This window comes from Pseudoxanthomonas sp., assembly GCF_027498035.1.
Classification (GTDB): Bacteria; Pseudomonadota; Gammaproteobacteria; order Xanthomonadales; family Xanthomonadaceae; genus Pseudoxanthomonas_A.
Map to the genome: position 1 here is coordinate 1325784 of NZ_CP114978.1, position 55330 is coordinate 1381113.

The 55330-nt window shown below is 66.9% G+C and carries 56 protein-coding genes and 3 pseudogenes (2 of these 59 only partly in view); 43 read left to right on the forward strand and 16 right to left on the reverse strand.

The window, feature by feature from the left end:
• Positions 1-884: the 5' end (the start) of a bifunctional aspartate kinase/diaminopimelate decarboxylase gene (locus O8I58_RS05755; protein ID WP_298321445.1), read on the reverse strand. 1714 nt of this gene lie to the left of the window's left edge; 884 of the gene's 2598 nt are visible here — the first part of the coding sequence; its start codon is at positions 882-884; its stop codon lies beyond the left edge, outside the window.
• Positions 885-981: 97 nt separating this feature from the next.
• Between O8I58_RS05755 and O8I58_RS05760 the strand changes: the two genes are divergently transcribed.
• From O8I58_RS05760 to O8I58_RS05770, 3 genes and pseudogenes are all read left to right on the forward strand, one after another.
• Positions 982-1863 (forward strand): PhzF family protein, encoded by an 882-nt coding sequence (locus tag O8I58_RS05760; RefSeq protein WP_298321447.1) that lies wholly within the window; start codon positions 982-984, stop codon positions 1861-1863.
• Positions 1864-1927: 64 nt separating this feature from the next.
• A pseudogene (locus tag O8I58_RS05765) lies at positions 1928-2807 on the forward strand (PhzF family phenazine biosynthesis protein).
• Between the two features lie 172 nt (positions 2808-2979).
• On the forward strand, positions 2980-4596 hold the full coding sequence (locus O8I58_RS05770) for an IclR family transcriptional regulator domain-containing protein (protein WP_298321449.1): 1617 nt from the start codon (positions 2980-2982) through the stop codon (positions 4594-4596).
• Positions 4597-4809: 213 nt separating this feature from the next.
• Here the strand turns inward: O8I58_RS05770 and O8I58_RS05775 are convergent, their stop codons facing one another.
• Both O8I58_RS05775 and O8I58_RS05780 read right to left on the reverse strand, forming a co-directional pair.
• Entirely contained in the window at positions 4810-5448 is a 639-nt protein-coding gene (locus O8I58_RS05775; protein WP_298321451.1) for a glycine zipper 2TM domain-containing protein, read from the reverse strand.
• A 166-nt stretch (positions 5449-5614) separates the two neighbouring features.
• Positions 5615-6049 (reverse strand): OsmC family protein, encoded by a 435-nt coding sequence (locus O8I58_RS05780; RefSeq protein ID WP_298321454.1) that lies wholly within the window; start codon positions 6047-6049, stop codon positions 5615-5617.
• A gap of 329 nt (positions 6050-6378) precedes the next feature.
• Between O8I58_RS05780 and O8I58_RS05785 the strand changes: the two genes are divergently transcribed.
• From O8I58_RS05785 to O8I58_RS05805, 5 genes are all read left to right on the forward strand, one after another.
• Positions 6379-6762 carry an HU family DNA-binding protein gene (locus O8I58_RS05785; RefSeq protein ID WP_298321456.1) on the forward strand — a complete coding sequence of 128 codons (384 nt, stop codon included), beginning with the start codon at positions 6379-6381 and terminating at the stop codon, positions 6760-6762.
• Positions 6763-7197: 435 nt separating this feature from the next.
• Positions 7198-7497: a DUF3861 domain-containing protein gene (locus O8I58_RS05790; RefSeq protein ID WP_298321457.1), complete on the forward strand. Its 300-nt coding sequence runs from the start codon at positions 7198-7200 to the stop codon at positions 7495-7497.
• A gap of 56 nt (positions 7498-7553) precedes the next feature.
• Positions 7554-8084 carry a hypothetical protein gene (locus tag O8I58_RS05795; RefSeq protein ID WP_298321458.1) on the forward strand — a complete coding sequence of 177 codons (531 nt, stop codon included), beginning with the start codon at positions 7554-7556 and terminating at the stop codon, positions 8082-8084.
• Between the two features lie 68 nt (positions 8085-8152).
• A complete protein-coding gene (locus O8I58_RS05800; protein ID WP_298321459.1) occupies positions 8153-8740 on the forward strand; it encodes a YceB family lipoprotein in 588 nt (195 codons plus the stop codon).
• The gene (locus O8I58_RS05805) at positions 8730-9380 is read left to right on the forward strand and encodes a hypothetical protein (RefSeq protein ID WP_298321460.1); all 651 of its coding nucleotides are present in this window, start codon (positions 8730-8732) and stop codon (positions 9378-9380) included. Before O8I58_RS05800 ends, O8I58_RS05805 begins: the two co-directional genes overlap by 11 nt.
• 35 nt (positions 9381-9415) lie before the next feature.
• On the opposite strand, the gene O8I58_RS05810 is transcribed toward O8I58_RS05805, so the two are convergent.
• The 3 genes from O8I58_RS05810 to O8I58_RS05820 all read right to left on the reverse strand — a co-directional run bounded on the left by O8I58_RS05810 (position 9416) and on the right by O8I58_RS05820 (position 13119).
• The gene (locus O8I58_RS05810; protein ID WP_298321461.1) at positions 9416-10204 is read right to left on the reverse strand and encodes a 3-hydroxybutyrate dehydrogenase; all 789 of its coding nucleotides are present in this window, start codon (positions 10202-10204) and stop codon (positions 9416-9418) included.
• A 63-nt stretch (positions 10205-10267) separates the two neighbouring features.
• Positions 10268-12496 carry a DUF5916 domain-containing protein gene (locus O8I58_RS05815; protein ID WP_298321462.1) on the reverse strand — a complete coding sequence of 743 codons (2229 nt, stop codon included), beginning with the start codon at positions 12494-12496 and terminating at the stop codon, positions 10268-10270.
• 155 nt (positions 12497-12651) lie between these two features.
• Positions 12652-13119, reverse strand: a complete 468-nt coding sequence (locus tag O8I58_RS05820; protein WP_298321463.1) for an SET domain-containing protein — start codon at positions 13117-13119, stop codon at positions 12652-12654.
• 178 nt (positions 13120-13297) lie between these two features.
• Here O8I58_RS05820 and O8I58_RS05825 point away from each other — a divergent pair, with 178 nt between their 5' ends.
• From O8I58_RS05825 to O8I58_RS05890, 14 genes are all read left to right on the forward strand, one after another.
• On the forward strand, positions 13298-13762 hold the full coding sequence (locus tag O8I58_RS05825; protein WP_298321464.1) for an SUF system Fe-S cluster assembly regulator: 465 nt from the start codon (positions 13298-13300) through the stop codon (positions 13760-13762).
• A 16-nt stretch (positions 13763-13778) separates the two neighbouring features.
• The gene (sufB, locus tag O8I58_RS05830) at positions 13779-15248 is read left to right on the forward strand and encodes a Fe-S cluster assembly protein SufB (protein WP_298321465.1); all 1470 of its coding nucleotides are present in this window, start codon (positions 13779-13781) and stop codon (positions 15246-15248) included.
• Between the two features lie 86 nt (positions 15249-15334).
• Complete coding sequence (sufC, locus tag O8I58_RS05835) at positions 15335-16099, forward strand: Fe-S cluster assembly ATPase SufC (protein ID WP_298321466.1); 765 nt, start codon at positions 15335-15337, stop codon at positions 16097-16099.
• On the forward strand, positions 16096-17358 hold the full coding sequence (gene sufD, locus O8I58_RS05840; protein WP_298321467.1) for a Fe-S cluster assembly protein SufD: 1263 nt from the start codon (positions 16096-16098) through the stop codon (positions 17356-17358). Before sufC ends, sufD begins: the two co-directional genes overlap by 4 nt.
• A complete protein-coding gene (locus O8I58_RS05845) occupies positions 17355-18620 on the forward strand; it encodes a cysteine desulfurase (protein WP_298321468.1) in 1266 nt (421 codons plus the stop codon). Before sufD ends, O8I58_RS05845 begins: the two co-directional genes overlap by 4 nt.
• A 195-nt stretch (positions 18621-18815) precedes the next feature.
• Entirely contained in the window at positions 18816-19343 is a 528-nt protein-coding gene (locus tag O8I58_RS05850) for a GNAT family N-acetyltransferase (RefSeq protein WP_298321469.1), read from the forward strand.
• Positions 19344-19352: 9 nt separating this feature from the next.
• Positions 19353-19688, forward strand: coding sequence for a non-heme iron oxygenase ferredoxin subunit (locus O8I58_RS05855; protein WP_298321470.1), 336 nt, complete (start codon positions 19353-19355; stop codon positions 19686-19688).
• Positions 19689-20006: 318 nt separating this feature from the next.
• Positions 20007-22352 carry a catecholate siderophore receptor Fiu gene (locus O8I58_RS05860; protein ID WP_298321471.1) on the forward strand — a complete coding sequence of 782 codons (2346 nt, stop codon included), beginning with the start codon at positions 20007-20009 and terminating at the stop codon, positions 22350-22352.
• A 92-nt stretch (positions 22353-22444) separates the two neighbouring features.
• Entirely contained in the window at positions 22445-23134 is a 690-nt protein-coding gene (locus O8I58_RS05865; protein ID WP_298321472.1) for a Fe2+-dependent dioxygenase, read from the forward strand.
• 111 nt (positions 23135-23245) lie between these two features.
• A complete protein-coding gene (locus O8I58_RS05870; RefSeq protein WP_298321473.1) occupies positions 23246-23881 on the forward strand; it encodes a PepSY-associated TM helix domain-containing protein in 636 nt (211 codons plus the stop codon).
• A 24-nt stretch (positions 23882-23905) separates the two neighbouring features.
• On the forward strand, positions 23906-24433 hold the full coding sequence (locus O8I58_RS05875) for a DUF2271 domain-containing protein (protein WP_298321474.1): 528 nt from the start codon (positions 23906-23908) through the stop codon (positions 24431-24433).
• Between the two features lie 37 nt (positions 24434-24470).
• Entirely contained in the window at positions 24471-25283 is an 813-nt protein-coding gene (locus O8I58_RS05880) for a DUF4198 domain-containing protein (RefSeq protein ID WP_298321475.1), read from the forward strand.
• A 67-nt stretch (positions 25284-25350) separates the two neighbouring features.
• On the forward strand, positions 25351-26328 hold the full coding sequence (locus tag O8I58_RS05885) for an FAD:protein FMN transferase (protein ID WP_298321476.1): 978 nt from the start codon (positions 25351-25353) through the stop codon (positions 26326-26328).
• Positions 26325-27950 carry a sulfite reductase subunit alpha gene (locus tag O8I58_RS05890; RefSeq protein WP_298321477.1) on the forward strand — a complete coding sequence of 542 codons (1626 nt, stop codon included), beginning with the start codon at positions 26325-26327 and terminating at the stop codon, positions 27948-27950. Before O8I58_RS05885 ends, O8I58_RS05890 begins: the two co-directional genes overlap by 4 nt.
• 9 nt (positions 27951-27959) lie before the next feature.
• On the opposite strand, the gene O8I58_RS05895 is transcribed toward O8I58_RS05890, so the two are convergent.
• Positions 27960-28571 carry a HutD/Ves family protein gene (locus O8I58_RS05895; RefSeq protein ID WP_298321478.1) on the reverse strand — a complete coding sequence of 204 codons (612 nt, stop codon included), beginning with the start codon at positions 28569-28571 and terminating at the stop codon, positions 27960-27962.
• Positions 28572-28812: 241 nt separating this feature from the next.
• Positions 28813-29151, reverse strand: coding sequence for a ComEA family DNA-binding protein (locus O8I58_RS05900; protein WP_298321479.1), 339 nt, complete (start codon positions 29149-29151; stop codon positions 28813-28815).
• A 235-nt stretch (positions 29152-29386) separates the two neighbouring features.
• On the opposite strand from O8I58_RS05900, the gene O8I58_RS05905 reads away from it, so the two are divergent.
• On the forward strand, positions 29387-30877 hold the full coding sequence (locus tag O8I58_RS05905; protein WP_298321480.1) for a M20 family metallopeptidase: 1491 nt from the start codon (positions 29387-29389) through the stop codon (positions 30875-30877).
• Between the two features lie 118 nt (positions 30878-30995).
• Positions 30996-31283, forward strand: a complete 288-nt coding sequence (locus tag O8I58_RS05910; protein WP_298321481.1) for a GlsB/YeaQ/YmgE family stress response membrane protein — start codon at positions 30996-30998, stop codon at positions 31281-31283.
• Positions 31284-31404: 121 nt separating this feature from the next.
• On the opposite strand, the gene O8I58_RS05915 is transcribed toward O8I58_RS05910, so the two are convergent.
• Both O8I58_RS05915 and O8I58_RS05920 read right to left on the reverse strand, forming a co-directional pair.
• The gene (locus O8I58_RS05915) at positions 31405-32763 is read right to left on the reverse strand and encodes an MFS transporter (RefSeq protein WP_345781327.1); all 1359 of its coding nucleotides are present in this window, start codon (positions 32761-32763) and stop codon (positions 31405-31407) included.
• 221 nt (positions 32764-32984) lie between these two features.
• A pseudogene (locus tag O8I58_RS05920) lies at positions 32985-34389 on the reverse strand (mannose-1-phosphate guanylyltransferase/mannose-6-phosphate isomerase).
• Between the two features lie 76 nt (positions 34390-34465).
• Between O8I58_RS05920 and O8I58_RS05925 the strand changes: the two are divergent.
• From O8I58_RS05925 to O8I58_RS05935, 3 genes are all read left to right on the forward strand, one after another.
• The gene (locus O8I58_RS05925; protein ID WP_298321482.1) at positions 34466-35491 is read left to right on the forward strand and encodes an aminoglycoside phosphotransferase family protein; all 1026 of its coding nucleotides are present in this window, start codon (positions 34466-34468) and stop codon (positions 35489-35491) included.
• Positions 35488-36222, forward strand: a complete 735-nt coding sequence (gene murU / locus O8I58_RS05930; protein ID WP_298321483.1) for an N-acetylmuramate alpha-1-phosphate uridylyltransferase MurU — start codon at positions 35488-35490, stop codon at positions 36220-36222. Before O8I58_RS05925 ends, murU begins: the two co-directional genes overlap by 4 nt.
• A gap of 87 nt (positions 36223-36309) precedes the next feature.
• Positions 36310-38337: an XVIPCD domain-containing protein gene (locus O8I58_RS05935; protein WP_298321484.1), complete on the forward strand. Its 2028-nt coding sequence runs from the start codon at positions 36310-36312 to the stop codon at positions 38335-38337.
• Between the two features lie 3 nt (positions 38338-38340).
• Here O8I58_RS05935 and hda read toward each other — a convergent pair whose 3' ends face one another.
• Genes hda through O8I58_RS05950 form a run of 3 tightly spaced genes read right to left on the reverse strand, consistent with a single transcriptional unit; the run spans position 38341 to position 41298 of the window.
• Positions 38341-39039, reverse strand: coding sequence for a DnaA regulatory inactivator Hda (gene hda / locus O8I58_RS05940; RefSeq protein WP_298321485.1), 699 nt, complete (start codon positions 39037-39039; stop codon positions 38341-38343).
• Positions 39036-40193, reverse strand: coding sequence for an AI-2E family transporter (locus tag O8I58_RS05945; protein ID WP_298322789.1), 1158 nt, complete (start codon positions 40191-40193; stop codon positions 39036-39038). Before O8I58_RS05945 ends, hda begins: the two co-directional genes overlap by 4 nt.
• A gap of 34 nt (positions 40194-40227) precedes the next feature.
• Complete coding sequence (locus O8I58_RS05950) at positions 40228-41298, reverse strand: DUF2066 domain-containing protein (RefSeq protein ID WP_345781328.1); 1071 nt, start codon at positions 41296-41298, stop codon at positions 40228-40230.
• Between the two features lie 173 nt (positions 41299-41471).
• On the opposite strand from O8I58_RS05950, the gene purM reads away from it, so the two are divergent.
• The 4 genes and pseudogenes from purM to O8I58_RS05970 all read left to right on the forward strand — a co-directional run bounded on the left by purM (position 41472) and on the right by O8I58_RS05970 (position 44730).
• Positions 41472-42509 carry a phosphoribosylformylglycinamidine cyclo-ligase gene (gene purM, locus O8I58_RS05955; RefSeq protein WP_298322791.1) on the forward strand — a complete coding sequence of 346 codons (1038 nt, stop codon included), beginning with the start codon at positions 41472-41474 and terminating at the stop codon, positions 42507-42509.
• Between the two features lie 63 nt (positions 42510-42572).
• A complete protein-coding gene (purN, locus tag O8I58_RS05960) occupies positions 42573-43229 on the forward strand; it encodes a phosphoribosylglycinamide formyltransferase (protein WP_298321486.1) in 657 nt (218 codons plus the stop codon).
• Positions 43230-43249: 20 nt separating this feature from the next.
• On the forward strand, positions 43250-44038 hold the full coding sequence (locus O8I58_RS05965) for a DUF3108 domain-containing protein (protein WP_298321487.1): 789 nt from the start codon (positions 43250-43252) through the stop codon (positions 44036-44038).
• A gap of 1 nt (position 44039) precedes the next feature.
• Positions 44040-44730, forward strand: a pseudogene (locus O8I58_RS05970) (DUF3108 domain-containing protein).
• A gap of 52 nt (positions 44731-44782) precedes the next feature.
• Here O8I58_RS05970 and O8I58_RS05975 read toward each other — a convergent pair.
• The 3 genes from O8I58_RS05975 to O8I58_RS05985 are packed head-to-tail and all read right to left on the reverse strand — an operon-like array spanning position 44783 to position 46656.
• Entirely contained in the window at positions 44783-45121 is a 339-nt protein-coding gene (locus O8I58_RS05975) for a hypothetical protein (protein ID WP_298321488.1), read from the reverse strand.
• Positions 45118-46389, reverse strand: a complete 1272-nt coding sequence (gene murA, locus O8I58_RS05980; RefSeq protein WP_298321489.1) for a UDP-N-acetylglucosamine 1-carboxyvinyltransferase — start codon at positions 46387-46389, stop codon at positions 45118-45120. Before murA ends, O8I58_RS05975 begins: the two co-directional genes overlap by 4 nt.
• Positions 46390-46425: 36 nt before the next feature.
• The gene (locus O8I58_RS05985; RefSeq protein ID WP_298321490.1) at positions 46426-46656 is read right to left on the reverse strand and encodes a BolA family protein; all 231 of its coding nucleotides are present in this window, start codon (positions 46654-46656) and stop codon (positions 46426-46428) included.
• Positions 46657-46709: 53 nt separating this feature from the next.
• On the opposite strand from O8I58_RS05985, the gene O8I58_RS05990 reads away from it, so the two are divergent.
• From O8I58_RS05990 to ptsP, 12 genes are all read left to right on the forward strand, one after another.
• Entirely contained in the window at positions 46710-47717 is a 1008-nt protein-coding gene (locus O8I58_RS05990; RefSeq protein WP_298321491.1) for a KpsF/GutQ family sugar-phosphate isomerase, read from the forward strand.
• Positions 47718-47766: 49 nt separating this feature from the next.
• Positions 47767-48315 carry a KdsC family phosphatase gene (locus O8I58_RS05995; protein ID WP_298321492.1) on the forward strand — a complete coding sequence of 183 codons (549 nt, stop codon included), beginning with the start codon at positions 47767-47769 and terminating at the stop codon, positions 48313-48315.
• Positions 48312-48872: an LPS export ABC transporter periplasmic protein LptC gene (gene lptC, locus O8I58_RS06000; RefSeq protein WP_298321493.1), complete on the forward strand. Its 561-nt coding sequence runs from the start codon at positions 48312-48314 to the stop codon at positions 48870-48872. Before O8I58_RS05995 ends, lptC begins: the two co-directional genes overlap by 4 nt.
• The gene (gene lptA / locus O8I58_RS06005) at positions 48850-49398 is read left to right on the forward strand and encodes a lipopolysaccharide transport periplasmic protein LptA (protein ID WP_298321494.1); all 549 of its coding nucleotides are present in this window, start codon (positions 48850-48852) and stop codon (positions 49396-49398) included. Before lptC ends, lptA begins: the two co-directional genes overlap by 23 nt.
• Positions 49398-50117, forward strand: coding sequence for an LPS export ABC transporter ATP-binding protein (lptB, locus tag O8I58_RS06010; RefSeq protein ID WP_298321495.1), 720 nt, complete (start codon positions 49398-49400; stop codon positions 50115-50117). Before lptA ends, lptB begins: the two co-directional genes overlap by 1 nt.
• A gap of 53 nt (positions 50118-50170) precedes the next feature.
• Positions 50171-51619 (forward strand): RNA polymerase factor sigma-54, encoded by a 1449-nt coding sequence (locus O8I58_RS06015; RefSeq protein WP_298321496.1) that lies wholly within the window; start codon positions 50171-50173, stop codon positions 51617-51619.
• Positions 51620-51786: 167 nt separating this feature from the next.
• Entirely contained in the window at positions 51787-52104 is a 318-nt protein-coding gene (gene raiA / locus O8I58_RS06020) for a ribosome hibernation-promoting factor, HPF/YfiA family (protein WP_298321497.1), read from the forward strand.
• Between the two features lie 144 nt (positions 52105-52248).
• The gene (gene hprK / locus O8I58_RS06025) at positions 52249-53199 is read left to right on the forward strand and encodes an HPr(Ser) kinase/phosphatase (RefSeq protein ID WP_298321498.1); all 951 of its coding nucleotides are present in this window, start codon (positions 52249-52251) and stop codon (positions 53197-53199) included.
• Positions 53196-54107, forward strand: a complete 912-nt coding sequence (gene rapZ / locus O8I58_RS06030; RefSeq protein ID WP_298321499.1) for an RNase adapter RapZ — start codon at positions 53196-53198, stop codon at positions 54105-54107. Before hprK ends, rapZ begins: the two co-directional genes overlap by 4 nt.
• 135 nt (positions 54108-54242) lie before the next feature.
• Positions 54243-54635, forward strand: coding sequence for a PTS sugar transporter subunit IIA (locus tag O8I58_RS06035; protein WP_298321500.1), 393 nt, complete (start codon positions 54243-54245; stop codon positions 54633-54635).
• Complete coding sequence (locus O8I58_RS06040) at positions 54628-54897, forward strand: HPr family phosphocarrier protein (RefSeq protein WP_298321501.1); 270 nt, start codon at positions 54628-54630, stop codon at positions 54895-54897. Before O8I58_RS06035 ends, O8I58_RS06040 begins: the two co-directional genes overlap by 8 nt.
• A gap of 113 nt (positions 54898-55010) precedes the next feature.
• Positions 55011-55330, forward strand: partial view of a phosphoenolpyruvate--protein phosphotransferase gene (gene ptsP / locus O8I58_RS06045; RefSeq protein WP_298321502.1) — the 5' portion only. 1399 nt of this gene lie beyond the right edge of the window; the window shows 320 of its 1719 coding nt (coding positions 1-320); the start codon lies at positions 55011-55013; its stop codon lies beyond the right edge, outside the window.

The following is a 55330-nucleotide window of genomic DNA, read 5'->3' on the forward strand; positions in this document are numbered from 1 at the left end:
GGGCGCTCGGTATCCAGGATCGCCATCGGCACGCCGGCATCGCGGCACGGCTTGATCGAACGCGGATGCAGCACCTTGGCGCCGGTAGTGGCGATTTCCTGCGCTTCGAAATAATCCAGGCGCGTGAGCAGGCGCGCGTCGGGTACTTCCTTCGGATTGGCGCTGAACATGCCAGGTACGTCGGTCCAGATTTCCACGCGCTGCGCTTTCAGCAGCGCGCCGAAGTACGCGGCGGAAGTATCCGAACCGCCGCGCCCCAGGACCGCGGTGCCGCCGTCGCCGTGGCGGGCGATGAAGCCCTGGCTGATCAGCAGGCGCGTGGGCTGGGCACGGAAACGCGCGCGCCAGTCGTCGCTGCCGCGCGGATCGCACGACACCGACAGGCGCTGCGCCCAGGCGCTCTGGTTGGGGATGGCCATCGCGTCGAGCCAGGCGCGCGCGTCGCACCAGCCGATGTCCAGGCCGTTGGCGGCCAGGTAACCGGCGCCGATGGTCGAAGACAGCAGTTCGCCCTGGCCCAGCACTTCGGCCTGCCAGTCCAGCGTGCGGCTGGCCGCGCGCGGATCGCTGGCCAGCGCGCGCAACGCGGCCAGGCGTTCGCCCAGCACCGCGTCGGCATCCAGTTCCAGCTCAGCCAGGAATTCGCGATGGCGCAGCTCCAGCGCGGCCACCCGCGCGGCGGTGTCCGCCGCGCCATCGGCGATGGCGGTCAATTCATTGGTGACCCCCGACAACGCAGAGACGACCACCAGCACACGCGCGTCGTTTTCTTCCGCCCGTTTCTTCGCCAGCCTGCCGATGGTGTCCCAGCGATGACGACGCGACACCGAGGTGCCGCCGAACTTGAGCACGATCCAACGATCGTTCGGGGGGGAAGCTGACATGGGGTCTGGGGGGTCTACGATTGGGGAGGAAAAACCCGATCACACGGGCGGAACCGCCGATTCTAAAGGAACCGCCTCCCAAGGACCCGCTCCCCGCATGACACAGCGCCGCTATCTGCAACTGGACGTCTTCGCCCACTCGCCCGGCGCCGGCAATCCGCTGGGCGTGATCGCCGACAGCCAGGGACTGGACACCGGGGACATGCAGGCACTGGCTGCATGGCTGAACCTGCCCGAGACGATTTTCTTCCTGCCACCGCAGGCGGGTGCCGACTATCACGTGCGGATCTTCACCCCGGGCTGCGAACTGCCCTTCGCCGGGCATCCCAGCGTCGGTGCGGCCTGGGCAGCCTTGTCGCTGGGGCTGGCCTCCGCGCAGGACGACAGGCTGGTGCAGCAGTGCGCAGCCGGCCTACTACCGGTGCGGATCGCGCGCGATGGCGATGGCCGCATCAGTCCGCACGTTCGCGCCCCACGTGCAAAGCCGCTGGCCACCACGCCGTCGCAGCATGCGCTGCTGGGACAAGCGATCAGCCGCTGGCCGCAGGCGATCCGCGCCCCGGCACTCTGGAACAACGGCCCCAGCTGGTGGCTGGTGGAACTGGCCGATACCGCCAGTGTGCGTACCCTGCAGCCGGATTTTGCCGCCATCGCAACACTGTCGCGGGCCAGCCAGGCGACCGGGCTGGCCGTCTTCGCACGCCATGAAGGCAGCGAACACGACCTGGCAGTACGCGCCTTCTGTCCAGCCGATGCCCCCTCGACACCGGAAGACCCGGTCACCGGCAGCGCCAACGCCTGCATCGCCGCGCTGCTGCACGCTGTCGATGCCCTGCCCGGCAGCAACGGCCGCTATCTCGCCAGCCAGGGGCGCGAGCTGGGCCGCGATGGCGTGGTGCAGGTACGGGTAGACGACCAGGGCGAAGTCTGGATCGGCGGCCTGGTGCAACCGGTGATCCAGGGCCAGGTCAGCTGGTGAGCGCACGGTGGCGCCCATCCGCGCTGCTACCCTGCACACCCTTCCGCCTTCCCGCTTGTCCGCCATGACCACCCGCCGCTTCCTACAGGTCGATGTGTTTTCACCGCGCCCCGGCTGCGGCAACCCGCTGGCGGTGGTGCTGGACGCACAGGGCCTGGACGATGCGGCGATGCAGGCCATCGCCCGCTGGACCAAGCTGCCGGAAACCACGTTCGTCTTCCCGTCCGGCGACGACAACGCCAGTTACGGCATCCGCATGTTCGCCCCGCAGAAGGAAGTGCCGTTCGCCGGCCATCCCAGCGTCGGCACCGCCCATGCCGTGCTGGCGGCTGGCGTGGCGCAGGCGCGCGACGGGGTGCTGGTCCAGGACGGCATCGCCGGCCAACTGCCGCTGCAGGTGGAGCTGATCGATGGACATCCAGCGCATTGCGATCCGCGTGCCGCGCGCGCAGGTGGCCGAAGTGGTGCAGGCCACGGATCCCCGCCTGGCCCCGGCCATCGCTGGCTGGGCACTGGGCACGCTGCCACCGGCGCTGATGGATGGCGGGCGCAAATGGTGGGTGGTCGAACTTGCCGACGAAACCAACCTGCGCGCCCTGCAGCCCGACTGGAACGCCATCACCACGTTGGCCGAAGCCACCGGCGCGATGGGCGTGTTCGCTTACGCACGTGTCAGTGGCAACGCCGCCTACCAGCTGGCCGTGCGCGCCTTCGTCGGCAACGGCCGCCAGTTCGAGGATGCGGCCTCCGGCGCGGCCAACGCCGTGCTCGCCGCCTGGCTGGACAGTCGCGATGCGTTGCCCGGCCAGGACGGTCGCTATGTGGCCAGCCAGGGCCGCGAAGTGGGCTTCGATGCCCTGCTGGAGCTGCGCATCGACGCCCAGGGCGAGGTCTGGTCCGGCGGCCAGGTCCAGACCGTGGTCAGCGGCACCCTGGACTGGTGAAAGCGCACGCGGAAGGCTTTCGTGCCGCCCCCAGCTGTACCGACACCCGGCCTGCATCGCCACGCTGACGCGATTTGGCCGACAATACGTGGCGCGCGGCGTCTCCATGATGGGCCGTCCAACGCGCGCTTCACTGCCCCACATTGGCCCAGCGGCCAGGATGACCGGCAACATGAGTGAAAACACGCGCAAGGCCACTGGCACGATCGAGCGGGCGCTCGATGTCCTGGAGGCCATTGGCACCTCGCCCAAGGGCGTGACGTTCGCGGAAATCGCCCAGCAGGTCCAACTGCCGCGCACCACCGCCTACCGCATGCTGAGCGGGCTGATCGAACGCAACCTGGTGCGTCGCGAATCGACCCGCCGCGCCTATCGCCTGGGCTTCGGCGCACTGCAGCTGAGCCGCGAGTCGCACCCGGCGCCGGCGCTGGTGGTCGCAGCCAACATCGAACTCAACTACCTGCGCGCCATCACCGGCGAGACCACCTGCCTGTGGGTGCGCGATGGCCTGGAAGTCATCGCGCTCGAACGCACCCAGGGCGCGCACCGCTCGCAGGGCGACACGCACGTCGGCCAGGGCCGGCTGTTGCACGTCACTGCCGCCGGCAAGGTGCTGCTCGCCGCGATGCGCACCGGCGAGCGCAACCCACTGCTCGCACGCCTGCCGATGACCCCGTTCACGCCCAACAGCGCCACCAGCCGCGAGCAGGTCGGCGCGATGATCGCCGCGGTCAAGGTGCAGGGTTACGCGATCGACGACGAGGAAAGCCGCCTGGGCGCGCGTTGCGTGGCCGCGGTGATCCGTGACATGCAGGGCGTGGTGCGCGGCGCGCTGAGCCTGTCCGGTGCAACCGAACGCTTTACACCCGAACGCATGGCGCAGTTCGGCACCGAACTGACCGAGGCCGCCCAGCGCATCGGCGAACGCCTGGCCGGCACGGTCGAAGTCACCCATGACGACCAGGTCCAGCGCATCGCCGGGCCTGCCGCCACAGGCGGCGACTTCGCCAGCTGGTCCACCGCGCGCGGCTGCTGGTACTGGATCGACACCGCCACGGCCACCCTGCATTGCGCGCAGGACACCGAAGACCGCGTCTTGATCGCGCTGGACGTGATCGCCCGCAGCCTGCATGCCACGCCCAACGGGCTGGAAGTGGTGCACGACGACGGCATCCTGCGCCTGGATTTCGACGGCAAGGCCGTGCAGCGGCCGTTGGAGCGTCGTGGCGGCACCGCGCCCCTCGCCGCCTGCGTGCAGCCCGATGGTCGCGAATGGCAGGTCACCCATGACCCGGCCGGCGGTTACCGCATTGCCACCTGGCTGCACACCGGCATCGCGGTGCCGGGCTGGCGCATCGACGACCGCATCGACGCGCTGTGCTGGAATCCGGATGGCACGCGCCTGTTCGCCGCCAGCGCCACCACCGGCACGCTCTATGAAATGCGCCAGGGCGATGCGCGCATCCGGCGCCTGGCCGTGGTGCCCAAGGCGTCCGGGCTGATCCGCGGCCTGGCCGCGGATGCGCAAGGCGATGTCTGGGTCGCGCTGTACGGCGGCTGGGCCGTGGCCCGCTTCTCCGCCGAGGGCGGGATGATGCAGGAAGTGGTCGGCCTGCCGGTGGCCTGGCCGACCAGCCTGGCTGTTGGCGGTCGCGATGGCCGCCAGCTGGCGATCACCACCAGCACCGGGCCCGATGCAACCGCCGCCGATGCCACTGGACAGGAACCAGGGGAAGCGACGCTCACGGGGCTGTATGTGTTGACCCGCCCGGCCGCGCCAGCCAAGTAATGCGCAGGGTCGAACATGCGTTGCGGGCCACCCCGCACGCGCGGCAGCGTGAACCCGCGGCCTGATCGTCGTGGGTTCGCAATGAGACGACCTTCCCGTAGCACCGGGTTGGCGCAACCGAGGCTTTCCCGGCGAAGCCTTCCACCCCCGCGCATCACGCCAAAAGAGAAGGGGCCTTGCGGCCCCTTGGTACGGCAGATCCCCCGTACTTCCTCAGTCCTGCGCGGCGGCAACGTCCACGCGAACCCGGATTCGGTCACCCGGATGATACGCAGTGCGGGTGTGGTAATCGCGACCCGCATATTCGTAGGTGACGTCGTAGCCTTCCACGTCGCCATCGCCGCCATCACGACGGTCGGACACCGGCTCGCAGACCCGCACGGTGCCGGTCGTGGTGTGTGAGTTGTCGTAGACCGATTGGCCCACGGCCGTCCCCGCTGCGGTACCCACCGCAGTGCCGAGCAGTCGCCCACCGCCATCGCCGAAACGACTACCGACCACCGCACCCAGCACGCCACCGAGGATCGTCGCACCCACGCGCCCACCGGGCGTGGACTGCTGACGGTCGCCATTGCCATCGTAATAATCGCCGCCCTGCGTGTAGCCATCATCGGCGGCGCGGGTGTAGCACTGCTGCCGCGGCGGTGGGGGCGGCGCGATGATCGGATCGACCCGTACCACGCGCGCATAGTCGTAGGCACCACCATCGCGGCTGTCGCCAGAACGGTCATCACGTGCGCCGTTGGCAGTGCCATAGGTCTGACTGTAATAGTCGGCATAACGCGACTGCGCACTGGCTGTAGCAACGCAAGCCAGGCCAAGCAGCAGGACGCCAAGGGTGGAGCGGATCATGGAAGGTCTCCTGCGCCGTTGCGGCGCAGGTGCATCGTCGATGCCATGGGGTGAAACAGTCCTGAACCGGGCCGCCGCCCGCAACCACGTTCAACCACGCGACAGACAACCCTCGGTGCGATCGACACTGCCAGCCAGGTTGCAGGCCGGCAGCGGCATCGTTCGATCAGCTGGAAAACTCGGCTTCCAGGCTCATCGGTACGGCCTTGAGTGCCTTGGACACCGGGCAGTTGCTCTTGGCGTCTTCGGCGATCTGCTTGAACCTGGCCGCGTCGATGCCCGGCACCACACCTTTCACTTTCAGGCGGATGTGCGACAACGTCGGCCCACCTTCCATCGACAGGTCGACTTCCGCGCGCGTCTCCAGCGAGGTCGGCGGCGAACCTGCTTCGGTCAGCAGGTTCGCCAGCGCCATGGTGAAGCAGCCGGCATGCGCGGCGGCGATGAGCTCTTCGGGGTTGGTGCCTTTCTGGTCGCCGAAGCGGCTGTTGAACCCGTAAGGCGTGTCGGACAACAAGCCACTCTGCGGCGTGGAAATCTTGCCTTTTCCGGATTTCAGATCGCCTTCCCAATAGGCGGTGGCGGGACGCGAAATACCCATGGGCCTGCTCCTGCGGATGTCGGAAAGAACCGCGAGCCTAGCCGGCACCGTGTTACCGCGCCGTACCGGCCGATGCGCCACTGACGCTGTGCTCGCGCATCGGCCTGCCGCATCGCGACAACGCGCGCGATCGCGTCCATCGCAGTGCCATGGCAAGGGGATAAATAGCGCCCGGGCATGACGACCAAACCCCCTAATGGTCGAAAAACACGAAAAAGCCGAGAAAAAAGCTTCATTTCCTCTTGGCGCCAACGCACACTTGCCCTACATTCCGCATGCCGACCGTTTCGGCCCGAACAACCCACCAAACACGGTACAACAGGACACATATGGCAAAGACCACCAAGAAGGTAGCGACCAAGAAGGTCGCCAAGACCGCCGCCAAACCGGCCGCGCCGAAGCCGATCAAGGAAGCCCTGACCAAGTCGGGCCTGGTCGCCCACCTGGCTGAAAGCGCCGCCGTCGCCCCGAAGGACGTGCGCGCCGTGCTGGCCGCACTGCAGTCGGCCATCCAGGGCTCGATCAGCAAGAAGGGCGCAGGCACCTTCACCCTGCCGGGCCTGCTGAAGATCAAGACCGTCAGCGTGCCGGCCAAGCCGAAGCGCAAGGGCATCAACCCCTTCACCAAGGAAGAGCAGTGGTTCGCCGCCAAGCCGGCCGCCACCAAGGTGAAGTTCGCTGCACTGAAATCCCTCAAGGATTCCGCGGCCTGATTCCCGGCGCGGCTCCTCGCAACACCTGCTCGGGACGGCTTTGGCCGTCCCGAGTCGTTTGTGGCGCATGACCATGACGTCATCGGCTTCCGGATTGATTCGTCGCGCACGTCGCAGCCGGGAATCGCGGTTCTTCCTGGCGATATCTCGATTCGCCGCAACCCGGGCTGATCGCGCACCTGGCCTGCATGAAGGACAGAGCATCCCGCCAGGCGCGCTACCCTGCTGCGCGGGCACCAACGGCATCGCATGCGGCGTGCTGTCGCACCTGTATTGCAGCCTCTACCCGGCGCAATGGCGCACGCGACCTGCTGCCTGCGCGACACACCTGGCGGCCGTGGGGCACGCTGGAACACTGAGTCACGCCCCACCCGCTCGCGGCGGGCAGCGCAGCCTCCTACCTTGGACGCCTGTTCCCCAGTCGCCGTGTTCGCCATGGGCTCCCGACCGCACCGCTACCGCATCACCGTCACCCCCGTCGAAGACGACGGCCATCCATGCAACGACCGTTGCAGCATCGAGTTCGAACACCGCGCCACGCAGGACTGGATGCGGCTGCTGGAAAGTGCCCAGCGCCACCGCCAGCTCAGCGCCGACGAACGCGCCGCCACGCTGGTGTCCAGCCGGCTGCTGCAGGACCTGGCCCAGCGCCACCGCGATGGCGTCGAAGATCCGTTCGCCCCGCTGGAACCCGCACTGGACCGCTTCATCGCCGGACTCGACCCGCGTCGCTGACGCCGGCCTGCGCCACATCCGTACACTGCCCCGCATCGCCACCTGCCGGGCTGCACATGCGCGTCCTTCCGATCCTGTTGCTGAGCCTGCTGCTGGGTGGTTGTTCATGCAGCCGCAAACCCGATCCGGAAACGATCATCGGCACCACGGCGACGCTGCCGCAGGCCACAGCCACTGCAGATCCCGCCGAGGCCGCTGTGGGACAGCGCCAACAGGCCCTGCGCGACGAACAGAACCGCAACCTGCGCCAGGCCGCCAGCATGCTGCACGCCTATCTGGGTGCACTGGCCAGCGGCAACCTGGAGACGGCCGATGCGATGTGGGTCGGCGGCAAGCCACCGCCGGCGCCAGACGACGCCGCGCTGCGGGCGCTGGGCCGCTACTCGGTCCGCATCAATACCGATGCACCCAGGCCGCTTGACCCGGACGTGTACCCCTCGCGTTCGCTGGAAATCCCCGTGCGACTGCGCATGAGCGATGCGAACGGCAACGTGCGCAACTGGGATGGCTGGTATCGCCTGCGCCGCAGGATCGGCAACGATGGCTGGGAGATTTCCACCGCTTCGATGCAACCGCGGATCGATTGAGGCACGGTTCACCGGCCATGCTTATGGTGAGTCGGGCGCGCTGGGCGTACCGCTCCTGGAATCCACACATGCTGGCATCGATCTTCCTCACACGCATGCGCGCCGCACTGGTCGCGATCGCGCTGGTCGCCGCATCCGTCACTGCCGCAGCGTGGGCACAGGGCAAGCCGTCCAACACGCTGTCGGTTAGTGCCCAGCAAGTGCAGGGCTATCTGCAGGCCGAATTCCCGCGCGATTTCGATGCGCTGGGCGGCCTGGTGTCGATGACCGCCAGCAATCCGCAGCTGACCATCCCGCGCGACGGCAACCGGGTCCAGATGCAGTTCGATGCCAGCAGCAACGGCAAGGCACTGGGCCGGGTCTGGTTGAGCAGCGGCCTGCGCTACGACCCGCAGAAAACGGCGCTGTTCCTGGACGCCCCCACCGTCGACCGCGTGGTGCCCAGCAATGGCCGTGAACTGCGCGAACGCGACCGCCAGCTGGTCAGCCTGTTCCTGCAGGACTATGCCAGCAGCGAACCGCTCTATCGGCTCGACCCGAAGCTGCTGGCCAACTTCGGTGACGTGCGGGTGGAATCGGCCAGCGTCGAGCACGGCCAGATCGCGGTGCATCTCAACCAGCCCGTGGGCATGCCGGACCTGAGCGATGCGAAGTAACGTCGTCCGCGGACGCCTGATGCTGCTGTCGGCCGGCATCGTTGCATTGGTCACGCTAGTGGCCTGCGGTCCGGAATCCTCCCCTGCAGCAGCACCGGCAACGCCGGCCACTCCCGCGCCAGGCGAAGCAGCGGCACCGGTAGCCGTGGATGCATCGGCGCCTGCGCCGGCCGATGCACTTGAAGTCCCACCGGCCATGTCCACGCCCGACAGCGCGGAGACGCACGTCAACAGCGATGACGCCACGCCCGCAGCCGCCGAAGACACCGTGCGTCGTTACTACGCGGCGATCAACGCCAAGGACTACGCCGCCGCCTATGCACTGTGGAGCAACGGCGGCGCCGCGAGCCGACAGACCTTCGACGCCTTCGCGGGTGGCTATGCGAACACCACGACGGTGCAGGCGACCGTCGGCAAGGCCTTCGATCCCGAGGGCGCCGCAGGATCACGCTACATCCAGGTCCCGATCGAGCTGGCCAGCCGGCGCAGCGACGGCAGCACGCGTCATTACCGCGGCAGTTTCACCCTGCGCGCGGTGATGGCCGATGGCGCTACGCCCGGGCAGCACCAATGGCATCTGGATTCGGTGGACATCGAAGGTTACGAACCGGCCCCGACTGCGTCCGCCCCGACGAAGTAAGCAGCACGCGGCACCTCTGCCGCCGCGCACCACGCTCAGCCCATGTGCCAGCCATGGCTGACCAGGATGCTCTGCCCAGTCAGGGCGGCACTGGCGAACTCGCACAGGAACTTCACCGTCAACGCGACGTCTTCCAGCGTGGTGAAAGTGCCATCGACGGTGCTGCCCAGCATCACCTTCTGGATCACCTCGTCCTCGCTGATGCCAAGCGTCGCGGCCTGTTCGGGAATCTGCTTGTCCACCAGCGGCGTGCGCACGAAGCCCGGGCAGACCACATGGCTGCGCACGCCATGCCTGCCGCCTTCCTTGGCCAGGGTGCGCGCCAGCCCCAGCAGGCCGTGCTTGGCGGTGACGTAGGCGGACTTGAGTGGCGAGGCCTCGTGCGAATGCGCCGAGCCCATGTAGATCACCGTGCCGCCACGCTGGCCTGCATACATGCCCGGCAATACCGCCTTGGTGGTCAGGAAGGCGCCGTCCAGGTGGATGGCCAGCAGCTTCTTCCAGTCGGCGAAGGCGAAGTCCTGGATCGGCGCGACGATCTGGATACCGGCGTTGGCGACCAGGATGTCGACCGGTCCCAACGCTGCAACGACCTGGGCGATACCCGCGTTGACCGCCGCCTCGTCGGTGACATCCATGGCGACGCCGATGGCCTTGCCGCCGTCCGCCTGGATCTGCACAGCCGCTTGCTGCGCACCTTCAAGGTTGAGATCGGCGATGGCCACATGTGCGCCTGCACGAGCCAGGGTGAAGGCGATTTCCCTGCCGATGCCGCTGGCGGCACCGGTGATGACGGCCACCTGGCCGTGGAGCGAACGGGACATGTTGGCACCTGCATTCAAGGACAGGCCACCAGTGTCTCGCAGCGCCACATGCAATGTCTGCCGTCAAAGTTCGAAGCGATAACTAAACTTCACCAGCAGCTGTTCGTCATCGCGTAACCGCAGGCTGTCCGACAGCAGGCTTCCGATGCCGTCCGCGCGCTCGGTTTCCTCGTAGCCACCGCGGGCATAGACCACGTACAGGTCCGACATCGGCGCCACTTCGTAGCGATAACGCACCTGGAAGCCCAGGTTCCTGACGCTGAAGTCGGGCACGTCCTCACCCGTCATCGCTGGCTGGGTACTGCCCAACACACGGTACGCACCGGTGGCATCGGCACTGATGGCCAGTGCCTGCAGCTTGATGCGCAGTTCCTGGCGGTTGCCCAGGTTCCAGGTCAGTCCAGCGTTGAAATGTCCTTCGCGCCCCCGGTACACGCCGACCAGATTGTCGGCCTGCCACACCGACCAGGCCGGGGAATGCTGCGCGTAGATGCCGGCGTAGACGCTGAAATCGTCGTTGACGAAATAGGTCGCCGTGTAGTCCACGCTGAATCCGGTCGCGCCCGGATCGGTGATCTGGCCGCGCGTGGCCACCGCCTCGACCTCGTGCGCCCAGCGACCCTTGCGCGGGCGGGTGTAGTCGTACACCAATTGCGTGTTGAATGGCTGCTCCACCGAGCCGTGGCCGCGGGTCAGCAGGTCATCCACGCCTGAATCGTTGAAGTTGACCTGCATGTACTCCTCGCTGCCGTTGCGCAGGTTGCCTTCGCGGCTGATGCGCAGCTGCTTGTTGAGCACCTCGCCGTGGTCGTTGTTGACCTGGCTGATGCGCCAGCGCCAGTCCTTGGACGAGTAGCGCGAATCGGCGGCCTGTTCGGGGAAGCGCTTGCGCACCTCCCAGTGGCCGTAGTTCATGCTGTTCTGCGACAGGTAGCCGGCGTCGTTGAGCTGCAGGTCACTGCCGAAATGCATGGCGATCCACTGCTGGCGCCAGCCATGGTCCATCTCGTAATCGGCCCAGACCGTAGCGCCCAGGCCGCGGGTGGTGTCGCCGTACTGTTCGATCTGACTGCCCATCAGCCGGGTACGCACGTTCCAGCGCGCGTTCGGCCGCCAGTTGTGGTCGATGCCCAGCACCGTGGCCTCGCGGTCCAGCCATGGCCGCTCGACCTGGGTGACCATCAGGCCCAGGTTCTGGGTGCTGAAGTCACGCACCAGCCGCAGCGCGCGGAACGAGCGCCCCGCCTCGCCGCTTTCATCTGCCAGGAACACCCCGTACTTGGTCGCACCCAGGCTGCCGTTGACCTTGACCGCCGCGGTGATGTCACCGGCACCCCGGCCGTCATCGGAAGGTCCACCGATGCGGCGCGTATACAGTAGCTGGCTGAAGTCCGAGGGCGTGGTGTATTCGAAAAGCCCCTGGTTCTCGGTGAAGAACGGGCGCTTGTCGCTGACATAGGTTTCGGTGGCATCGAAGTTCACCACCAGGTCGTCGCTTTCCACCTGGCCGAAATCCGGATTGACCGTAGCGGTCAGCTGGAACTGGCCGTTGGGCTTCCAGAACACATCCACGCCGCCGTCCAGCTCGGTACCACCATGCACGTTGTCGTACAGGCCGGACACGTACGGCGTCACCGCCAGCAGCGACTGTTGGTAGTCGGCCACTTCAACGGCATTGAAATCGGACAGGAAGCGCGGACGCTCGAAGCTGGCGGCCGGCCAGGCCATGCGCTCGCCGGTCGAGCCGATCACCCGGTCCAGGTAGATCTTCATCCGCCGGGTGTCGCCAGCGGCCTTGTGCATGGGCGCGATGTACCAGGGGATCAGGATCTCCACCGACCAGCTGTCGGCGTCCTCGCTGACCGCGTGCTTCCAGTTGCCGTCCCAGTCTTCGTTGAAGTAATTCTCGTTGGTGACGATGGCATCGTTGATGCCGTCGGTGGAGGACACCACGAAGTTGTAGCCGGTGCGCCCGTCGCCGTCGAAGTCGACCATCAGGTTGACCCGGTCGACCTGGTCCTCGAAGTCGCGCCGCACCTTCTGCCGGGTGCGCGGCACGCTGGCCGGCTGCACGTTGCGGAACGCCACGGCCAGGCCTTCAGGCGTGGCCAGGATCCAGGCTTCGGTGGGCTGGGTGCCCGGCGCGCGGGTCAGCGGCTGGGTCTGGCGGAAGTCGGTGATGTGCTGGGCGCCGGCCCATTCGGCCGGGTCGATGCGGCCATCGACTTCCACCGCCGCCGCTGGCGCGGCCAGGGCCGCCATCACGTTCATTGCCAGGATCGATCCACGCATTGCCAAGCTCCTCTCCCGCGGGCGATGCCCGTCTGGGTGCGAACAGTAGGAAGCTTGCCGGCGCGTGCCGACTGGCATGAGTCATTGCAACCTTTTGCCCCCGGACGGCATCGCAGGGGAACGGCGCGCTGCGGGCGCCGGCTGTAGCGGCCGTTTCAGCGCTTGGGCTGGAGCATGGTCCCGGTGCATTTCCTGGAACCGCAACGGCAGGCCCAGACCTTCTTCAGGCGTGCGGTGTGCGGTTCGGCCAGGGTGATGCCGTAGTTGTAGGTCAGCTCCTCGCCATCCTTGATGTTGCGCAGGGCCTCGATCACCACTTTGTCCTTGCGACGATCGTCGCCATCGTCTTCCTCGATCAGCGCCTCGCAGTTGGGATCGCAGCTGTGGTTGATCCAGCGGGCGCTGTTGCCGGCGCGGGCGCCGTCGATCACGTACTCATCGTTGAGGGTGAACAGGAAGGTATGGCCGCTTTCCACGTCGCCACCCTCGTCGGCATCGACCTGTTCGTGGGTGCGCCGCTCGCCCTTGTATTCGATCAGCCGCTCGCCTTTCTTGATGGCCGCAACGGAAAACATGCCGTTGCCATGGATGGCGGATTTGCGGGTGGCGATCTTGCGCGGCATCGAAGCGTCCGTGAGGGGAAAGTCTCCGCACATTGTGGCGGCGCGGCGCGCTTCCCGCTACTCATCCGCACAGGGAAGGTCGCCACGTTGCGCACCTGAGCCGCCCCGGAATGGGGGTCTGGCCCACGCCGGCGCGAAAGCGTACAATTTCGGTCCACTTTCGCAGTCCCCACCCGTCATGTTGCGCGTCACCAAGCTCACCGACTACGCCACCGTGCTGCTGACCGTCCTGGCCAGCCGCGTCGGCGAAGTCCTCAGCGCCACCGAACTGGCCGAGGCTTCCGGCCTGGAAGCCACCACCGTCAGCAAGGTGCTCAAGCCGCTGGCCCAGGCCGGCCTGGTCGAAGGCCTGCGCGGCGTGCACGGCGGCTATCGCCTGGCCTATGCGGCCAGCGACATCACCCTGGTACAGATCATCGAGGCCATGGAAGGGCCGCTGGCCATCACCGAATGCAGCCAGCAGGACAGCCAGTGCGGCATCGCCCACCAGTGCGGCGCGCGCGCCAACTGGCGTCTGATCAACGACGTGGTCGCCGACGCCCTGCGCGGCATGACCCTGGCGCAGATGCTGCAGCCGCCCTCTTCCTCTTCCACCCATGCCGAACCGCGCCGCCGCACCATCGCCGCGCGGGTCGCCAGCTGAACCGTAGGCAGCCCCCATGGCCACCGAAGCGACCACCCTCCCCGCACCACCGCGCAACGCCGAGATCATCGAACAGCTCGGCCGCCGCTATGACGCTGGCTTCATCACCGAGATCGAATCCGATTCGCTCCCGCCCGGCCTGAGCGAGGACATCGTCCGTGCGCTGTCGGCCAAGAAGGAAGAACCGGAATGGATGACGCAGTGGCGGCTCGAGGCCTACCGCCACTGGTTGACGATGCCGGTGCCGCACTGGGCCAAGCTGAAGATCGCGCCGATCGATTTCCAGGCGCTGAGCTATTACTCGGCACCCAAGGGCCCCAAGTACAAGTCGCTGGATGAAGTGCCCAAGGAACTGCTGGACACCTACGACAAGCTGGGCGTGCCGCTGCACGAACGCGCCAAGCTGGCCGGCGTGGCCGTGGATGCCGTGTTCGACTCGGTCTCGGTGGGCACCACCTTCCGCAAGGAGCTGGCCGAGAAGGGCATCATCTTCTGCTCCATGTCCGAGGCCATCAAGGATCATCCCGAGCTGGTCAAGCAGTACCTGGGCAGCGTCGTGCCGGTCGGCGACAACTACTTCGCCGCGCTCAACTCGGCGGTGTTTTCCGACGGCAGCTTCGTGTTCATCCCCAAGGGCGTGCGCAGCCCGATGGAGTTGAGCACCTACTTCCGCATCAACGCCGGCCACACCGGCCAGTTCGAGCGCACCCTGATCGTGTGCGAGGACAAGGGCTACGTGTCCTACCTGGAAGGCTGCACCGCACCGATGCGCGATGAGAACCAGCTGCACGCGGCCGTCGTCGAGCTGGTCGCGCTGGAAGATGCCGAGATCAAATATTCCACCGTCCAGAACTGGTACCCGGGCGACGAGGAAGGCCGCGGCGGCATCTACAACTTCGTGACCAAGCGCGCCGAATGCCGCGGCGCGCGCAGCAAGGTCAGCTGGACCCAGGTGGAAACCGGCTCGGCCATCACCTGGAAGTATCCGTCCTGCGTGCTGCTGGGCGATGACTCGTCCGGCGAGTTCTATTCGGTGGCCCTCACCCACCACCGCCAGCAGGCCGACACCGGCACCAAGATGATCCACGTGGGCCGCAACACCAAGTCCAAGATCGTCTCCAAGGGCATCAGCGCCGGTCGCGGCCAGAACACCTACCGCGGCCTGGTCAAGGTGGACAAAAGCGCCAGCGGTGCGCGCAACTTCACCCAGTGCGATTCGCTGTTGATCGGCAAGCAGTGCGGCGCCCACACCTTCCCCTACATCGAGGTGAAGAATCCGGGCGCCACAGTCGAACACGAGGCCACCACCTCCAAGATCAGCGACGACCAGATGTTCTATTGCCGCGCGCGTGGCATCAGCCAGGAAGACGCGGTGTCGATGATCGTCGACGGCTTCTGCAAGCAGGTCTTCCGCGAGCTGCCGATGGAGTTCGCGGTCGAGGCCAAGAAGCTGCTGGAAGTGTCGCTGGAAGGCTCGGTCGGCTAAGCCCACCGCGCGACGCCCCGCGCGTCGCTGCTGCCACCTCATTTTTTCTGCGGGCCCGAACGGTCCGCACACCGGATATCGCCATCATGTTGAAGATCGACAACCTCCACGCCTCCGTCGCCGGCAAGGAAATCCTCAAGGGCCTCTCGCTGGACGTGAAGCCCGGCGAAGTACACGCCATCATGGGTCCCAACGGCGCGGGCAAGTCCACGCTGGGCAACATCCTGTCGGGCCGCGAAGGCTACGAGGTCACCGACGGCACGGTGCAATTCGAAGGCGCCGACCTGCTGGAACTGGAGCCCGAAGAACGCGCCGCCGCCGGCATCTTCCTGGCGTTCCAGTACCCGGTCGAAATCCCCGGCGTGAACAACACTTACTTCCTGCGCGCCGCGCTCAATGCCCAGCGCAAGGCACGTGGCGAGGCTGAACTGGATTCGATGCAGTTCCTCAAGCTGGTGCGCGAGAAGCTGGCCGTGCTGCACCTGAAGGACGAACTCCTGCATCGCGGCGTCAATGAAGGCTTCTCCGGCGGCGAGAAAAAGCGCAACGAGATCTTCCAGCTGGCCGTGCTGGAGCCGAAGCTGGCGATCCTTGACGAGACCGATTCAGGCCTGGACATCGACGCGCTCAAGGCCGTGGCCGATGGCGTCAATGCACTGCGCAGCGCCGGCCGCTCGTTCCTGGTGATCACCCATTACCAGCGCCTGCTCGACTACATCAAGCCGGACGTGGTCCACGTACTGGCCGATGGCCGGATCGTGCAGACCGGCGGCCCGGAACTGGCGCTGGAACTGGAGGCCCACGGCTACAACTGGCTGAAGGATCGCGTGGCCCCGGAAGCAGCCGCATGAGCGCGCTGCTGGATTCGCTTGCCGCCGCATTCAGTGGCGACGCGGCACGGCGCACGGCGCTGGACGAGGCGCTGGCCGCTGGCCTGCCGACCCAGCGCGACGAGGCATGGAAGTACACCTCCCTGCGTGCGTTGGAGCGCCGCAGCTTTGCCGCCGTCGAGGCCGCACCGCAGGTCGATGCCGCGCTGGTCGCGCACATCCCGGCGCCTCGGCTGGTGTTCGTCAACGGCCGCCATATCGACGCCTTGTCGAACCTGTCGGGTCTGAACGAAGGCATCAGCGTGCAGCGCCTGTCGCAGGCGCTGGCCGATGGCGGTGATGCCGCGCGCTTCCTGGCCCGGCGCTTCGAGCGCGGCGATGAAGTCTTCGCCCGCCTCAATGCGGCGCTGGCCAGCGAAGGCGTGCTGCTGCGCATCGAGGCCGACGTACAGGCCACCACGCCGCTGCAGTTGGTCTTCATCGGTGCGCCCGATCCCACCGACCGCGCCTGGCACCTGCGCCACCTGATCGAGCTTCGCGCCAACGCGCAGTTGCGCGTGGTCGAACACCACCTCGCCAGCGGCGAGCACGCACATCTGTCCAATGCCCTGACCCACGTGCACCTGGCCCAGGGCGCGCAGCTGGTCCATGCCCGCACACAGCACGAGTCCGAGAAAGCCACCAACCTGCTGCGTACCGATGCAGTGCTGGCGCGCGATGCGGCCTACAAGCGCCTGGACCTTGAGCTTGGCGCGGCGTTGTCACGCCACGAACTCAACGTCCGCCTGGAAGGTGAGAACGCCCGTCTGGACGCCAACGGCGTGCTGCTGGCCAGCGGCCGTCGCCATGTCGATACACGCCTGGGCATCGACCACATCGCCCGCGACACCAGCTGCGGCCTGACCTGGCGCGGCCTGGGTGCTGGTCGTGGTCGTGCCGTGTTCCATGGCGGCATCCTGATCCGCGAAGGCGCCGACGGCACCGACGCACGCCTGTCCAACAAGAACCTGCTGCTGTCGGACAACGCCGAGATCGACACCCAGCCGGTGCTGGAAATCCACGCCGACGAAGTGCAAGCCGCGCACGGCGCCACGGTCGGCCGGCTCGATGCCAACGCATTGTTCTACCTGCGTTCGCGCGGCCTGCCGCAGGAGCAGGCGCAGCGCCTGCTGACCGCTGCGTTCTGCCGCGAGCCGCTGTCGATCATCGACGACGAGGCGTTGCGCGCGCAGCTGGCCGATGCGGTCGATGCCGCCCTGCGCCAGGCGGGTGCGGCATGAGCATCATCCAGGCCGCAGGCGCAACCAGCGAAGTCTCCAGCACCGAGGCGCTGGACTGGAACCGGATCCGCATGGATTTCCCGCTGCTGTCCCGCGCGGTGAACGACAAGCCGCTGATCTATTTCGACAACGCCAACACCTCGCAGAAGCCGGTGCAGGTGATCGCCGCGGTGGACGGCTTCTACCGCAACAAGAACGCCAACGTCAGCCGCGCTGTCCACGCGCTTGGCACCGAGGCGACCGACGCCTACGAAGCCTCACGCAACACGCTGGCCCGTTTCATGGGCGTGCGTGGCGATGAGCTGATCCTGTGCAGCGGCACCACGTTCGCGATCAACCTGGTCGCCTATTCGTGGGCGCTGCCAAACCTGAAGGCCGGCGACGTCATCCTGGTCTCGCGCATGGAGCACCACGCCAACATCGTGCCGTGGCAGCTCATCGCCGAGCGCACCGGCGCGACCATCAAGGTGGCCGAAATCCTGCCCGATGGCAGCCTGGACCTGGACGCGCTGTACAAGGCCATGACCCCGCAGGTGAAGCTGCTGGCCGTGGCCCACGTGTCCAACGTGCTGGGCACGGTCAATCCGGTCCGCGAGATCTGCAAGGCCGCGCGCAAGGCCGGCATCGTCACCGTGATCGACGGCTCGCAGGCCGCGCCGCACATGAAGCTGGACGTGGCCGCAATCGGCTGCGATTTCTACGCGGTTACCGGCCACAAGATCTGCGGCCCGACCGGCACCGGCGCGCTGTGGGCGCGACGCGCACTGCTCGATGCCATGCCGCCTTTCATCGGTGGCGGCGAGATGATCAAGGAAGTCAGCTTCGAGAAGACCACCTTCAACGACGTGCCACACAAGTTCGAGGCCGGCACGCCCAATATTGCCGGTTTCGTCGGCCTGGGCGCGGCGCTGGATTATCTCGATGGCGTGGGCATGGATGCGATCCGTGCACGCGAAGCCGAGCTGCTGGCCCACCTGACCGAAGAACTGAACAAGATCGAGGGCCTGCGCATCTTCGGCACCGCGCCGGACAAGGCGGCGGTGGTGTCCTTCCTGATCGACGGCGCCCACGCCCACGACCTGGCCACGCTGCTGGACCTGGAAGGCGTGGCCGTGCGCTCGGGCCAGCATTGCGCCCATCCGTTGCTGCAGTACTTCGGCGTGGCCGCGACCCTGCGCGCCTCGCTGGCGTTCTACAACACGCATGACGAGATCGAAGGCTTCATCACCGCATTGAACAAGGCGCGCAAGCTGTTGGGCTGATCCTCCCCGCCCCCCGTAGAGCGGGGCTTGCTCCGCTGGGGCTTTTCCATGACCTGATCGGAGAGCAGCGGAGCAAGCTCCGCTCTACAGGTGTGGACTTTCCTGTGACCTGGCCGCAGCGCAGCAAGCTACGCCCTACAGGATCGGTTCCAGCCGGCTGAGCGGTCCATCGTGGCCACGTTTTACAATGCACCCATGCACACCCTGACCTTCCGCGACGCCACCGGCGCCGACATCGACGCCATCATCGAGCTGGTGACCTCCGCCTACCGTGGCGATGCCAGCCGGATCGGCTGGACCACCGAAGCCGACATCCTGGACGGCAACCGCATCGATCGCGGCGTGCTGGAGCACGACCTCACCCGCCCCGACAGCCGCGTGCTGCTGGCCGAATCGAACGGCGAACTGCTGGCCTGCGCGCACGTCGCCAAGGAAGACGGCGCCGGCTACTTCGGCATGTTCTCGGTGCGCCCCACCCTGCAGGGCGGCGGCGTGGGCAAGCAGGTCATGGCCGAAGCCGAACGCATCGCCCGCGAGGACATGGGCCTGGCCAGCATGCGCATGAGCGTGATCGACGTGCGCGAATCGCTGATCGCCTTCTACGAGCGTCGCGGCTACGTGCGCACCGGCAAGTACAAGCCCTTCCCCTATGGCGACGAGCGCTTCGGCACCCCGCTGCGCGATGACCTGCGCTTCGAGCTGCTGGAGAAGCCGCTTGTTTAGGAGCCACCTGTGAGCGAGGACTGGACCTTCGTCTGCGCCACCGGGGAGCTGCTGCCCGGCGAGATGCGCAGCACCTTCGACGAAGTCACCGGCACCCCAATCGTGGTGTTCAACCTGGACGGCGACCTGTACGCGCTGGAAGACCGCTGCAGCCACGCCGAATTCGAGCTGTCCGCGGCGGGGACCTTCGATACCGAAACCGGCAGCGTGGAATGCGTGCTGCACGGTGCCCGCTTCGACATCCGCGAGGGCGCCCCGCTGTGTGCCCCCGCCTACGCACCGGTGCCCAAGTTCCCGGTCAAGATCGAACACGGCGGCATCTGGTCACGCGACGACCGCGACTGATCGCCCCCGCCGCGCTGGCGGCCCATTGCCCCCTGCCGTTCCCGCACCGCCAGACCCGGCGATGCGGGCGCCGCGCCGTGCCCGTAAGTCCAGCGAAACCTCGAACCACGTGAACGCTTGTTAATACAAATCGTTCTCATTACAATTTCGAAACGTTTCCGCGGCAGACATTTTTGGCGCCATCGGTCAAAAACCGCGACGCCCTATTCGATCTGCCCGTTCCCCGTCAGCCCAGCCACGGAATGACAGGGAACCCCGCACTCCCGTCAGCCGTCGCCAATGGGGGATCAGCATTCACTCCCTGGAAGACCGCCTGACATGTCGCACATCCGTTCCCGCAAGCACGCCCCCCACGCGCGCCCTCTCGCCGCTGCCGCCCTGGTCACCAGCCTCGCGCTGGCCCTGCCCGCCCTGGCCGCCGATCCGGTCGCGGCCAGCGCCGGGGCCGATGCGCCGCAGAAGACCGATCGCGACGATGCCACCACGCTGAAGGAAATCCAGGTCACCAGTTCGCGGGTGAAGGACTATTCGGCCAAGGACGTTTCCTCGGACAAATTCACCCAGCCGCTCCTGGACACGCCGCAGACGATCCAAGTGATCACCAATGACCTGTTCACCGAGCAGGGCGCGACCAATCTGACCGAAGCCCTGCGCAACTCACCGGGCGTGGGCACCTTCTATGCGGGCGAGAATGGCAACACCACCACCGGTGACGCCATCTACATGCGCGGCTTCGACACCTCCAGCAGCATCTTCGTCGACGGCATCCGCGACACCGGCTCGATCTCGCGCGACGTGTTCAACATCGAACAGGTCGAAGTGGAAAAGGGTCCGGCCGGCACCGACACCGGCCGCGCCGCGCCGACCGGCTCGATCAACATGGTCAGCAAGCACGCGTTCCTGCGCAATGCCGCCGCCGGCACGGTCGCCGCCGGTATCGATGGCCAGAAGCGCATCACCGGCGACTGGAACCAGGTGCTTGATGCGGCTTCCGGCACCGCCCTGCGGGTCAATGTCATGGGCCAGGACAGCGACGTCCCCGGCCGCGACAAGGTCAACAACAAGCGCTGGGGCATCGCACCGACCCTGGCCGTGGGTCTGGATACCGCGACGCGCTTCTACCTGGACCTGCTGTACGTCAAGCAGGACAACATCCCCGACGGCAACGTGCCCACCATCGGCCTGCCTGGCTGGACGCCCCAGCCTGGCCTGGAACAGCTCGCCGGCCATCCTGTGGATCCGGAAAATTTCTACGGCACCCGCGCCGACCATGACGATGTCACCGCGCAGATGGCGACGTTCCGTTTCGAGCACGACTTTTCCGATGCGCTCAAACTGACCAACACCGCACGCTGGGGCAAGACCGAGCAGGACTACCTGCTGACCGCCTTCATGAGCACCGGCGGTGCCACCGGCAACATCAAGTACACCGACGTCAACGACCTGTCGAGCTACACGATGGCGCGCAGTACCCCGACCTTCAAGGATCAGGAAAACACCATCCTGACCGACCAGCTGAACCTGCGTGCCGACTTCAGCACCGGCGCGGTCGTCCACAACCTGGTGACTGGCCTGGAGTTCACCCGCGAAGAGCAGAAGGCCTACGGCCAGGCCGTGACCGGCGGCACCACCTGGACCCCGGCCAATCTGTACAACCCGGACTGGAACGCCACCGGACTGACCTGGGCGCACAGCGGCGCCGATAGCGAAGGCAAGACCACCACCTCGTCGGCCTACCTGTTCGACACCCTGAAGTTCGGCGAGCAGTTCCTGATCACCGCCGGCGTGCGCGTGGACCACTACAAGACCGAATTCAATAGCCTGGTGGCCTGCGGTGCGCGTGGCGCGCCGGTCTGCGGCACCTCGCCCACCGGCACCATCGTCCCGGGCGTGGACGCCGACGCGTCCGACACGCTGTTCAACTGGAAGCTGGGCGCGGTCTACAAGGTCGGCAACCTGGTCAGCCTGTACACCAACTACGCCATCTCCCAGCAGCCCCCGGGCGGCAACAACTTCACCTTCAGCACCTCGGCCAACAGCCTGGACAATCCCAACCTGGATCCGCAGAAGGCCAAGACAGCCGAGATCGGCACCAAGTGGAACCTGCTGGACGAACGACTGCTGCTGAGCGCGGCACTGTTCCAGACCGAGGTCACCAACGAACTGGTCCAGGACCCGGCCGATACCGCCGTGTATTACCAGACCGGCAAGAAGAAGGTGTCCGGTGTGGAGCTGTCGATGGTCGGCAAGCTCACCGACAACTGGGCGGTCACGGCTGGCTACACCACCATGAATACCAAGGTGGAAGAAGGCGCGGCGGTCACCAGCGACGGGTCCAACAACCTGACCTATACGCCTGATGACGCGTTCACCGGCTGGAGCACCTATCGCCTGCCGTTCGGCCTGACCCTGGGCGGCGGCGTGCGCTATTCCGGCCGCATGCACCGCGGCACCGATGGCGCGGTGGGCACGCCGACCTACACCAAGTCGTACACGGTGTGGGATGCGGTGGCGACCTACACGGTCAACGATCACCTGGACCTGCGCCTCAACGGCTACAACCTGTTCGACAAGGACTACGTCGCATCGATCAACAAGAGCGGCTACCGTTATTCGCCGGGCGCGTCGCGCACGGTGCTGCTCAGCGCGGATTTCCGCTTCTGATCCGGCACTGATCCATCCGGCCGGTTGACCGGCCACTTCGCACGCGGGAAGGTCATGCCTTCCCGCGTCGCGTTGCAAGACAGGAATCCTCCATGCTGCTGCACGTCCCCGACATCCTTGGCCCCGACCAGCTACAGCAGATGCGCGCCGCGCTGGATGCCGCCGACTGGACCGACGGGCGGGAGACCGTTGGCGCGCAAGGCGCACAGGTCAAGCGCAACCAGCAGCTTCCAGACGCTTCACCGCTGCGCGAACAGCTGGGACAGCAGGTGCTGGCGGCGCTGGACCGCAGCCCGCTCTATTTCGCTGCCGCACTGCCCTTGCGCACGCTGCCGCCCCGTTTCAACCGCTACACCGGTGGCGGCGAATACGGCTTCCATGTCGATGGCTCGGTGATGGCCCTGGACCGACCCGGCCAGGCGCGCAGCCATGTGCGCTCGGATCTCTCGTGCACGCTGTTCCTGAGCGAGCCGGACGAATACGACGGTGGCGAACTGATCATCAGTGACACCTACGGCGAGCATGAAGTGAAGCTGCCGGCGGGCGACCTGATCCTGTATCCGTCCAGCAGCTTGCACAAGGTCGTGCCGGTCACGCGCGGTGCGCGCCTGGCGTCGTTCTTCTGGGTGCAGAGCATGATCCGCGACGACACCCGTCGCTCCCTGCTGCTGGAAATGGACACCGCCATCCAGACGCTCACGCGTACCGGTGGCGACCCTGCCGCAGTCCTGCAACTGACCGGCGTCTATCACAACCTGCTGCGCGGCTGGGCTGAGGTCTGATCGCTGCTTTGCAGCGCATGCGTCGTCGCCCCCTTAATTGAGATCGATTCTCATTTCATGGTGTAATAACGTCGTCGTTTGCCCATCGATCCCCGCCGGAATCCTCCGTTCTTGTCCCAGGCCGCCGCCCCGCTTTCCGCACAGCAACGCCGTGGCTTCTGGCTGCGCACGCTGCACCAGTGGCACTGGATCAGTTCGGCGGTCTGCCTGATCGGCATGCTGCTGTTCGCGGCCACCGGCATCACGCTCAACCACGCGGCCAGCATCGAAACCAAGCCCGTCGTCACCCATCGCACCGCGACCGTGCCAGCGACGTTGATGCGCTCACTGGGCACGCGCGAAGACGGCAAGGCACCGCTGCCCGCCGTGGTCTCGGACTGGCTGGAAGGCGAACTCGACATCAGCCTGGCCGGACGCGAGGGCGAGTGGTCGGCCGACGAGGTTTATGTCTCCCTGCCCCGCCCCGGCGGCGATGCCTGGCTGGCCCTGGAGCGCGCCAGTGGCGAGGTCGAGTACGAAGGCACCGACCGCGGCTGGGTCTCCTTCCTCAACGACCTGCACAAGGGCCGCAATGCCGGCACCGCGTGGAGCTGGTTCCTCGATGTGTTCGCGGTGGCCTGCCTGGTGTTCTGCATCACCGGGTTGTTGCTGTTGCAGTTGCACGCCGGCCAGCGCCGCATGACCTGGCCGATGGTCGGCCTGGGCCTGCTGGTGCCGCTGCTGCTGGCCCTGATCTTCATCCACTGATTTCCTTTCCAAGGACGCCACGCCATGACCAAGACCGTTCCGCTCACCCTGACCATCGCGCTCAGCGGGCTGCTGGCCATGCCGGCCTACGCGGCCACGCTGCAGGTGAAGGTGGACATCCCCACCCTCAACGTCGCCGAATACCACCGCCCCTACGTGGCCGTGTACGTGGAAGGCGCCGACGGCAAGACCGCCGCCAACCTGGCTGTGTGGTACCAGAACACCGACACCAAGGAAGGCCATGGCACCAAGTGGCTGCCGGACCTGCGCCAGTGGTGGCGCAAGTCCGGTCGCACGCTGGACCTGCCGGTGGACGGCGTGACCGGCCCGACCCGTCCGGCGGGCACGCAGACCCTGGACTTCGCAGCCAATGCACCGCAGCTGTCCGGGCTGAAGCCCGGCAGCTACACCCTGGTCGTGGAAGCCGCGCGCGAAGTCGGCGGCCGCGAACTGGTCAAGGTGCCTTTCACCTGGCCAGCCACTGCCACACAGACCGCCAAGGGACAGGGCAGCAGCGAACTCGGCGCCGTGTCGCTGACCGCCAAGCCGTAAACCCCTCTTCCCGATTCCATACCAAGGAGCAACCCGCATGAAGCGTTCCCTTTGCCTGGTGCTGGCCCTGGCCGCCGCCACCGCCTCGTTCTCCGCCGCCGCCCACAAGATGTGGCTGCTGCCTTCGGGCACTACCTTCTCCGGCACCGATCCGTGGCTGACCGTGGATGCGGCCGTGTCCAACGACCTGTTCTATTTCGACCATGTACCGCTGCGCCTGGACGACCTGGCCATCACCGCACCCGATGGCAGCACCGTGCAGTCCGAGAACGACGCCACCGGCAAGTACCGCAGCGTGTTCGACGTGGCGCTGAAGCAGGAAGGCACCTACCGCGTGGCGATCGCCAGCAATGGCCTGTTCGCCTCGTGGGAAGACAAGGACGGCGAGCGCAAGCGCTGGCGCGGCACGCCGGCCGAGTTCGCCGCCAAGGTGCCCAAGGACGCCAAGAACCTGCAGGTCTCGCAGAACGCGATGCGCGTGGAAACCTTCGCCACCCGCGGCGCGCCGACCACCACCGCGCTCAAGCCGAGCGGCGTCGGCCTGGAACTGGTGCCGGTCACCCACCCCAACGACCTGTTCGCTGGTGAAGCGGCCAGCTTCAAGTTGGTGATCGACGGCAAGCCGGCGCCGGATCTGGAAGTGAGCGTGATCCGCGGCGACACCCGCTATCGCAACGCCCAGGAAGAGATCAAGGTGAAGACCGACGCGCAGGGCGCTTTCAGCGTGACCTGGCCGCAGGCCGGCATGTACTGGCTCAACGCCAGCGCGCAGGACAGCAAGACCTCGTTGCCGCAGGCCAAGGAGCGTCGCCTGAACTACGTGGCCACGCTGGAAGTGCTGCCGCAGTAAGGTGGCCGGCACCGGTGCGGCGACGTTCGTCGCACCGGTGTTTCGCAGCACGCAGCAAGTTACTCGCATGCACGCATCGCTTTCGCCCACGCGCCCGCCCACGCTTGCCAAGCTTGGCGGCGCGACCATGGGCACGACCTGGTCTGCCAGCCTGGTCATTCCCGATGGCGCGGACTTGCATCCGCTGCACGACCTGATGCAGCGCGCGCTGGACCGTGTGGTCGCGCAGATGAGTACCTGGGAAGCCGACTCGGACCTGTCGCGTTTCAACCGCGCCGCACCCGGCACCTGGCAGGTGTTGCCGCAGGATTTCGCCCGGGTCATGACCTACGCATTGCAGGTCGCGCGCGACAGCGATGGCGCGTTCGACCCGGCGATGGGCGCACTGGTGCAGGCCTGGGGATTCGGCGCGTGCGGTGGTCGGCCCGGTGTTCCCACGGATGCAAAACTCGCTGCTGCGCGTGGGCGTCCCCGCGTCGCACAGCTGGCTTTGCGTGATGACCCATGGGCATTGTTCCAGCCCGGCGGCGTGCAGCTGGATTTATCAGCCATCGCCAAGGGCTATGCAGTCGACCTGCTGATCGAAACATTGCGCAGTCGCGGCATCGACGACGCGCTGGTGGAAGTCGGCGGAGAGCTGCGCGGGCAAGGCCGCAAACCCGATGGCACGCCCTGGCGCGTGCTGGTGGAAACCGGCGCCGATGAACATTCAACGCTGCCACCGCGCGTGCTGGCGCTGGATGGCCTCGCCGTGGCCACCTCCGGCGATCGCTGGCACCGGTTTGAACACGACGGCGTGCGTTACGCGCATACGCTGGACCCGCGTTCGGGCTACCCAGTCACCCAGGCGGCCGCAGCGGTCACGGTGATCGCCGCGACCGCGATGGAGGCCGATGCCTGGGCCACCGCGCTCACGGTCATGGGCACCGAGGAAGGCCTGCGGTTCGCAGCGGCGCGATCACTTGCCGCACGCTTCGTGGTGCAGTCCGCAGCCGGTGCGCAGGAGCAGATGAGCGACGCCTTCGCCGCACTGCTGGCGGCATGAACGCCTCGCCACGGCGCATCCCGGGCACCGCGCTGGGCAATGGCCTGGTGATGCTGGCCCTGGCCGGGGTGGCAGTGGCGCTGTTCGCCTGGCAACCGGGCGACTGGTGGCGCGGGTCGCCGCGTCCGGGACGCTGGATCGGTGCCGGCGCCAGCCTGCTGGCCTACCTGGGCTTCAGCGGCTGGATCCTGTGGCGCGCGCGCGCCGGGCACGCGGCACTACCCGCGACCCAGCTCGACGGCAGCACGGTGCTGGTCGCCCATGCCAGCCAGACCGGCTACGCGATAGCCCTGGCCACCCGCACCGCGCAATCGTTGCGCGAAGGTGGCATCGACGTGCACCAGCTACCGCTGGCCTCGCTGGATGCCGCAGCGCTGGCGCGCTACCGGCGCGCGTTGTTCGTGGCCAGCACCACCGGCGAGGGCGATCCGCCGGACCTGGCGCTGAGCTTCGTCCGCGATGTCATGCAGGGTTCGGCCGCCCTGGATCAGCTGCAGTACGCAGTGCTGGCGCTGGGCGATGCCACCTACACGCAGTACTGCGCGTTCGGCCGGCAGCTCGACGCCTGGCTGCGCACGCATGGCGCCACGCCGCTGTTCGACCGCGTGGACGTGGACAACGCCGATGACGGCGCGCTGCGCCACTGGCAACACCACCTGTCGCTGCTGGCCGGCAACGCTGACCTGAGCGACTGGAGCCCACCGCGTTACGAGGCCTGGACGCTCAGCGCGCGTGCGCTGCTCAATGCCGGCAGCGTCGGCGGGCCGGTCTACCACCTGGCCCTGACACCCCCTGCGGCGATGCCCGACTGGCAGGCCGGCGACCTTGTGGAAATCGGCCCGCGCCATCCAGCGAACGTTGTTTCGGAGTGGCTGCATCGCATCGCGGTGTCAGGTGATTCGATCGTTATGGTGGATGGCGCATCGATGCCGTTGTCACAGGTCCTGACCACGCGACAGCTGCCGGACAACCTCCCACGCGATGCAACTGCGCAGACACTGGCCGACACCTTGCCACTGCTGCCGCACCGCGAATACTCCATCGCCTCGCTGCCCGCCGAGGGCGCGCTGCACCTGCTGCTGCGTCGCATGCAGCGCCCGGATGGAAGCCCGGGCCTGGCCAGCGGCTGGCTGTGCGATCACGCGCCGCTGGGCGCGCCCATCGACCTGCGGCTGCGCGCCAATCCCAACTTCCATCCGCCTTCAACCGACAGGCCGCTGATCCTGATCGGCAACGGCACCGGCATTGCCGGGCTGCGCGCGCTGCTCAAGTCCCGCATCGCGGCAGGCGCACGACGCAACTGGCTGTTGTTCGGCGAGCGCCAGCGCGCGCATGACTTCCACCATGGTGAGGATTTCACCACCTGGCAGTCGCAGGGCTGGCTGGAGCGCATGGACCTGGCGTTCTCGCGCGACGGCACTTCACGCAGCTATGTGCAGGACGCCCTGCGCGCCGCATCGACGACGCTACAGGCCTGGATCGCAGACGGTGCAGCCGTGTATGTCTGCGGCAGCCTGGATGGCATGGCACCTGGCGTGGATGTGGTGTTGCAGGAAACCCTGGGCGAAACGCTGGTCGAACAGCTGCGACTGCAGGGCCGTTATCGCCGCGACGTGTATTGATCGAAGCGGTTATTCCGATGCCGGCGCGCTGAACTTCACCGCGATCAGCTCGCCACCGCCGTCCAACGCGTAGCGCACGCGCCCCGGTGCGCCATACAACAGCGCCGTGTCGCCGGCCCATAGCGGCGGCAGTCCAGAGGCCGCATCGAAACGCGCCTGCCCGCCGATCAGATGGATCGCCCAATGCGTGTGTTCGTCGGCGAAGAAGAACATCGGTCCCACCAGCGGGCGCAGCAGCAGTTCGGCATCCAGCGACTGCGAGCGCCACATCAGGTTGAAGTCGTGGGTGAGGCCATCGACCAACTCACCACGCAGGCCGCGTTCACCACTGAAGCGGTGGCGCGCATGCGGCGGCGACAAGGTCACCGTTTCGCCATCGTCGAAACACAGCCGCACGCCATTGCCATGCAGCAGGACCAGCTCGCGTTCGACACCGGGGAATGCCGAGAACGCCGCGTCCTGTTCGATCTCGGCGATGGACAGGCGCCAGTCCCAGTCATCACCCTCGCTGGAAGCGGCGATCTGGCGGGTCCAGCCCAGGCCGTTGCGCCAGCGTTCGCGGCGGTATTCGTTGGCGGGAATCACGCGCGAAGCGTGCGGCGCGGGCAAGGACTGAGTCATGCCCATCAGTCTAGCCCGAGCCCAAAATAGAACCGCCCGGGTGCGTGCGGCGCACCCGGGCGGAAGTACTTCCCTGTCGGCATCGTGCCTTGATCCATCGGCGTCCTGCCCCCCTCGTCTCACACCCAGCCAGGTGATGAGGTACATCCCTGTCGGCATCCCTGCCGGTCACGTGGCGTCCTGCCCTCTAGGTCGCGACGGTGCGTCCTGCTCCGCCGCGTCCCGTGACGTCTTGCAGCCGTTAGCGGCGCGCCACCGGCGTGGCCGGCGCAGCAGCGGCAGACGGCTTCTTCGGTGCCGCCGCCGAGCGGCCCACCTCGATGCGGTCGCGATTCTTTTCGACGGTCTTCAGGCCGATGCCCTTGACCATGGCCAGTTCCTCGGCGCTCTTGAACGGTCCGTTGGTCTTGCGGTAATCCACGATGGCCTGCGCCTTGCTGGCCCCGACATTCAGCAGCACCGCATCCAGCGCGGCGGCGTCAGCGGTATTGATGTTCACCTTGGTGTCGGTGGCATGCGCGGCGGTGGCCAGCGCCAACGACAGGAACAGCGACTTGATCAGGATGGAAACGGATTTCATGGCAACACTCCTTGTGGCGATGAGGTGATTGGGTTCCGGGAGGCGACGGTGCCTGTCGTCCGGTGTGCACAGTCTCCCCCTCGGCACGGAGCCAAGATATCGGCCCGCGCCTGCGCACGCTGCCGGGGAACACCCCGTCTGCGTGTAGGAAAAGTCCTACGCGTGGCGGATGCCGACCCGGCATCCAGACCCACGAGCGTAGAATCGGCCGCAAATTTTGCAGAGTAGAGCCCACATGGATACCGCACGCCTCGACCGTTTCGTCGCCGGCAAATGGGACGAAGAAATCGTCCCGCAGCTGGTCGAGTACATCCGCATCCCCAATAAATCCCCGATGTTCGACGCCGACTGGGTCGCCAACGGCTACATGGCCCAGGCAGTAAAGCTGATGGAGACCTGGGCACGCGCCCAGCCCATCGCCGGCATGCAGGTGGAAGTGGTCGAACTGGAAGGCCGCACGCCACTGATCTTCCTGGACATCCCGGCCAGCGGCGAAGGCACCGGAGAGGATTGCGTCCTGCTGTACGGACACCTGGACAAACAGCCGGAAATGACCGGCTGGGACGAAGACCTTGGCCCGTGGAAGCCGGTGATCAAGGGCGACAAGCTCTACGGTCGTGGCGGTGCCGATGATGGCTACGCAATCTACGGCTCGCTGTCGGCGATCCTGGCATTGCAGGAACAAGGCCTGCCGCATGCGCGCTGCGTGATCCTGATCGAAGCCTGCGAGGAATCGGGCAGCTATGACCTGCCTGCCTACGTCGACCACCTGGCCGAACGCATCGGCAAGCCGTCGCTGGTGGTGTGCCTGGATTCGGGCTGCGGCAACTACGAGCAGCTGTGGTGCACCACCTCGCTGCGCGGCATGGCCGGCGGCAACTTCACCGTGAAGGTGCTCAGCGAAGGCGTGCACTCGGGCGATGCCTCGGGCATCGTGCCGTCCAGTTTCCGCCTGCTGCGCCAGCTGCTGTCGCGGCTGGAAGACGAGAACACCGGCAAGGTCGTGGTGGACGGGCTGTTCGTCGAGATCCCAGCCGAGCGCCTGGAGCAGGCCGCCAAGGTCGCCGGCGTGCTGGACAGGGAAGTGTTCGAGAAATTCCCGTTCCTGCCCGGCATGACGCCAATGGACGACGACCTGACCGAGCTGGTGCTCAACCGCACCTGGCGCCCGGCGCTGTCCATCACCGGCGCCGATGGCCTGCCGGCGCTGGCTTCGGCTGGCAACGTGCTGCGCCCGCAGACCTCGGTGAAGATCTCGCTGCGCCTGCCACCCACGCTGGACGGCAAGCGCGCCGGCGAGATCCTGAAAGACGTCCTGCTGCGCGACCCGCCCAATGGCGCCAAGGTCGAGCTGGTGCTGGAGAAATCCTCCACCGGCTGGAATGCCCCGGCCCAGTCGCCGTGGCTGACCAACGCGATCGAAGGCGCCTCGCAGGCCGCGTTCGGCAAGCCGGCGATGTACATGGGCGAAGGCGGCACGATTCCCTTCATGGGCATGCTGGGCGAGAAGTTCCCCGGTGCGCAGTTCATGATCACCGGCGTGCTGGGTCCGCATTCCAACGCTCATGGCCCCAATGAATTCCTGCACATCCCGATGGGCAAGCGCGTCACCGCTTGCGTGTCGCACGTGATCGCCGCCCACCACACGGCCAGCGTGGCCGGCCAGACCGTCGGCGTGGCGGCGGTGGCCGGTGGCGAGGTACACGGCGACCACGGCTGCTGCTGACACCGCACAGTGGCATAAGGACATGACGGCCGCGCGATGCGGCCGTCATGTTTTCCAGCCATCACCGGGTACGCCGCCCTTATGATCGGCGCATCACTCATCCAACGAGACCTTAGATATGCACAACCTGTTTGGCAGTGACAGCTGGCTCTACATCGCCCTGGTCGGTTTCGTCGTTGGCCTGCTGGCGCGGGTCATCACCCCGAACAACAAGCGCATGGGCTGCCTGTTCACCATCTTGCTGGGCATCGCCGGTGCGGTGCTGGCCGGCTGGTTTGGCCGCAGGATGGGCTGGTATGGCGCCGGCGAGCCGGCCGGTTTCGTCGGTGCGTTGATCGGCGCAGTGGTGATCCTGGGCCTCAGCACCCTGTTCACCCGCCCGGCACGCGGACGCAGCAGCAGATAAGGCCATCGCACACGCTCCGGTACGAAAAAGGCCACCCGCAAGGATGGCCTTTTGTTTTCCTGGTAAACCTGGGCCTTCCATCCAGCCACGCCTGCTGGCGTGACTGGATCGCTTCGCTCGCTCAGCGCTTACCAGCGTGGCGCGTGTGCATGGCCGATTCGTGATCCAGCCAGTTGTCGCCCTTGTTCTTGAGGAAGAACACGTAGACCAGCAGCGAGACGAACATCACCGCCGTGGCGTAGATGATGAAGGTGTCCATCTGCTTGGTGCCCTTGGCCCACTGGTACAGCATCGGCGCGGTCCCGCCGAAGACCGAATTCGCCAACGCATAGCCCAGACCGACGCCCAGCGCGCGGATGTAGGTCGGGAACAGTTCGGCTTTGACCACCGCATTGATCGAGGTGTAACCGGTCAGGATCACGAAGCCGATCACCAGGATCGCAAACGCCGAACCCGCCGTGGTCTGCTGCGGCAACGCAGTGATCAGATACCAGGTGTAAGCCACGCTGCCGACACCGAAGAACACCAGCAGTGACTTGCGACCGATGACGTCCGACAGCCAACCGCCGACCGGCTGCAGCAGCATCAGCACAGTCAGCGCGATCAGGTTGAGGACGGTGCCCTTCATCACGTCGTCGCCGGCGAAGGCGGTCTGGATCATCTTCGGCCCGGTGACCGAGTAGGTGTAGAACGCCAGCGTGCCACCGGCGGTGATCAGGAAGCACAGCAACAACGGACGCCACTGGTTGACGAACAGCTCCTTGAGCGAGCTGGACTTGCCACCGGACTTGGCATCGGCGATCTGCGAGCTCGACAGCGATTCGTCCATCGTGCGACGCAGCCAGAACACCACGATCGCCGAGACGCCACCGATCGCAAAGCCCACGCGCCAGCCCCATTCGGTCACGTGCTCCTTGCTGAAGAAGGTCAGCAGCAGGAACAGCGTCAGCTGCGCCAGCACGTGGCCACCGACCAGGGTGACGTAGTGGAAAGAGGACAGCAGGCCGCGATGACCCGGCACCGCGGCCTCGGACATGTAGGTCGCACTGGCACCATACTCGCCGCCGGTGGCGAAGCCCTGCAGCAGGCGCGCGATGACCAGCACGATCGCCGCGCCAACGCCGATGGTGGCCGCGGTGGGCACGATGGCGATGCCGAACGAGCAGATCGCCATCAGCGTCACCGACAGCGTCAGCGATGCGCGGCGGCCATGGCGGTCGGCATACCGGCCGAAGAACCACGCGCCGATCGGACGCATCAGGAAGGTCACCGCGAAGATCGCCCACACATACAGCGTGGCGTTCTTGTCACCCGCAGAGAAGAACTTGGATTCGAAATAACTGGCGAACACCGAATAGACGTAGACGTCGTACCACTCCACCAGGTTGCCCGCCGAGCCCTTGAGCGTGTTGGAAATCGAGCGCTTGAGGCTCTTGTGGCTGGCCGCCATTGGATCGGCGGCGGGAATGGGTGCGCTCATGCGGGCCTCGCTGTCATGACTGGAAGATGGAGATGGTCCTGTCCCATCGTGATGCCACGACAGGCGGCGCCTGGAAGACATCGCCGCCATGGTGGGCAGCGCGTCGTGATCGGCACGCGATGGAAGCCGCACTTTATAAACGCCGAAGGCCCGCAGGATCGCGGGCCTTCGACTTATTAGCTAGGTCGAGGCCGCTATACGCACCTCACCCGATACGGCCCTCAGCTGCGGCCGTACTGGTCCTCGAAACGCACGATGTCGTCCTCGCCCAGATAGCTGCCCGACTGCACTTCAATCAGCTCCAGCGGCAGGCGACCCGGATTCTTCAACCGGTGGGTGACGCCGAGCGGGATGTAGGTGCTCTGGTTTTCGGTCAGCAGGATCACCTCATCGCCACGGGTCACTTCGGCCGTGCCGCTGACCACGATCCAGTGCTCTGCACGATGGTGGTGCATCTGCAGGCTCAGTGTCGCGCCAGGATTGACCGTGATGCGCTTGACCTGGAAACGCGCGCCACATGTCGATGGAATCGTAGGCGCCCCAGGGGCGATAGACCTTGCGGTGCAGGACTGCCTGGCTGCGCTCGTCGTGCTTGAGCTGGGCCACGACCTTCTTGACCTCCTGCACGCGATCCTTTTTCGCGACCAGGATCGAATCGTCGGTTTCCACCACGACCACATCGTCCAGGCCCACCAGCGCGACCAGGCTCTCGGCATAGACGTAGCTGTTGTGCGTGTCGACGGTGATGACGTCGCCCGAGCACGCATTGCCGTTGGCATCCTTCTCGGTGACTTCCCACAGCGCTGACCAGGAACCGACATCGTTCCAGCCCACGTCCAGCGGCAGCACCTTGGCATCGGCGGTCTTTTCCATCACCGCGTAGTCGATGGAGTCGGATGGGCAGGCGGCGAACGCCGTCTTGTCCAGGCGGATGAAGTCACCGTCACGCTTGGCGTTTTCCAGCGACGCACGCACGGCCGCCACCATCTCCGGTTTGAACTTCTGCAGCTCTTCGATATAGCGGCTGGCCTTGAACAGGAACATGCCGCTGTTCCAGAAATAGCTGCCTTCGGCCACGTACTTCTCGGCGGTCTGCGCGTCGGGCTTTTCGACGAAGCGCAGCACCGGCTGCACGCCCTGGCCACCACCGGCCTGGATATAGCCGAAGCCGGTTTCCGGACTGCTCGGCACCACGCCGAAGGTCACCAGCGCACCAGATTCTGCGGCCGCGACAGCCTGCTCGACCGCGTTGCGGAAGCCTTCCGGGTTGGTGATCACATGGTCGGATGGCAACACCAGCAGTAGCGGATCTTCACCGCCCTCCATCGCGCACAGCGCGGCGGCAGCGATGGCCGGGGCGGTATTACGGGCGACCGGCTCCAGCAGGATGCTCGGCTGCGGCGCCTTGATCTCACGCAGCTGTTCGGCCACCAGGAAACGATGGTCCTCGTTGGCCACCACCAGCGGCGGCAGCGAGGTCAGCGGCTCAACGCGGCGCCAGGTGGCCTGCACCATGGTGTCCTCGCCGCCGAGCGGCAGGAACTGCTTGGGATAGGCTTCGCGCGACAACGGCCACAGGCGTGTACCGGAGCCGCCCGACAGCAGAACAGGCTGAAGCTTGGTCATTTTGATAAGTCTCTCGCGTGGGGATGCGGAAAGCGCAGTGTACCCTGCGCACCCGAACCTTAATGCGGCATGGCGCATGAACGACACGTCATCTTCACAGGCCATTACAGTGCGCGGCACGCAGCGATTGCAGTGGGCACGCGCGGCCCTGGAAGACCCGCAGGCATCACTGGAGCGGGCCAGTATCGACGCCGGCCAACGCAGTTATTGGCGGACTTCCAGTACGGGGACGCCACGGATCGTGATGGACTCCCCACCAGAACTGGAAGACGTGCGGCCATGGCTGCACTGGCACGCGGTGCTGGCCGACGGCGGCGTGCGGCTTCCGCAGATCCTGGCCCGCGATGTCGAGGCCGGCCTCCTGTTGCTGGAAGACCTCGGCCAGCCCACGCTGGCCCAGACGCTGGCCCGCGACCCATCCGATGCCGATGCCTGGATCGATGCCGCCATCGACCAGTTGCTGAAGCTGCAGGCGATCACCCCGCCGGAAGGCACCAGCGTGTTCGGCGAGGCCCTGCTGCAGCGCGATGCCGGCCTGTTTGAGGAATGGTTCCTGCGCCGCCACTTGGGCATCACCCTGGACTGCGATCTGAGCGATGGCCTGGAACTGGTCCAGCGCCGCTTGATGGACAACGCCCTGTCGCAGCGCAAGGTGCTGACCCACCGCGACTTCATGCCGCGCAACCTGATGCCCGTGCAGCCAGGGCCAGCGGTGCTGGATTTCCAGGACTGCGTGATCGGTCCGGTGGCCTATGACGCCGTGAGCATGCTGAAAGATGCCTTCCTGAGCTGGCCGCTGGCGCGCGTGGATGGCTGGCTGCTGCGTTACCACACACGTGCGCTGGCGGCGGGCATGCCTGTGCCGGCATCGCCGCAGACCTTCCTGCGCGATGCCGACTGGATGGGCATCCAGCGCCATCTGAAGATTCTGGGCATCTTCTGCCGCCTGCACTATCGCGACGGCAAATCGCAGTACCTGCCGGACCTGCCGCGCTTCATCACCTACCTGGACGAAGTCCTGCCGCGCCATCCGCAGCTGCAGCCGTTGCAGCAGTTGCTCGACAACCACATCCGCCCCGCCCTGCAGGCGCGCGCCGCATGAAGGCACTGGTCTTTTCCGCAGGACTTGGCGAGCGCATGCGCCCACTCACCGACAGCACGCCCAAGCCATTGCTGGAAGTCGGCGGGCAACCGTTGATCGCCTGGCATCTGCGCAAGCTGGCCGCGATGGGCATCACCGAGGTGGTGATCAACCTGAGCTGGCTGGCCGAGCGCTTCCCGCAAGTGCTGGGCGATGGCAGTGCGTTCGGCGTGCGCATCATCTGGTCGCCCGAGGGCGCGGTGCCACTGGAAACCGGCGGCGGCATGCTGCACGCGCTGCCGCTGCTGGGCAATGCGCCGTTCCTGGCGGTCAATGGCGACGTCTGGACTGATTTTGATTTCGCCACGCTACCGCGCGAGCCGGCCGGCGACGCGCACCTGGTGATGATCGACAACCCGCCGCACCACCCGCGTGGCGACTTCCATTTCGATGCCGCCGGCCTGCTGCAGCCGCGCAGCGATTCGGCGGCGAACTTCACCTATTCAGGCATCGGCGTCTATCGCCCCAGCGTGTTGCGCGACTGGCACAAGGTGTTCGAATCCAGCACCAGTCCGGGCCTGGACGGACAGCCGCCGCGCTTTCCATTGGCGCCCCTGTTGCGGGCGGCGATGCGCCGCAACGCCGTCAGCGGACAGCGTCATCCCGGGCGGTGGACCGACGTGGGCACGCCGCAGCGACTGGCGGAGCTGGACGCGCAGCTGGCAGCGGAATCCGGTCACACCCCGCGTTAGACACAGGCCACGTGGCGTGGCGGCATGGGTGCCTGGCGGTTAGGATCGGCACATCCCTCAGGATGAGCAGCGCACAGGAGTCGTGCCATGGCCGCAGCAAATGGAATGCAGGTTTCAGCCCTCACCACCGCCCAGGCGCTGGCCCGGCGCGCAGCGCAGGCCGCAGGCGACGCTGCCGGGGCCGAACAGGCGGATCGCCTGATCCTGGAACACCGCGGCATCGGTGGCATCGATGCCATGGCGCTGGTCCGCGACATGGTCGCCGTGCCGGGCTACCCAGGTCACCGCAAGGTCAAGCCACTGATCGAGGCCATCGAACAGCAGCTGGACAAGCGCGAGGCGCACCGCTTCGAACGTGCCCTGGACGATGCCGGCGTCACCGACAGCGCCTTCGAGGATGCGACCGAGAAAGCAGGCCGCGGTATCTCCGGGTTCTTCCGCGGGCTTTTCCATGCGGTGGAAAAGATCGACGACACCATCCGCAAGACCTTCGACAAGGTCGGCCAGTGGGCGCATGCCACGGCCAGCGACCCGAACGCCGGCCTCCTGGCGCGTGTACTCGCCCGCACCGTGGAAGCCCCGGTCGCCCTGGCCAGCACCGCCTACAAGACCGTCAGCGCGCCGGTGATGAGCGCCGTCCACACGGTCGAGGATGTGGCCGCGGCAGGCAAGGTGATCTACCGCTTCGTCTCCGACGAGCCTTACCGCGACACCATCACCACCTTCGCCCGCCTGCGCATGACCGAAGAGCTGACCCTGCCCGGCAAGCTGTTCGACCAGGTCACCGAACAAGCGCTGGACAAGCTGGGCAACTGGGAAACCGGCCTGCTGCAGGCCAAGCTGGCGGGGACCGAAGGCGACTACCTGGCCCAGTTCGCCGGCGAACGTGGCATTTCGCTGTTCACCGGCATGTGGCCAGTGGCGCAGGCCGAAGCCCTGGACCGCCTGGCCAGCGTCCTCAAGAGCGTCTCGCTGGACGAGGTGGAAGGCCTGAAGAACGTCATGGGCCATGCCAGCGCCGCAATCGGCCGCGACGACGACACCAGCGCGCTGGGCCTGAAGACCCTCGGCCATCTGGTCGATGAATACCGCCACGAAGGCACCCTCGACACCCTGGTCGACACCGCCCGCGTCACCGGCAGCCTGGACACCCTGATGCGCTCGGGCCAGCTCTCGCCGGGCGAACTCACCGACCTGGCCCGGCATGACCCCACCCTGTTCCTGCCCGACGCCCAGACCTTGGCCGGGCTGTCTGCCGAGGAGCGCGCCCGCTACGGCAGCGTCGATCTGGACACCGCGCTGCAGGCCAGCCTGGGTCAACTGGATCTCTCCAAGCTCACCGCCCACCAGGCCGCCGATGCCACCGAAGCCCTGGTCGGACGCAACCTGGCCCAGGCCGGCTACAGCGACATCGCCGCCCTCACCGGCAAGGACGGCGAACAGCTGCAGATGGCCGCGCGCAATGCGCAGGGCCAGATCGAGTTCTTCGACTTCGATGCCAAGGCGATTGCCGCCGCAGCGCGCCAGGCCGACGGCACCGGCTCGACGCTGGCCGGCATCATCGGCCAGGTGCAGCTAGATTCAGGGCAGTTCCGCGAAGCCCTCGATACCCGCGCCGCCGAAGCAGGTACCGCCCGGACCAGCCCAGACGCCGTGCCCACGACGGCCACCGCCGAGCCTTCACCGAAACAGGTGGCCACCGACGCCAGCCAGGGCGCGCTGGCCCTGCCGATGTCCGACGAACGCCACGCCGACTACCCCATGTACCGCGCGGCCGTGACCGGGCTGGAAGACGAAGTCAGGTCGCGCCACATCCAGTTCGCCGATCATGCCGAACTGGAGCGCGCCGCCGGCCAGCTGGTGGTCGAAGCGAAAGCTTCCGGCCTGCCCACGATTGCCCGCGTCGCCGCCATCGACGGCGGCAAGGCCATCTTCGCCATGGATCGCGATCCATCCGATGCCAACGCCGCAGCCGCCCGCCGGATCTACGTGGACCGCGAACAGGCCATCAGCCACAGCGTCGCCGACAGCTCCCAGCGCGCCGGCCAGCTTGAAACCGACCTTGCACAGGCACTCGGGACACCCGAGCGCGACACCGCCATCGCGGCACGCTGACGCTCAGGCCTCGCCGGCAAGCACCTGCCGCAGGAACGGCACGGTGACCCGGCGCTGGGCGGCCAGCGAGGCACGGTCCAGGCGTTCGACCAGTTCGACCATTTGCGCGGGCTCGCGCGCGGTGCGGGTCAGCATCCAGTCCACGGCAGCATCTTCCAACGCCAGTCCACGCCGGCTGGCACGGTCGCGCAGCAAGGCCGCGCGACCGACGTCGTCCAGCGCCCGCAGCACGATGCGGTTGCACTGCCCCAGGCGCGAACGCAGGTCCGGCAGGAGCAAACCGATTTCGTCAGGCAGATCGGCCGCGGTGTAGAGCAGGCCGATGCCGGCAGCGCGGGCGCGATTGTGGAAATCGAACAGGGCGATCTCGTCGGCGCGGTCGCCGGCAATGGCCTCAAGACCGTCCAGCACCACCAGCGCATTGCGCTCCAGGCCATCCAGCGCCTGCTGCACGTAACCGCGCGCCGCGTGCAGCGGCAGGTATGCCGCGACACGCCCGACCTCGGCAGCCGAAGCACAGGCGGCCAATGCCAGATGGGTCTTGCCGGCGCCATGCGCGGCCGACAGGTACAGCCAGTCCGACTCGGGCGCCTGCGCCAGGGCCTGCAACTGCTCCAGCGCGCCGGCCGGCGCGCCGATGAAACTATCGAAACGCTGGTCCGGCGGGGTCCGCAGCGCCAGCGGCAACTGCGGCACGCTCATGGCTGGGAAGGACCCTGCGACTGCGGGGATTCGATGGAGGCGTGCTGGGGATCCAGCAGGATCGTCGGCGGCCCGCCGGCGTAGAGCTGGCTGTGGGTGTAGCGCTCGTGCGCGTAGCGCAGCAGCACGTTGATCACCGCCGCGATCGGCAGGGCCAGCAGCATGCCCAGGAAGCCGAACAGCTGGCCACAGGCCAGCACGGCGAAGATCACCGCTACCGGGTGCAGGCCGATGCGGTCGCCCACCAGCTTGGGGGTCAGCACGTAACTTTCGATCACCTGGCCGATGCCGAACACGATCGACACCAGCACCAGGTGCTTCACGTCGCCGTACTGCATCAGCGCGGCGATCAGCCCCATGGCCACGCCACTGGTCGGCCCCAGGTACGGGACGAAGGTCAGCAGGCCGGCGATCAGGCCGATCAGGATGCCCAGGTCCAGGCCCACCGCCCACAATCCGGCGCCATACAGCACGCCAAGGATGATCATCACCAGCAGCTGGCCCTTGAGGAAACCACCCAGCACGTCGCTGGATTCGGCCGCCAGCCGGCTGACCGTGCCGATGTGATCGCGCGGCACCATCGACGCCACCCGGCCCACGATCAGGTCCCAATCGCGCAGGAAGAAGAAGGCGATCACCGGGATCAGGATCAGGTTGGCCATCCAGCCGAACAGCGCGAAACCCGAACGCGACACATAACCCCACAAGGTCCGGGCCACGCCGCCGGCGCGCTCCCAGTTGCTGCGCAGCAGCTCCCAGACATGGGTGAAATCCAGGTAATCGGCGATGCGCACGTTGAACCTAGCCTCCAGCCACGGCACGGCCACCGTGTAGATCCAGTGCTGGTAGCGCGGCAGCGACTGGATCAGCGTGGTGACCTGGTCCTGGATCAGCGGTACCAGCAGCAGCAGCACGATCACCAGCACCAGCAGCATCACGAAGAACACCACCGCCACCGAAGTGTTGCGCGACCAGCCGCGCAGCTCCAGCCGGTCCACCAGCGGGTCGCCCATCCAGCCCAGGATCGCCGCGACCGCGAACGGCGTCAGCACCGGTGACAGGATCCACACCAGCCAGATCACCGCGGCAGCCACGGCGGCCCATTGCAGCCGGCGCAGGAACTGCGCGATGACCTGCTGCGGATCTTCAATGATCATGCGTTTACCGTCCTGGTGGAGCTGTGGGGAATCACTTGAGGTGGAACACGGCCGGGTTGCCGTCGCCGCCGACGACCGGGCCATCTTCGCCCAGCATCCGCTTCAGGCCATCGACGCCGCTCAGCAGATCCAGATCCAGTTCGAGCGTGTCGCCGTCCGCGCGCACCGGCGCGATCCGGCGCACCACCGCGGCCTGCTGCAGGGCGGCCGACAGGCGCAGGTAGTCCTCGCTGCTGCGGATGCCGCTGACGATCACCCGGTAGGTGCCCGGCGCACCGCCGACGGCCTGCTTGGCATAGCGCTTGACCAGCGCATCGGCCGCACCGTCGGCGCCGCTGGCCATGGCCTGGCGCGCATCGGCGTTGTCGGTCGACCAGGTGGCCAGGACCTTGCCGTTATCGACGAAATTCCAGTCCGCCACCCAGCCGGACTTGCCGCGGTACAGCTTGCCCACCAGCTGCATCGGCGGCGCGTAGCGGGCCGAGGCCCGACTCACCGCGGCGATGTCACCGCGCCAGATCGAACCGGCCAACGCGGTTTCGGCCGCCGAGCCCTGCGGCAGGCCCAACCGGTAACCGCGATCCACCGCCCGGTCCAGCAGCGGACGCGCCGCCGCCGACTGCTGCAGGCTGACCAGGCGCGGGCCGCTGCCGTCATCGATCGCCAGCCACACCACCGGCTTGGGCCGCGGCTGCGGCCACACCGGCAGACCCAGCACGCTGGCCAGCACATCGACCTTCTGCTGGTCGAAACGGGCGATCAAGGTGGTCCGGAAGGTCGGCGCACCGCCAGCCGAAGTGCCCTGGTCCTGGCGGTAGTCATAGCCATCAACGTAATTCTTGGCGTTGCGCAGCTCGGTGGCCACGCCCGGACGCGCAGTTGCCCCCTTGTCGCCACTGACCTTGGCCAGCACCTGGCCCAGCGCGCGGGCGAACCCGCCGTTGCGGTCGTTTTCCGCCTGGCTGGCCACGGTGACCTCGGCCTCGTACAGGCCCTGGGCCTTGGCCACATCCCCCTCGGTGCGCATGTCGTCCTGGGCCAGCGCGGGCAAAGCGCTCAGGAAAAGAAGGGCGGCAGCGGCGAAAGCGGGAAAACGGCGCATCGAGCGTCCTGTGAACAGCGAATCCGGGGGGATTGTTGCCCGAATGGGCAGTCGCCGCCAGCACGGACCGTTCACATGGGGCGCGAAGCAGGCCACGCATCCCTTAAAATGGGCGTCCACTCTTCCCACCGGCCCGCCTCGTGACCCAGTCCAACCCGCCCGCCTCCACGCCCATGACCTACCGCGACGCCGGGGTGGACATCGACGCCGGCAACGCACTGGTCGAACGCATCAAGCCGCTGGTCAAGCGCAGCTTCCGTCCGGAAGTGATGGGCGGCCTGGGTGGCTTCGGCGCCCTGTTCGACCTGTCCGGCAAGTACAAGGAGCCCGTGCTGGTGTCCGGCACCGACGGCGTGGGCACCAAGCTGAAGCTGGCCCAGCAGCTGGGCCGCCACGACACCATCGGCATCGATCTGGTCGGCATGTGCGTCAACGACGTGCTGGTGCAGGGCGCCGAGCCGCTGTTCTTCCTGGACTACTTCGCCACCGGCAAGCTGGACATCGAGACCACCGTGGCCGTGGTCGGCGGCATCGCCAAGGGCTGCGAGCTGTCCGGCTGCGCGCTGATCGGCGGCGAAACCGCCGAGATGCCCGACATGTATGCCCCGGGCGAATACGACCTGGCCGGCTTCACCGTCGGCGCGGTCGAAAAATCGCAGATGCTGGACGGCAGCGCCGTACGCGACGGCGACGTGCTGATCGGCCTGGCTTCGTCCGGCGCCCATTCCAATGGCTACTCGCTGATCCGCCGCATCTATGACCGTGCCGGCCGTCCGGGCTCGCTCGACCTGGGCGGCGGCGTGACCCTGGAAGACGCGCTGATGGCGCCAACCACGCTGTACGTGAAGCCGATCCTGGAGCTGCTGCGCACCCATGGCGCCGGCGCCGGCAAGCCGATCCACGCCATGGCCCACATCACCGGCGGCGGCCTGACCGAAAACATCATCCGCGTGGTGCCCGACGGCCTGGGCCTGGACATCGACGCGTCCTCGTGGACCTTCCCGCCGCTGTTCCAGTGGCTGCAGACCGAAGGCGCCGTGGCCGACAGCGAGATGTGGCGCACCTTCAACTGCGGCATCGGCTTCGTGCTGATCGCCTCCCAGGACAGCGTCGCCGCGCTGGAAGCCAGCCTGGACACCGCCGGCATCGGCCATTGGCAGATCGGCAAGGTGGTGCCCGCCGGCACCGGCGAACGGGTGAAGATCGGCTGAGTTCGCCACATTGAAGCCGGCTCTGCCGCAGCGTCCCCCGCACTGCCCGACCGCGACCATCGCATGAGCCAGGCGCGCATCGCCGTGCTGGCGTCTGGCCGCGGCAGCAATCTGCGCGCGCTGATCGGCGCGATCGAGGCCGGTCGCCTGCCGGCGCAGGTGGTCGGGGTGTTCTCCGACAAGCCCGACGCCGCGGTGCTGCAACAGGTCCCACCGGCGCTGCGCTGGAGCGCCAAACCCGCCAACTTCGACAGCCGCGAGGCCTACGAACAGGCCCTGGGCGATGCCATCGAGGCCGCCCGGCCGGACTGGATCGTCTGCGCCGGCTACATGCGCATCCTGGGCGATGCACTGGTGCAGCGCTTCGCGGGACGCATGCTCAACATCCATCCGTCACTGCTGCCGCGCCACCGCGGCCTGCGCACCCACGCCGCGGCGCTGGCCGCCGGCGATGCCGAGCATGGCTGCAGCGTCCATTTCGTCATTCCCGAGCTGGACGCCGGCACCGTCATTGCCCAGGCCCGCCTGGCTGTCGCCCCCGACGACACCCCGGAAAGCCTGGCCGCGCGCGTGCTGGCGATGGAACATCGGCTGCTGCCGGCAGTACTGCAACTGGCCGTGTCAGGGCGGCTGGCTGAACGTGACGGCACGGCATGTGTCGATGGTCAGCCGATGTTTACGCCCTTGACACTAGATTCCCACGATCGGCTTATGCCGTAACCCTCTCGCGACCTTCTCAGATGACCAAGCTGATCGGCGGCCTTCTGTTCCTGGCCTGTGCTGTTCCCGCCTTCGCCCAGGACGCACCCGTCGTCCCGGCACCGGCATCTGCGGACGCCGGACAGGCACCGGCGGAGGACATCCCGTGGAAGCTGGCCCCGTTCACCGCCACCTACGAGGCCTGGTACAAGGGCAAGCGCGCCGGTGATGCCACGCTGCAGGTGCTGCACAAGGACGGCAACCAGTGGCGGATGGATCTTGAGATCCGCGGCGAACGCGGCGTGGCCAGCCTGCTGCGACTCAACATCCAGCAGAGCACGGTGTTCGACGTCAATGGCGCCAACAACGACCAGTTCCGCCCGCTGAGCCAGAGCACGGTGCGCAAGGCGATCTTCGGCGACAAGCAGCAGACCGGCACCTACGATTGGCACGCCAACACCGCCCAGTGGGACGGCAAGGTCGACAAGGACCGGCGCGCACCGGTGCCGTTGCAGCCGGGCGACATGAGTTCGCTGCTGCTGGACCTGGCGATCATGCGCGACGCCAAGCTCGGCGCGAACATGGATTACCGCGTGGTCGACAACGGCCGCGCGCGGCAGTACCAGTACGTGGTGGGCGCGCAGACCGAGATCGTCCCGGTCGGCGAACTCAGCTACGACGCCATGCGCATCCAGCGCAGCAATGGCGGCGACCGCGAACAGATCTTCTGGGTGGCCTACGGCGTCCCCACGCCGGTGCGCATGCTCCAACGCGATGATGGCGAAGACGCCATCGATCTGCGCCTCATCGATTACCAGGGAGTGCAATGACATGAAAACCAACCTCACCCGCCCGCTGCAGCTGCTGGCCGCGGCCACCGTGCTTGCCCTGGCCACCGCGCCGGCCTTCGCCCTGGACGCATTCACCGCCACCTACCAGGCCAGCGCCATGGGCATGCAGGGCAATGGCCAGATGACGCTGACCCCGCAGGGCGCGGGCAAGTGGAAGTACGACATGTCCGTGCGCAACCAGCTGGTCAACCTGACCCAGTCCACCACGTTCGAAGACAAGCGACGGCGCCTTCCGCCCCCTGTCCTCCAGCGACAGCTCGCTGGTCCTGGTCAAGAGCAAGTCGGTGAAGACCAACTACGACTGGTCCAGCAAGCAGGCCACCTGGAGCGGTGACATCAAGGACAACCGCAAGGGCCCCATCGCGCTGCAGCCGGGCGACATGGACGCGCTGCTGGTGAACCTGGCGATCGTGCGCGACGTCCACGCCGGCAAGCCGCTCAACTACCGCATGCTGGAAAACGGCAAGGCCGCATCGATGACCTACCAGGTCAGCGGCCAGGAAACGATCACCGTGGCCGGCAAGCAGGTCAGCGCCACCAAGGTCAGCCAGACCGAAGGCAAGAAGCAGATGATCGTGTGGGTGGTGCCGGGCATGCCGGTGCCGGCGCGCATCCTGCAGCGCGAGAATGGCCAGGATTCCTACGACCTGGTCATGACCTCGTTCAAGTAAGCGACGACCTCAGGGCACCACGAAAAACCCCGGGCTTGCCCGGGGTTTTTGTTTACTTCTTTTCGGTGGCCGCCGCATCCGGATGCAGCTCGGTGCGGCATTCGACGCGGATTTCCTTGCCGCCGCGCCACCACTTGTACGTGGTGCAGGTGCGGTTGCCTTCGGTCGTCTTGTCGACCACCACGGCGTAATAGGACTGGGCGATCTCGGTGCCGCTGACCTGGCCGTCACCGTTCCAGTCCATGTCCTTGCTGGAAATGCCGCTCAGCCCCGCCGCGTGGATGTAGCCCATCCAGGCCACCGCCAGCAACAGGATCGCCACCAGCGTCAGCGTCGCCCGCCGACGCGGGGAGAAGCTGGCCTTGGAGAAGCGTCGCTTCCAGTTGCTCATGACACGCGCCGGATGGTGGCGCCGAGGGCGCCGAGCTTTTCTTCGATGTTCTCGTAGCCGCGATCCAGGTGGTAGATGCGGTCGATCAGGGTCTCGCCGTCTGCCACCAGACCCGCCAGGATCAGCGACGCCGATGCCCGCAAGTCGGTCGCCATCACCGGTGCGCCGCCCAGGCGTTCAACGCCGCGGACGATGGCCGTATGCCCCTCGACGCGAATGTCCGCGCCCAGGCGCAGCAGCTCGTTGACGTGCATGAAGCGATTTTCGAAGATCGTCTCGTTGATCACGCCCACGCCATCGGCCACGCAGTTGAGCGCCATGAACTGCGCTTGCATGTCAGTGGGAAACGCCGGGTATGGCGCGGTGGTCAGGTCGACCGATTTCGGCCGGCGGCCCTGCATGTCCAGGGTGATGCTGTCGTCGGTGGTCTCGATGTGGGCGCCAGCCTCCTTCAGCTTGTCCAGCACTGCTTCCAGCGTGTCCGGACGCGCGCGACGCGCCGTGACCTTACCGCCAGTCATCGCCGCGGCGACCAGGAAGGTACCGGTCTCGATGCGGTCGGGCACCACCGAATGGCGGCCGCCTTCCAGTCGCTCGACGCCGTGGATGACGATCCGCGAGGTACCGGCGCCTTCGATCTTCGCGCCCAGCGTATTGAGGAACACCGCCAGGTCGGTGACCTCCGGTTCCATCGCCGCGTTTTCCAGGATGGTGGTGCCTTCGGCCAGGACCGCGGCAGCCATCACGTTCTCGGTGCCGGTGACGGTGACCATGTCGAACACGAAGCGCCGGCCCTTCAGGCGCGCGGCGCGCGCCTTGATGTAGCCGTTCTCCACGGTGATGTCCGCGCCCAGCGCCTGCAGGCCCTTGATGTGCTGGTCGACCGGACGCGAACCGATCGCGCAGCCGCCGGGCAGCGACACCACGGCCGCGCCGTGCTTGGCCAGCAGCGGGCCTAGCACCAGGATCGAGGCGCGCATGACCTTGACCAGCTCGTAGGGCGCGACGAAGCGGCTGACGGTGGTGGCATCGACGGTAATGCTGCGGCCCTTGGCGATGGTGCCTTCATCGATGCTGATGCCGGCCCCCAGCTCGGCCAGCAGCTTGGTGGTGGTGACCACGTCGTGCAGGTTGGGCACGTTGCTGATCTCCACCGGCCCATCGGCCAGCAGGGTCGCGCACAGGATCGGCAGGACGGCGTTCTTGGCGCCGGAGATGGTGACGTCGCCATTGAGCGGGGCGCCACCGTTGACGAGGATCTTCTGCATGGAGCTTGGGGTTTCCGCGAAGGGACGAAGCAGCGCTCAGGCGGCTTCGTCGGGGGTGACGGTCTTGAGTTGCAGGGCGTGGATGGCACCGCCCATCAGCTCGCCCAACGTGGCGTAGACCAGGCGGTGGCGGGCCAGCGGCAGCTTGCCCTTGAAGGCGTCGGACACCACGGTGGCCTCGAAATGCACGCCGTCATCCCCCTGCACCTGCGCCTTGGCGCCGGGAAGGCCTGTTTCGATGAGTTCACGGATGGTTTCGGCGTCCAACGACCTTTCCTCCTAAAATGGCCCGCCATTCTACGCCGACGACACCTGACCCGATGCCTTCCAACGCGCAGCACAGCGTTCCTGCAGACGATGCCGCCCTGGCCGAAAGTGGCCGGCGCGCCGTGCAGATCGAAGCCGATGCGCTGACCGCGCTGGCCCAGCGCATCGATGGCCCGTTCTCGGCCGCCTGCCGGCAGATCCTGGCCGGTTCGGGCCGCGTGGTGGCCATGGGCATGGGCAAGTCCGGGCATATCGCACGCAAGATCGCCGCGACCCTGGCCTCGACCGGCACCCCGGCGTTCTTCGTCCATCCGGGCGAAGCCGGCCATGGCGACTTCGGCATGATCACCGACACCGACATCGTGCTGGCGATCTCTTATTCCGGCGAATCGGACGAAATCCTGATGCTGCTGCCGCTGCTCAAGCGCCAGGGCAACGCGGTGATCGCCATGACCGGCAAGCCGGCGTCCACGCTGGCCCGCGCCGCCGACGTGCACCTGGATGTCAGCGTCCCGGCCGAAGCCTGCCCGCTGCACCTGGCCCCGACCAGCAGCACCACCGCCACCCTGGCCATGGGCGATGCGCTGGCGGTAGCCCTGCTGGAAGCCCGCGGTTTCACCTCGGAGGATTTCGCCCGCTCGCATCCGGCCGGCAGCCTGGGCCGCCAGCTGTTGCTGCACATCAGCGATGTGATGCACACCGGCGACGAAGTCCCCGCCGTGGCCGCCGATGCCACCCTGGCCCAGGCGCTGGTGGAAATGAGCCGCAAGCGCCTGGGCATGACCGCCGTGATCGATGTCGACAGGACGCTGCTGGGCATCTTCACCGACGGCGACCTGCGTCGCGCCCTGGATACGGCCGGCCTGGACATCCACACCACGGCCATCGCCTCGGTGATGACTCGCAACCCGGTCACCATCGGCGCCCAGGCGCTGGCCACCGAGGCCGCACGCCTGCTGGAAACCCGCAATATCGGCAGCGGCCTGATCGTGGTGGACGCGGACGGCCGGGTCACCGGCGCGCTCAATGTTCACGACCTGTTGCGCGCACGCGTGGTGTAAGAGCCACTGCCTTAACGTTTCAACCGCCCTTCCCAACCAAGTTGTCCCGATGCCCCACTCCCATCTCCACGACGTCACCGATGAGCTGCTGCAGCGCGCCGCACGCGTGCGCCTGGCCTGTTTCGATGTCGATGGCACGCTGACCGACGGCGGCCTGTTCCTGGATGCCGCCGGGCAGGAAGGCAAGACCTTTCACGTGCAGGACGGCCTGGGGCTGGTGCTGCTGCGCCGCAACGGCATCGAAGTGGCACTGGTCACCGCCCGCAGCGGCCAGGTGGTCGAACACCGTGCCCGCGAGCTGGGCATCGGCGTGCACCAGGGCGTCAAGGACAAGCTGTCCCACGTCACCGCCATGTGCGCCGAACGCAAGCTCGACCTGGACCAGGTGCTGTTCATGGGCGACGACCTGGCCGACCTGACCACGTTGCGCCAGGTCGGGCTGGCGATCGTCCCGGACAACGTGCATGCCTGGGTCGCACCCGCCGCGCATTGGCGTACGCAGGCCAGTGGCGGCAAGGGCGCGGCGCGCGAGGCCTGCGACCTGGTCCTGGCCGCGCAAGGCCACGTGGGCGAACTGCTGCAGGATGGCGCCGCGTGAACTGGCGCACGGGACTGGGCATCGCGCTGCTGGTCGCACTGCTGCTGTTCGGCTGGTCGGCCTGGGACAACCGCCAGAAACCGCAAACGACCGGCCAGGCCGCGCAGTCCGACTACATCATGCATGACTTCGAAATGGTCGCCCTGGACAAGGACGGCAAGGAGTCGGTCACCCTGCGCGCGCCGGAAATGCACCGCACCGCGGCCGACCAAACCTATGCCATCACCACGCCGCTGTTCCTGATTCCCGACAAGAGCGGCGCCCATATGGAAATGCGCAGCAAGACCGCCTGGGTTGCCGCCAAGGGCGAGAAAGCCATCCTGCGCGATGACGTCGTGGGCAACAGCCCGCCCGGCGTCGGCGCACCCACGGACTTCAAGACCAGCCGGTTGGACATCTTTCCCGACCAGCACCTGGCCAGCACCGACCAGCCCGTGGTGTTGACCCAGCCCGGCGTGACCGTGGCCGGCACGGGTTTTGAAATCAACTCGCAGACCCAACAATACAAATTCAAGTCCAAGGTGAAATCGCGCTATGTCCCCAAATCCGCGCAATAAGGTCAGCCTAGGCCTGCTGGTGGCCGCATCGCTGCTGATGGCGGGCGCTGCGCAGGCCAAGCAGTCCGATCGCAACCAGCCCATGGATATCCAGTCCGATAGCCAGGACGGCACCGCTGCCGCCGATGGCGTGACCAACCTGGTCGGCGACGTGGTGATCATCCAGGGCACGCTGGAAGTGCATGCCAGCAAGGGCCAGATCTTCCGCAAGGGAGGTGACACCGTGCGCGGCGTATTCACCGGCAAGCAGGCCCGGCTGAAACAGATCAACGACGACGGCACGCCGGTCGAAGCCACGGCCGACACCATCGACTACGACATGGTCAACAACATCGTCACCCTGACCGGCAACTACAAGGTGACCTCGCCCAAGGGCACCAACGCCGGGCAGAAGATGGTCTACAACACCGTGACCGGCAGCATGCAGAGTGGCGGCGACGGCACGCGCGTGCACACGGTGATCCAGCCCAAGGCCAAGGCGCCGGCCACGCCGGCGGCGACGCCCGCCAAGCCGGGGGCCAAGTAATGCTCTCGGCCCAGGGACTGAAGAAGAGCTACAAGCAGCGCAAGGTCGTCACCGATTTCGGACTGACCCTGGAACCGGGTGAAGTGGTCGGCCTGCTCGGCCCCAATGGCGCCGGCAAGACCACCTGCTTCTACATGATCGTCGGGCTGGTCTCCACCGATGCCGGCACCATCCTGCTGGACGGCCAGGACATCACCAGCGAGCCGATGTACCACCGCGCCAAGCTCGGCGTGGGCTACCTGCCACAGGAACCCTCGGTGTTCCGCAAGCTCACCGTGGCCGACAACATCCGCCTGGTGCTGGAACTGCGCGACGATCTGGATGGCGATGGCGCGGAAAAGGAACTGGCATCGCTACTGGACGAACTGCAGATCACCCACGTCTCCGAGCAGTTGGGCGCCAGCCTGTCCGGTGGCGAGCGCCGTCGCGTGGAAATCGCCCGCGCCCTGGCTGCCAAACCGCGCCTGATGCTGCTGGACGAACCCTTCGCGGGCGTGGATCCGATCTCGGTCGGCGAGATCCAGCGGATCATCACCCACCTCAAGGACCGCGGCATCGGCGTGCTCATCACCGACCACAATGTCCGCGAAACCTTGGGAATCTGCGACCGGGCGTATATCCTCGCTGAAGGCAGCGTGCTGGCGCAGGGGGCACCGGACGAACTGCTGGCCAACGCCGACGTACGCCGCGTATACCTGGGAGACACCTTCCGGTTGTGATGCCAGGTGGTGTGGCCGGTGTTGCCGCATCCACCGCTTCACGGATCTTCCGGATGAAACCACGTCTCCAGACATCGATGGGCCAGCAACTGGTGATGACACCCCAGTTGCGCCAGGCCATCCGCCTGTTGCAGATGTCCACGACCGAGCTGGAAGCCGAGATCGCCGAGGCGGTCGAAACCAACCCCCTGCTCGACTGGGCCGAGAACACCATCCCCGACGCGCCGCAAGCCAATGGCGGCGATGAACCAGCCGAGCGCCTCCAGGCCGAAGCCCCCGAACGCCAGCCCGAAAGCGACGACTGGCAGCCCGATGAAAGCCCCTGGCCCACCGAGATGGGCGGCTCGTCCTCCGGCGGCTCGTTCGACGACGACGACAACATGGGCAGCGCGGCCGAACGCGTGGCCGAATCGGACACCCTGCAGGACCACCTGCTGTGGCAGCTGCATCTGTCGCACCTGTCCCAGCGCGATCGCCGGATCGGTGCGGCGGTGATCGACGCCATCGAAGACGATGGCTATCTGCGCACGCCTTTCCTCGACATCGCCCAGACCCTGCTGCCGGAAGTCAGCGCCAGCGAAGACGAGATCCACACCGTGCTGTGCCAGCTGCAGCGCTTCGATCCGGTCGGGGTCGGCGCACGCTCGCTGGGCGAGTGCCTGCGCCTGCAGCTGGGGGTGCTGTCACCCGAGACCGCCGGCCGCGCCCTGGCGCTGCTGATCGCCGAAGGCCCCTTGCTGGAAAAGCTGCCGCGCAGCGGCGTGGCCGGCCTGGCCAGCGAGCTCAAGCGCCCCCAGGGCGAAGTCGAGGAAGCCATCGCCCTGCTGCGTTCGCTCGACCCCAAGCCCGGCGTGCAGATCGGCGAGCTGACCCAGGACACCTACGTGGTGCCCGACTGCGTGGTCTGGCGCCAGCGCGGCGTGTGGCGCGCCGCCCTGGCCAGCCAGCACCTGCCCAAGGTCACCATCCACCGCGGCTACGAGTCGATGATCCGCCAGTGCAATGAATCCGACGCAGGCTACCTGCGCGGACACCTGCAGGAGGCACGCTGGCTGCTCAAGAGCCTGGAAGCGCGTGGCGACACGCTGCTCAAGGTCACCCGCTGCCTGATCCACCAGCAGGCCGGCTTCCTGGAGTTCGGTGAACAGGCCCTGCGTCCGCTAACCCTGCGTGAGGTCGCGGGCGAAGTCGGCCTGCATGAATCCACCGTTTCACGCGCCATCGCCCGCAAGTACGTGCGCACCCCGCGCGGAACCTTGCCGCTGCGGGCGTTCTTCGCCTCCGGCGTCAGCACCGAAGGCGGCGGCGAAGCCTCCAGCACCGCCATCCAGTCGATGATCCGCAAGCTGATCGACGCCGAAAACCCACGTAAACCGCTGTCCGATGCCAAGCTCGCCGACCTGTTGAAATCGTCAGGCGTGCCAGTGGCGCGGCGCACGGTGGCGAAGTATCGTGAAGCCATGGACATCCTGTCGTCGCACGAACGCGTACGCATGGCATGAGGTCCACAGTGGCAGCCGGTTCAGTCGCCGCCTGCCAGTTTTGAAACCGGACGACCGGTCGCACAACTGAACATCCACCCAGCCCAGAAGGAGCCAGCAAGGAACCCCAGACCACTCCGGTTTGTCCCAAACAACCGACGCAACAACCACTGCAGGAGACAAATGCGATGCGAATCGAGACCTACGGCCAGTCGATGGAAGTGACACCCGCACTTCGTGACTATGTCGAGACGAAACTCAAGCGCCTTGAACGACATTTCGACCAGCCGCTCGAATGCCGCACCCAACTGGGGTTCTCCAAGCCCGATTACGTGGCCGAAGCCACGATCAACTTCTCCGGCCGCACCCTGCACGCCGATGCCGGTGCCGAGACCATGTACGCCGCCATCGACATGTTGGCCGACAAGCTCGACCGCCTGGTCCTCAAGCACAAGCGCAAGCAGATCGACCGCCAGCGCGGCCCGCGCGGCGAGAATGCCGACTGAGTCTCTCGATCCCGCGACAGGTGTGAACAACGGCGACCGCAAGGTCGCCGTTTTCGTTCCAGCCCAGGCACGCAGCGCACGCGCGGTTCGGCGATCCATCGGCGCGTCGTATCATCGGGGCTGCTTCCGCCTTGTCGTGACCCCATGAACTCCAGCATCTCCGCGAGCGAGCTGTTTGACCAGATGAAGGAGAAGCTGGCCCTGCGCTGGCTGGCCGGTCGCGCAGGCGGCACGCGCCAGATCGACACCACCGGCAAGGTCAAGCGGCGTCCGTCGCTGGCCGGCTATCTCAACGCGATCTATCCCAACAAGGTCCAGATCCTGGGCACCGAGGAGATGGCCTGGCTCGATGGCCTGGACTCGCGCCAGCGCTGGGAAACCATCGAACGCATGGTCGCCGACCGGCCCATGGCACTGGTGATCAGCAAGAACCAGGCCTGCCCGGAAGACCTGCGCGCGGCAGCCGAGGAATCGGAGACACCGCTGTGGTCCTCGCCGCGCCGCGGCCACGAACTGCTGAACTTCCTGTCCTATCACCTGGCCCGCACGCTGGCGCCGCGGGTGACGCTGCACGGCGTCTTCATGGAGATCTATTCGATCGGCGTGCTGATTACCGGCGAGGCGGGTTCGGGCAAGAGCGAACTGGCCCTGGAACTGCTGACCCGCGGCCACCGGCTGGTCGCCGACGACGCCCCCGAGTTCACCCAGATCGCACCGGACGTGCTGGACGGCACCTGTCCCGAACTGCTGCAGGACCTGCTGGAAGTCCGTGGCCTGGGCGTGCTCAACGTGCGCGACATGTTTGGCGACACCGCGGTGAAGAAGAACAAGTACCTGCGCCTGATCGTGCACCTGACCCGGCCGATGACCGAGCCCAATCCCCACGGCTACGAACGCCTGACCGGCGACTCCGGCAGCCGCCACGTACTGGACCTGGACGTACCGCTGATCACCCTGCCGGTGATGCCTGGCCGCAACCTCGCGGTGCTGACCGAAGCGGCCACGCGCCTGCACATCCTGCGCACCAAGGGCATCGACCCGGCGGCGATGTTCATCGCCCGCCACAGCAACCTGCTGGAGCGCAGCACGCCATGAACACGACCGGACCGGAAAATCCTTCGGTCGAAGCCAGGCCCGCGCAGGCGCCGTTGCTGCTGATTGTCAGCGGCCTGTCCGGCTCGGGAAAATCGGTGGCGCTCAAGACACTGGAAGACCTGGACTACTACTGCGTCGACAACCTGCCCATCGAACTGCTGCCGGACTTCATCCGCAGCCTGATGCGCGAGGACGTCCTGCCGCAGAAGGTCGCCGTGGGCATCGACGTGCGCGCGCGCCACAGCGACCTGTCCAAGCTGGCGCAGTGGCGCGCGGCGGTGGCGCGGCTGGGCATTGAAGCCAGGCTGGTGTTCTTCGATTCCGAAGACGATGTGCTGCTGCGCCGTTATTCCGACACCCGACGCCGCCACCCGCTGAGCCATGGCGGGCTGTCGCTGCCCGAGGCGATCGCCCGCGAACGCGAGATCACCATGCCGCTGCGGCTGGAAGCCGACGTCATCATCGACACCGGCCAACTCAACGTGCACCAGCTGCGCCGGCGCGTGGTCGGCGAGTTCGCCTTTGACAGTGGCGACGCGCCGTCCCTGTTGTTCGAATCCTTCGCCTATCGGCGCGGCGTGCCTGGCGATGCGGACTTCGTGTTCGACGCGCGCGTACTGCCCAACCCCCACTGGCAACCGGAGCTGCGCCCGCTCACCGGCCGTGACGGCCCGGTCCGCGATTACCTGGATGCCCAGTCCGATGTGGCGCGCTACGTCGGACAGGTCAGCGATTTCCTGGACACCTGGCTGCCGCGCCTGCGCGACGAGACCCGCAGCTACGTCACCGTGGCCTTCGGCTGCACCGGTGGCAAGCACCGCTCGGTCTACCTGACCGAGCGCATGGCCGAACACGCCCGCAACCAGGGCTGGGAACAGGTCGCCACCTTCCACCGCGAACTGGACTAGCAGGCGCAGGCACCTGCACCTGCACCTGCACGCAAACGTTTTCCTCGCTACGCAAAAAAGAAAGATGCGGCGCGGGATGAAGAAACCCGCCCGGACAGGTCGATGCAAGCCGCATCGACCTGTTAACGTTGCACCATGACCTGCGGCGTCCTGCTCATCACCCATCCCGGCATCGGCTCATCGCTCCTGGCGGTGGCCAATGGCCTGCTGCACAACCTGCCCCTGAAAACCGAAGCGTTCGAAGTCCCCTTCGATGCTGACCTGGAGACACTCCTGCCGCAGGCCTCTGCTGCGTTGCGGCGTGTGGACGGCGGCAACGGCGTGCTTGTGTTGACCGATCTGTATGGCGCCTCGCCCAGCAACCTGGCCGGCAAGGTCGCGCGCCTGGGGACGCCGGTACGCCGGGTCTCGGCGCTGAGCCTGCCGATGCTGCTGCGGGTGATGAACTACCCGGAACAGGGACTGGACGAACTCCCGGCCACCGCGGCGGCCGGCACACGAAATGGAGCCATCCTCGACGATGCTTGAACGCGACCTCACCGTGACCAACAAACTGGGCCTGCACGCCCGGGCCACCGCCAAGCTGGTGCAGGTGGTGGCGCCCTTCCGCAGCCACGTGACGCTGGCGGCCAAGGGCCGCCAGGTCAACGCCAAAAGCATCATGGGCGTGATGCTGCTGGCCGCCGGCCAGGGCACGGCGGTGACCGTGCGCACCGATGGCGAGGACGAAGCGGCCTGCATGGACGCCATCGCGGCCCTGTTCGAACGGCGCTTCGACGAGGAAGGCTAAGGCGTGTCGCCACTCCCTCGCGTGGATGGTAGGGAGTGCTGCCGCAGAAGCGGCCTGTGCTCGTTCGACACGACCATCCCAACGGCCCGCCCCCTTCGCGTGGGTCGCCCCTGATGCGTCGGCTGCTGCCGGGCCATGGGGCTTCGCGCGGCAGCGCCCTGGGACGTGCGCGGGTGCGCCTGCCGCATGCACTGGACGTAGCCGAGCAGCGCATCCGCGCCAGCGAGGTCGAAGGCGAAGTGTCCCGCCTGCATGCGGCCGTCGCGGCGGCCCGCGAAGAAATGCACGACCTGCGCCGACGTCTGCATGGCGCCCTGGCCCGCGAAGTCGGCGAATTCCTCGACCTGCACGCGCTGCTGCTGGACGACCCGGAACTGCTGCATGGCCTGGACGACCTGATCCGCAAGGGGCGCTACGGCGCCGACTACGCGCT

What these genes read in the sequence shown, in the direction of transcription:
- O8I58_RS05795 (WP_298321458.1), top strand. Translation starts at nt 7,554, where the DNA reads ATGCGCGTCCTTCCGATCCTGTTGCTGAGCCTGCTGCTGGGTGGTTGT.
- O8I58_RS05800 (WP_298321459.1), top strand. Translation starts at nt 8,153, where the DNA reads ATGCTGGCATCGATCTTCCTCACACGCATGCGCGCCGCACTGGTCGCG.
- O8I58_RS05770 (WP_298321449.1), top strand. Translation starts at nt 2,980, where the DNA reads ATGAGTGAAAACACGCGCAAGGCCACTGGCACGATCGAGCGGGCGCTC.
- O8I58_RS05990 (WP_298321491.1), top strand. Translation starts at nt 46,710, where the DNA reads ATGCCTTCCAACGCGCAGCACAGCGTTCCTGCAGACGATGCCGCCCTG.
- rapZ (WP_298321499.1), top strand. Translation starts at nt 53,196, where the DNA reads ATGAACACGACCGGACCGGAAAATCCTTCGGTCGAAGCCAGGCCCGCG.
- murA (WP_298321489.1), bottom strand. Translation starts at nt 46,389, where the DNA reads ATGCAGAAGATCCTCGTCAACGGTGGCGCCCCGCTCAATGGCGACGTC.
- O8I58_RS05790 (WP_298321457.1), top strand. Translation starts at nt 7,198, where the DNA reads ATGGGCTCCCGACCGCACCGCTACCGCATCACCGTCACCCCCGTCGAA.
- O8I58_RS05825 (WP_298321464.1), top strand. Translation starts at nt 13,298, where the DNA reads ATGTTGCGCGTCACCAAGCTCACCGACTACGCCACCGTGCTGCTGACC.
- O8I58_RS05850 (WP_298321469.1), top strand. Translation starts at nt 18,816, where the DNA reads ATGCACACCCTGACCTTCCGCGACGCCACCGGCGCCGACATCGACGCC.
- lptA (WP_298321494.1), top strand. Translation starts at nt 48,850, where the DNA reads ATGTCCCCAAATCCGCGCAATAAGGTCAGCCTAGGCCTGCTGGTGGCC.
- purN (WP_298321486.1), top strand. Translation starts at nt 42,573, where the DNA reads ATGAGCCAGGCGCGCATCGCCGTGCTGGCGTCTGGCCGCGGCAGCAAT.
- O8I58_RS05915 (WP_345781327.1), bottom strand. Translation starts at nt 32,763, where the DNA reads ATGAGCGCACCCATTCCCGCCGCCGATCCAATGGCGGCCAGCCACAAG.
- hprK (WP_298321498.1), top strand. Translation starts at nt 52,249, where the DNA reads ATGAACTCCAGCATCTCCGCGAGCGAGCTGTTTGACCAGATGAAGGAG.
- O8I58_RS05875 (WP_298321474.1), top strand. Translation starts at nt 23,906, where the DNA reads ATGACCAAGACCGTTCCGCTCACCCTGACCATCGCGCTCAGCGGGCTG.
- raiA (WP_298321497.1), top strand. Translation starts at nt 51,787, where the DNA reads ATGCGAATCGAGACCTACGGCCAGTCGATGGAAGTGACACCCGCACTT.
- O8I58_RS05860 (WP_298321471.1), top strand. Translation starts at nt 20,007, where the DNA reads ATGTCGCACATCCGTTCCCGCAAGCACGCCCCCCACGCGCGCCCTCTC.
- O8I58_RS05965 (WP_298321487.1), top strand. Translation starts at nt 43,250, where the DNA reads ATGACCAAGCTGATCGGCGGCCTTCTGTTCCTGGCCTGTGCTGTTCCC.
- O8I58_RS05995 (WP_298321492.1), top strand. Translation starts at nt 47,767, where the DNA reads ATGCCCCACTCCCATCTCCACGACGTCACCGATGAGCTGCTGCAGCGC.
- lptB (WP_298321495.1), top strand. Translation starts at nt 49,398, where the DNA reads ATGCTCTCGGCCCAGGGACTGAAGAAGAGCTACAAGCAGCGCAAGGTC.
- O8I58_RS06035 (WP_298321500.1), top strand. Translation starts at nt 54,243, where the DNA reads ATGACCTGCGGCGTCCTGCTCATCACCCATCCCGGCATCGGCTCATCG.
- O8I58_RS05925 (WP_298321482.1), top strand. Translation starts at nt 34,466, where the DNA reads ATGAACGACACGTCATCTTCACAGGCCATTACAGTGCGCGGCACGCAG.
- sufD (WP_298321467.1), top strand. Translation starts at nt 16,096, where the DNA reads ATGAGCGCGCTGCTGGATTCGCTTGCCGCCGCATTCAGTGGCGACGCG.
- hda (WP_298321485.1), bottom strand. Translation starts at nt 39,039, where the DNA reads ATGAGCGTGCCGCAGTTGCCGCTGGCGCTGCGGACCCCGCCGGACCAG.
- O8I58_RS05820 (WP_298321463.1), bottom strand. Translation starts at nt 13,119, where the DNA reads ATGCCGCGCAAGATCGCCACCCGCAAATCCGCCATCCATGGCAACGGC.
- O8I58_RS05815 (WP_298321462.1), bottom strand. Translation starts at nt 12,496, where the DNA reads ATGCGTGGATCGATCCTGGCAATGAACGTGATGGCGGCCCTGGCCGCG.
- O8I58_RS05910 (WP_298321481.1), top strand. Translation starts at nt 30,996, where the DNA reads ATGCACAACCTGTTTGGCAGTGACAGCTGGCTCTACATCGCCCTGGTC.
- O8I58_RS05775 (WP_298321451.1), bottom strand. Translation starts at nt 5,448, where the DNA reads ATGATCCGCTCCACCCTTGGCGTCCTGCTGCTTGGCCTGGCTTGCGTT.
- O8I58_RS05900 (WP_298321479.1), bottom strand. Translation starts at nt 29,151, where the DNA reads ATGAAATCCGTTTCCATCCTGATCAAGTCGCTGTTCCTGTCGTTGGCG.
- O8I58_RS06015 (WP_298321496.1), top strand. Translation starts at nt 50,171, where the DNA reads ATGAAACCACGTCTCCAGACATCGATGGGCCAGCAACTGGTGATGACA.
- O8I58_RS05785 (WP_298321456.1), top strand. Translation starts at nt 6,379, where the DNA reads ATGGCAAAGACCACCAAGAAGGTAGCGACCAAGAAGGTCGCCAAGACC.
- O8I58_RS05805 (WP_298321460.1), top strand. Translation starts at nt 8,730, where the DNA reads ATGCGAAGTAACGTCGTCCGCGGACGCCTGATGCTGCTGTCGGCCGGC.
- O8I58_RS05975 (WP_298321488.1), bottom strand. Translation starts at nt 45,121, where the DNA reads ATGAGCAACTGGAAGCGACGCTTCTCCAAGGCCAGCTTCTCCCCGCGT.
- O8I58_RS05810 (WP_298321461.1), bottom strand. Translation starts at nt 10,204, where the DNA reads ATGTCCCGTTCGCTCCACGGCCAGGTGGCCGTCATCACCGGTGCCGCC.
- O8I58_RS05895 (WP_298321478.1), bottom strand. Translation starts at nt 28,571, where the DNA reads ATGACTCAGTCCTTGCCCGCGCCGCACGCTTCGCGCGTGATTCCCGCC.
- O8I58_RS05760 (WP_298321447.1), top strand. Translation starts at nt 982, where the DNA reads ATGACACAGCGCCGCTATCTGCAACTGGACGTCTTCGCCCACTCGCCC.
- O8I58_RS05865 (WP_298321472.1), top strand. Translation starts at nt 22,445, where the DNA reads ATGCTGCTGCACGTCCCCGACATCCTTGGCCCCGACCAGCTACAGCAG.
- O8I58_RS05885 (WP_298321476.1), top strand. Translation starts at nt 25,351, where the DNA reads ATGCACGCATCGCTTTCGCCCACGCGCCCGCCCACGCTTGCCAAGCTT.
- sufB (WP_298321465.1), top strand. Translation starts at nt 13,779, where the DNA reads ATGGCCACCGAAGCGACCACCCTCCCCGCACCACCGCGCAACGCCGAG.
- O8I58_RS05950 (WP_345781328.1), bottom strand. Translation starts at nt 41,298, where the DNA reads ATGCGCCGTTTTCCCGCTTTCGCCGCTGCCGCCCTTCTTTTCCTGAGC.
- O8I58_RS05905 (WP_298321480.1), top strand. Translation starts at nt 29,387, where the DNA reads ATGGATACCGCACGCCTCGACCGTTTCGTCGCCGGCAAATGGGACGAA.
- sufC (WP_298321466.1), top strand. Translation starts at nt 15,335, where the DNA reads ATGTTGAAGATCGACAACCTCCACGCCTCCGTCGCCGGCAAGGAAATC.
- murU (WP_298321483.1), top strand. Translation starts at nt 35,488, where the DNA reads ATGAAGGCACTGGTCTTTTCCGCAGGACTTGGCGAGCGCATGCGCCCA.
- O8I58_RS06040 (WP_298321501.1), top strand. Translation starts at nt 54,628, where the DNA reads ATGCTTGAACGCGACCTCACCGTGACCAACAAACTGGGCCTGCACGCC.
- O8I58_RS05935 (WP_298321484.1), top strand. Translation starts at nt 36,310, where the DNA reads ATGGCCGCAGCAAATGGAATGCAGGTTTCAGCCCTCACCACCGCCCAG.
- O8I58_RS05780 (WP_298321454.1), bottom strand. Translation starts at nt 6,049, where the DNA reads ATGGGTATTTCGCGTCCCGCCACCGCCTATTGGGAAGGCGATCTGAAA.
- purM (WP_298322791.1), top strand. Translation starts at nt 41,472, where the DNA reads ATGACCTACCGCGACGCCGGGGTGGACATCGACGCCGGCAACGCACTG.
- O8I58_RS05890 (WP_298321477.1), top strand. Translation starts at nt 26,325, where the DNA reads ATGAACGCCTCGCCACGGCGCATCCCGGGCACCGCGCTGGGCAATGGC.
- O8I58_RS05845 (WP_298321468.1), top strand. Translation starts at nt 17,355, where the DNA reads ATGAGCATCATCCAGGCCGCAGGCGCAACCAGCGAAGTCTCCAGCACC.
- O8I58_RS05880 (WP_298321475.1), top strand. Translation starts at nt 24,471, where the DNA reads ATGAAGCGTTCCCTTTGCCTGGTGCTGGCCCTGGCCGCCGCCACCGCC.